This is a genomic window from Rhizobium album (genome assembly GCF_003122325.1).
GTDB classification, from domain to species: domain Bacteria; phylum Pseudomonadota; class Alphaproteobacteria; order Rhizobiales; family Rhizobiaceae; genus Metarhizobium; species Metarhizobium album.
In genome coordinates this window covers 288,357-345,199 of sequence record NZ_QFBC01000005.1, presented here as the reverse complement: position 1 = coordinate 345,199, position 56,843 = coordinate 288,357, and the positions used below count along the sequence as shown (strand labels likewise).

General features: G+C 63.5%; 56 protein-coding genes (1 of these 56 only partly in view). 33 read left to right on the top strand and 23 right to left on the bottom strand.

Annotated features, from left to right (window positions below; genetic code table 11):
* Positions 1–29 precede the first annotated feature (29 nt).
* From DEM27_RS14495 to DEM27_RS14480, 4 genes are all read left to right on the top strand, one after another.
* A complete protein-coding gene (locus DEM27_RS14495) occupies positions 30–716 on the top strand; it encodes a phosphoribosyltransferase (protein WP_109458948.1) in 687 nt (228 codons plus the stop codon).
* Between the two features lie 150 nt (positions 717–866).
* The gene (locus DEM27_RS14490; RefSeq protein ID WP_109458947.1) at positions 867–2,018 is read left to right on the top strand and encodes a GGDEF domain-containing protein; all 1,152 of its coding nucleotides are present in this window, start codon (positions 867–869) and stop codon (positions 2,016–2,018) included.
* 93 nt (positions 2,019–2,111) lie between these two features.
* A complete protein-coding gene (locus DEM27_RS14485) occupies positions 2,112–2,483 on the top strand; it encodes an antitoxin Xre/MbcA/ParS toxin-binding domain-containing protein (protein WP_109458946.1) in 372 nt (123 codons plus the stop codon).
* Positions 2,480–2,992: an RES family NAD+ phosphorylase gene (locus tag DEM27_RS14480; RefSeq protein WP_280954515.1), complete on the top strand. Its 513-nt coding sequence runs from the start codon at positions 2,480–2,482 to the stop codon at positions 2,990–2,992. The genes DEM27_RS14485 and DEM27_RS14480 overlap by 4 nt, the downstream gene beginning before the upstream one ends.
* Before the next feature lie 3 nt (positions 2,993–2,995).
* On the opposite strand, the gene DEM27_RS14475 is transcribed toward DEM27_RS14480, so the two are convergent.
* Complete coding sequence (locus tag DEM27_RS14475; RefSeq protein WP_109458945.1) at positions 2,996–4,405, bottom strand: helix-turn-helix domain-containing protein; 1,410 nt, start codon at positions 4,403–4,405, stop codon at positions 2,996–2,998.
* Between the two features lie 155 nt (positions 4,406–4,560).
* Between DEM27_RS14475 and DEM27_RS14470 the strand changes: the two genes are divergently transcribed.
* The 4 genes from DEM27_RS14470 to DEM27_RS14455 are packed head-to-tail and all read left to right on the top strand — an operon-like array spanning position 4,561 to position 8,910.
* Positions 4,561–6,093, top strand: coding sequence for an acyl-CoA carboxylase subunit beta (locus tag DEM27_RS14470; protein WP_109458944.1), 1,533 nt, complete (start codon positions 4,561–4,563; stop codon positions 6,091–6,093).
* A 52-nt stretch (positions 6,094–6,145) separates the two neighbouring features.
* Positions 6,146–6,520, top strand: coding sequence for a hypothetical protein (locus tag DEM27_RS14465; RefSeq protein WP_109458943.1), 375 nt, complete (start codon positions 6,146–6,148; stop codon positions 6,518–6,520).
* A gap of 4 nt (positions 6,521–6,524) precedes the next feature.
* Positions 6,525–6,899 carry a hypothetical protein gene (locus DEM27_RS14460; protein ID WP_109458942.1) on the top strand — a complete coding sequence of 125 codons (375 nt, stop codon included), beginning with the start codon at positions 6,525–6,527 and terminating at the stop codon, positions 6,897–6,899.
* A 4-nt stretch (positions 6,900–6,903) separates the two neighbouring features.
* On the top strand, positions 6,904–8,910 hold the full coding sequence (locus DEM27_RS14455; protein ID WP_109458941.1) for an acetyl-CoA carboxylase biotin carboxylase subunit: 2,007 nt from the start codon (positions 6,904–6,906) through the stop codon (positions 8,908–8,910).
* A gap of 5 nt (positions 8,911–8,915) precedes the next feature.
* Here the strand turns inward: DEM27_RS14455 and DEM27_RS14450 are convergent, their stop codons facing one another.
* Positions 8,916–9,263: a type II toxin-antitoxin system RelE/ParE family toxin gene (locus tag DEM27_RS14450; protein ID WP_109458940.1), complete on the bottom strand. Its 348-nt coding sequence runs from the start codon at positions 9,261–9,263 to the stop codon at positions 8,916–8,918.
* Positions 9,253–9,522: a ribbon-helix-helix domain-containing protein gene (locus DEM27_RS14445; protein ID WP_109458939.1), complete on the bottom strand. Its 270-nt coding sequence runs from the start codon at positions 9,520–9,522 to the stop codon at positions 9,253–9,255. Before DEM27_RS14445 ends, DEM27_RS14450 begins: the two co-directional genes overlap by 11 nt.
* A 129-nt stretch (positions 9,523–9,651) precedes the next feature.
* Between DEM27_RS14445 and scpA the strand changes: the two genes are divergently transcribed.
* From scpA to DEM27_RS14400, 9 genes are all read left to right on the top strand, one after another.
* Entirely contained in the window at positions 9,652–11,790 is a 2,139-nt protein-coding gene (gene scpA, locus DEM27_RS14440) for a methylmalonyl-CoA mutase (RefSeq protein ID WP_109458938.1), read from the top strand.
* A gap of 405 nt (positions 11,791–12,195) precedes the next feature.
* Positions 12,196–14,085: a bifunctional sugar phosphate isomerase/epimerase/4-hydroxyphenylpyruvate dioxygenase family protein gene (locus tag DEM27_RS14435; protein WP_109458937.1), complete on the top strand. Its 1,890-nt coding sequence runs from the start codon at positions 12,196–12,198 to the stop codon at positions 14,083–14,085.
* A 90-nt stretch (positions 14,086–14,175) separates the two neighbouring features.
* Positions 14,176–14,796 (top strand): TetR/AcrR family transcriptional regulator, encoded by a 621-nt coding sequence (locus tag DEM27_RS14430; RefSeq protein ID WP_245445835.1) that lies wholly within the window; start codon positions 14,176–14,178, stop codon positions 14,794–14,796.
* Between the two features lie 224 nt (positions 14,797–15,020).
* Entirely contained in the window at positions 15,021–15,893 is an 873-nt protein-coding gene (locus DEM27_RS14425; RefSeq protein ID WP_109458935.1) for a shikimate dehydrogenase, read from the top strand.
* 107 nt (positions 15,894–16,000) lie between these two features.
* On the top strand, positions 16,001–17,053 hold the full coding sequence (locus tag DEM27_RS14420; protein WP_165823432.1) for a sugar ABC transporter substrate-binding protein: 1,053 nt from the start codon (positions 16,001–16,003) through the stop codon (positions 17,051–17,053).
* A 51-nt stretch (positions 17,054–17,104) separates the two neighbouring features.
* The gene (locus tag DEM27_RS14415) at positions 17,105–18,589 is read left to right on the top strand and encodes a sugar ABC transporter ATP-binding protein (protein WP_109458933.1); all 1,485 of its coding nucleotides are present in this window, start codon (positions 17,105–17,107) and stop codon (positions 18,587–18,589) included.
* A gap of 24 nt (positions 18,590–18,613) precedes the next feature.
* On the top strand, positions 18,614–19,570 hold the full coding sequence (locus DEM27_RS14410; RefSeq protein ID WP_165823431.1) for an ABC transporter permease: 957 nt from the start codon (positions 18,614–18,616) through the stop codon (positions 19,568–19,570).
* Positions 19,567–20,541, top strand: a complete 975-nt coding sequence (locus DEM27_RS14405) for an ABC transporter permease (RefSeq protein WP_109458931.1) — start codon at positions 19,567–19,569, stop codon at positions 20,539–20,541. The genes DEM27_RS14410 and DEM27_RS14405 overlap by 4 nt, the downstream gene beginning before the upstream one ends.
* Before the next feature lie 10 nt (positions 20,542–20,551).
* Positions 20,552–21,490, top strand: coding sequence for a cyclase family protein (locus DEM27_RS14400; protein ID WP_165823430.1), 939 nt, complete (start codon positions 20,552–20,554; stop codon positions 21,488–21,490).
* Here the strand turns inward: DEM27_RS14400 and pcaQ are convergent, their stop codons facing one another.
* Complete coding sequence (gene pcaQ / locus DEM27_RS14395; RefSeq protein WP_109458929.1) at positions 21,491–22,414, bottom strand: pca operon transcription factor PcaQ; 924 nt, start codon at positions 22,412–22,414, stop codon at positions 21,491–21,493. It lies immediately after the preceding gene.
* An 88-nt stretch (positions 22,415–22,502) separates the two neighbouring features.
* On the opposite strand from pcaQ, the gene pcaD reads away from it, so the two are divergent.
* From pcaD to DEM27_RS14370, 5 genes are read left to right on the top strand one after another with little or no spacing between them, the layout of a single operon-like run.
* A complete protein-coding gene (pcaD, locus tag DEM27_RS14390; protein WP_109458928.1) occupies positions 22,503–23,291 on the top strand; it encodes a 3-oxoadipate enol-lactonase in 789 nt (262 codons plus the stop codon).
* A 1-nt stretch (position 23,292) separates the two neighbouring features.
* Positions 23,293–23,700: a 4-carboxymuconolactone decarboxylase gene (pcaC, locus tag DEM27_RS14385; RefSeq protein ID WP_109458927.1), complete on the top strand. Its 408-nt coding sequence runs from the start codon at positions 23,293–23,295 to the stop codon at positions 23,698–23,700.
* Entirely contained in the window at positions 23,700–24,440 is a 741-nt protein-coding gene (gene pcaH / locus DEM27_RS14380) for a protocatechuate 3,4-dioxygenase subunit beta (protein ID WP_109458926.1), read from the top strand. The genes pcaC and pcaH overlap by 1 nt, the downstream gene beginning before the upstream one ends.
* Position 24,441: 1 nt before the next feature.
* Positions 24,442–25,065, top strand: coding sequence for a protocatechuate 3,4-dioxygenase subunit alpha (gene pcaG / locus DEM27_RS14375; protein ID WP_109458925.1), 624 nt, complete (start codon positions 24,442–24,444; stop codon positions 25,063–25,065).
* 19 nt (positions 25,066–25,084) lie between these two features.
* Entirely contained in the window at positions 25,085–26,152 is a 1,068-nt protein-coding gene (locus DEM27_RS14370; RefSeq protein ID WP_109458924.1) for a 3-carboxy-cis,cis-muconate cycloisomerase, read from the top strand.
* A gap of 15 nt (positions 26,153–26,167) precedes the next feature.
* Here the strand turns inward: DEM27_RS14370 and DEM27_RS14365 are convergent, their stop codons facing one another.
* The 10 genes from DEM27_RS14365 to DEM27_RS14320 form a co-directional block, all read right to left on the bottom strand.
* Positions 26,168–26,881, bottom strand: coding sequence for an MBL fold metallo-hydrolase (locus tag DEM27_RS14365; RefSeq protein WP_109458923.1), 714 nt, complete (start codon positions 26,879–26,881; stop codon positions 26,168–26,170).
* 33 nt (positions 26,882–26,914) lie between these two features.
* Entirely contained in the window at positions 26,915–27,745 is an 831-nt protein-coding gene (gene kynA, locus DEM27_RS14360; RefSeq protein ID WP_109458922.1) for a tryptophan 2,3-dioxygenase, read from the bottom strand.
* Entirely contained in the window at positions 27,742–28,938 is a 1,197-nt protein-coding gene (gene kynU, locus DEM27_RS14355) for a kynureninase (protein ID WP_109458921.1), read from the bottom strand. The genes kynA and kynU overlap by 4 nt, the downstream gene beginning before the upstream one ends.
* Entirely contained in the window at positions 28,935–30,563 is a 1,629-nt protein-coding gene (locus DEM27_RS14350; RefSeq protein WP_109458920.1) for a benzoate-CoA ligase family protein, read from the bottom strand. The genes kynU and DEM27_RS14350 overlap by 4 nt, the downstream gene beginning before the upstream one ends.
* Positions 30,564–30,695: 132 nt before the next feature.
* The gene (locus DEM27_RS14345; RefSeq protein ID WP_165823429.1) at positions 30,696–32,300 is read right to left on the bottom strand and encodes a N,N-dimethylformamidase beta subunit family domain-containing protein; all 1,605 of its coding nucleotides are present in this window, start codon (positions 32,298–32,300) and stop codon (positions 30,696–30,698) included.
* Positions 32,297–33,658 carry an aspartate aminotransferase family protein gene (locus tag DEM27_RS14340; RefSeq protein ID WP_109458919.1) on the bottom strand — a complete coding sequence of 454 codons (1,362 nt, stop codon included), beginning with the start codon at positions 33,656–33,658 and terminating at the stop codon, positions 32,297–32,299. Before DEM27_RS14340 ends, DEM27_RS14345 begins: the two co-directional genes overlap by 4 nt.
* Before the next feature lie 149 nt (positions 33,659–33,807).
* Positions 33,808–34,740, bottom strand: coding sequence for a putative B6 ABC transporter permease subunit 1 (locus DEM27_RS14335; protein ID WP_109458918.1), 933 nt, complete (start codon positions 34,738–34,740; stop codon positions 33,808–33,810).
* Between the two features lie 3 nt (positions 34,741–34,743).
* Positions 34,744–35,835: a putative B6 ABC transporter permease subunit 2 gene (locus DEM27_RS14330; protein ID WP_109458917.1), complete on the bottom strand. Its 1,092-nt coding sequence runs from the start codon at positions 35,833–35,835 to the stop codon at positions 34,744–34,746.
* Positions 35,832–37,313 carry a putative B6 ABC transporter ATP-binding protein gene (locus tag DEM27_RS14325; RefSeq protein WP_337250475.1) on the bottom strand — a complete coding sequence of 494 codons (1,482 nt, stop codon included), beginning with the start codon at positions 37,311–37,313 and terminating at the stop codon, positions 35,832–35,834. Before DEM27_RS14325 ends, DEM27_RS14330 begins: the two co-directional genes overlap by 4 nt.
* 168 nt (positions 37,314–37,481) lie before the next feature.
* On the bottom strand, positions 37,482–38,465 hold the full coding sequence (locus tag DEM27_RS14320; protein WP_245445833.1) for a putative B6 ABC transporter substrate-binding protein: 984 nt from the start codon (positions 38,463–38,465) through the stop codon (positions 37,482–37,484).
* 150 nt (positions 38,466–38,615) lie between these two features.
* Here DEM27_RS14320 and DEM27_RS14315 point away from each other — a divergent pair, with 150 nt between their 5' ends.
* A complete protein-coding gene (locus DEM27_RS14315; RefSeq protein WP_128755508.1) occupies positions 38,616–39,044 on the top strand; it encodes a hypothetical protein in 429 nt (142 codons plus the stop codon).
* A gap of 345 nt (positions 39,045–39,389) precedes the next feature.
* A complete protein-coding gene (locus DEM27_RS14310; RefSeq protein ID WP_109458913.1) occupies positions 39,390–40,157 on the top strand; it encodes an SDR family oxidoreductase in 768 nt (255 codons plus the stop codon).
* 40 nt (positions 40,158–40,197) lie between these two features.
* Here DEM27_RS14310 and DEM27_RS14305 read toward each other — a convergent pair whose 3' ends face one another.
* From DEM27_RS14305 to DEM27_RS14280, 6 genes are all read right to left on the bottom strand, one after another.
* Positions 40,198–40,938 (bottom strand): GntR family transcriptional regulator, encoded by a 741-nt coding sequence (locus DEM27_RS14305; protein WP_205908901.1) that lies wholly within the window; start codon positions 40,936–40,938, stop codon positions 40,198–40,200.
* Positions 40,939–41,245: 307 nt separating this feature from the next.
* On the bottom strand, positions 41,246–42,427 hold the full coding sequence (ppaT, locus tag DEM27_RS14300) for a pyridoxamine--pyruvate transaminase (protein ID WP_109458977.1): 1,182 nt from the start codon (positions 42,425–42,427) through the stop codon (positions 41,246–41,248).
* A 30-nt stretch (positions 42,428–42,457) separates the two neighbouring features.
* Positions 42,458–43,804 (bottom strand): MmgE/PrpD family protein, encoded by a 1,347-nt coding sequence (locus tag DEM27_RS14295; protein WP_205908900.1) that lies wholly within the window; start codon positions 43,802–43,804, stop codon positions 42,458–42,460.
* A gap of 2 nt (positions 43,805–43,806) precedes the next feature.
* Positions 43,807–44,715 carry an NAD(P)-dependent oxidoreductase gene (locus tag DEM27_RS14290; RefSeq protein WP_109458912.1) on the bottom strand — a complete coding sequence of 303 codons (909 nt, stop codon included), beginning with the start codon at positions 44,713–44,715 and terminating at the stop codon, positions 43,807–43,809.
* A 45-nt stretch (positions 44,716–44,760) separates the two neighbouring features.
* Positions 44,761–45,540 (bottom strand): 3-hydroxybutyrate dehydrogenase, encoded by a 780-nt coding sequence (locus DEM27_RS14285; RefSeq protein WP_109458911.1) that lies wholly within the window; start codon positions 45,538–45,540, stop codon positions 44,761–44,763.
* A complete protein-coding gene (locus DEM27_RS14280; RefSeq protein ID WP_420028821.1) occupies positions 45,537–46,373 on the bottom strand; it encodes an N-acyl homoserine lactonase family protein in 837 nt (278 codons plus the stop codon). Before DEM27_RS14280 ends, DEM27_RS14285 begins: the two co-directional genes overlap by 4 nt.
* A 223-nt stretch (positions 46,374–46,596) precedes the next feature.
* Between DEM27_RS14280 and DEM27_RS14275 the strand changes: the two genes are divergently transcribed.
* From DEM27_RS14275 to DEM27_RS14240, 8 genes are all read left to right on the top strand, one after another.
* Entirely contained in the window at positions 46,597–46,989 is a 393-nt protein-coding gene (locus DEM27_RS14275; protein ID WP_109458910.1) for a carboxymuconolactone decarboxylase family protein, read from the top strand.
* A gap of 70 nt (positions 46,990–47,059) precedes the next feature.
* Entirely contained in the window at positions 47,060–48,547 is a 1,488-nt protein-coding gene (locus DEM27_RS14270; RefSeq protein ID WP_109458909.1) for a 4-hydroxyphenylacetate 3-hydroxylase N-terminal domain-containing protein, read from the top strand.
* A 114-nt stretch (positions 48,548–48,661) separates the two neighbouring features.
* Positions 48,662–49,066, top strand: coding sequence for a nuclear transport factor 2 family protein (locus DEM27_RS14265; protein WP_109458908.1), 405 nt, complete (start codon positions 48,662–48,664; stop codon positions 49,064–49,066).
* A 6-nt stretch (positions 49,067–49,072) separates the two neighbouring features.
* Positions 49,073–50,515 carry an amidase gene (locus DEM27_RS14260; RefSeq protein WP_109458907.1) on the top strand — a complete coding sequence of 481 codons (1,443 nt, stop codon included), beginning with the start codon at positions 49,073–49,075 and terminating at the stop codon, positions 50,513–50,515.
* A gap of 11 nt (positions 50,516–50,526) precedes the next feature.
* Positions 50,527–51,828: an amidase gene (locus tag DEM27_RS14255; RefSeq protein ID WP_109458906.1), complete on the top strand. Its 1,302-nt coding sequence runs from the start codon at positions 50,527–50,529 to the stop codon at positions 51,826–51,828.
* Positions 51,825–52,358 carry a flavin reductase family protein gene (locus DEM27_RS14250; RefSeq protein WP_109458905.1) on the top strand — a complete coding sequence of 178 codons (534 nt, stop codon included), beginning with the start codon at positions 51,825–51,827 and terminating at the stop codon, positions 52,356–52,358. Before DEM27_RS14255 ends, DEM27_RS14250 begins: the two co-directional genes overlap by 4 nt.
* 36 nt (positions 52,359–52,394) lie before the next feature.
* On the top strand, positions 52,395–53,438 hold the full coding sequence (locus tag DEM27_RS14245; protein WP_109458904.1) for a 2,5-dihydroxypyridine 5,6-dioxygenase NicX family protein: 1,044 nt from the start codon (positions 52,395–52,397) through the stop codon (positions 53,436–53,438).
* 10 nt (positions 53,439–53,448) lie between these two features.
* Positions 53,449–54,984: a GMC family oxidoreductase gene (locus tag DEM27_RS14240; protein WP_109458903.1), complete on the top strand. Its 1,536-nt coding sequence runs from the start codon at positions 53,449–53,451 to the stop codon at positions 54,982–54,984.
* 36 nt (positions 54,985–55,020) lie between these two features.
* Here DEM27_RS14240 and DEM27_RS14235 read toward each other — a convergent pair whose 3' ends face one another.
* From DEM27_RS14235 to DEM27_RS14225, 3 genes are all read right to left on the bottom strand, one after another.
* Entirely contained in the window at positions 55,021–55,383 is a 363-nt protein-coding gene (locus tag DEM27_RS14235; RefSeq protein WP_109458902.1) for a YbaN family protein, read from the bottom strand.
* 57 nt (positions 55,384–55,440) lie between these two features.
* Positions 55,441–55,638: a heavy-metal-associated domain-containing protein gene (locus DEM27_RS14230; protein WP_109458901.1), complete on the bottom strand. Its 198-nt coding sequence runs from the start codon at positions 55,636–55,638 to the stop codon at positions 55,441–55,443.
* 79 nt (positions 55,639–55,717) lie between these two features.
* Positions 55,718–56,515, bottom strand: coding sequence for a helix-turn-helix transcriptional regulator (locus DEM27_RS14225; RefSeq protein WP_109458900.1), 798 nt, complete (start codon positions 56,513–56,515; stop codon positions 55,718–55,720).
* A 124-nt stretch (positions 56,516–56,639) separates the two neighbouring features.
* On the opposite strand from DEM27_RS14225, the gene DEM27_RS14220 reads away from it, so the two are divergent.
* Positions 56,640–56,843 carry the beginning of a glutamine synthetase family protein gene (locus tag DEM27_RS14220; RefSeq protein WP_109458899.1) on the top strand. 1,140 nt of this gene lie beyond the right edge of the window, so 204 of the gene's 1,344 nt are visible here — the first part of the coding sequence; it begins with the start codon at positions 56,640–56,642; its stop codon lies off the right edge, out of view.

Genomic DNA, 56,843 nt, shown 5'->3' with positions numbered 1-56,843 from the left:
TAGGGGAGGGGGAACTTCGCGGAGAGACCATGAGCATTGCGCCGGAACAATTCTGGCAGGACATCCTGCCGGCTGCCCAGGAAGAGGATACGGAATTCGACACCGCCTTTCCGGCCCACCTGGAAGACGGGCGACGGATTCTCCTGCCGATCCGGCCTCTTTCGGACGGCAAGCATGCACTCGCCTCCCTGATCATCAATCAGGCGAGTTTTCCGGTGCAGGACATGCTGGCTGCAGCGCTTGCGAAGAAACTGCGACCCTTTGCGCCCGATGTGGTGGTTGGCCTGCCGACGCTCGGCCTGACGCTGGCAGCAGCCGTTGCGCGCGTGCTCGGACATCCGCGCTATGTGCCGCTCGGTACGTCGCGAAAGTTCTGGTACGTGGACGAACTATCCGTACCGCTGTCATCGATCACCACGCCGGGGCAGGGCAAGCGGCTTTATATCGATCCGCGCATGTTGCCGCTGCTTCGTGGCCGACGCGTGGCATTGATCGACGACGTCATTTCCAGCGGCACCTCCATCGTGGCGGGCCTGGCGCTGATGGCGACCTGCGGCATCGAGATCGTTGCGATTGGCGCGGCGATGTTGCAATCGGAGCGCTGGAGGGACAAACTCGCGCTGGAGGCCTCCGGAGCGCTCAAGAACGTCCAGGGCGTGCTGACCACGCCGCTGCTCGTCAAAAGCGGAACCGGCCGCTGGCGGGCGCCCGGCTGATGCAATCCTGCGACAGTTTTCAACGGAAATGTTACTGAAGCGACAGAATGCCTCAAAGTCGCACGCAATGACGGTAAGATTTCAGATACCTCTTGAGTGGTAGTTTTCATCTGCGCCGGCATGAAGCCATGGCGTAGAAGAAGGCTGGCCATGTCGCTCGATTATAATTCCCTGCTGCTCGCCACCGGTTTTTCGGCCGGATGTCTCGGCGTGACGTTGCTCGGCAGCTGGGTTGCGGCGCGCACGGAACGTTTCCTCCTGTCCTGGGCTTGCGGCGCCTTTTGTATCGTCGCGACGGTTTTCACCTACAGCGCCTATGCGGAATATAACGCCCATGGTCTGCTGATCGCCACCTACATGTTTCTCACCGGCGGTTTTGCGTTAGTCTATGGCGCCGCCTATCAGTTTCGCGCGCATCGGTTGCCGATCCCGCGCGTGTTGCTTGCCCTCCTCATTCCCACCGTTGTCGCCATGCCCAGCATCGTCATGGAATGGACTGCCGTGACGATTATCCTGATGAATGTCTTTGCGACGATATTGCTGTTGCTGACGGCGCTGGAATATGTCCGAAACTACAAGGAAGCGCCGACACCCGTTCTGGCGCTTGCGGTGCTCTATTCCCTCATCAGCCTGTCTTTTGCCCTTTGTGCCACGGTGCTGATCGCCGATGGCAAGCTGGTTATTGCCGGGCCGCCGCAAAACTGGGCCGAGACCGTCAACCTGATCGCCTGCATCGCCGGCCTCAGCAGCATCGGCGCCCTGTCGTTCGGGCTGAACCAGTGGCGTCTGGCACAGGTACACAAGAAAGAAGCGACGACCGACGCCCTGACCGGCCTGCTCAACCGACGGGCCTTGTTCGATCGCTACAATAATAAGGCCATCGGTCCCGGCACTGCCGCCATTCTGTTCGATCTCGACATGTTCAAGTCCATCAACGATCGTTACGGCCATGCGGCCGGCGACGAGGTGCTGAAAGTCTTTGCCCGCCAGATGGAACTTCATTGCCGTACGACGGATGCGGCCGCACGGCTTGGCGGTGAAGAATTCGCGCTCGTGCTCGAAGGGGTGAAACCCGGTACGGCCGAACGAATTGCCGAAAACATCCGCACCGCCTTCGGCGGCTGCGATATCAATGTCGATGGCGGAACGATCCGCGGCACGGTGAGCGCCGGCGTCGCCTTCGGCACGGAGGCTGGCCTGTCGCTGGACGCCGTGCTGAACGCCTCCGACAAGGCGCTTTACGCCGCGAAACATGAAGGCCGGAACCGGGTCTCGGTCTCGAATTACCTCTGGGCTGTGTGATATTCGGTTCGCCGGCCGCTTCGCTCGCTTGAAACAAGCCGACTTTGAGCATAGATTGATAGATGAACGATCAATCTATGCCAGGAGTTTGCCATGGGAGCCGTTTCTTTCGATATTCCGGCAGCCCGCTTCAGCGATGAACAGGCGCCGTTTCTCTCGGCGCGGCGGGTTTCCGAACAGTTGGGCCTGACGCTGTCCGAGCTTGCGCGCCTTGCCGGCATCGCCCGCAACACGCTGACTGCAAAATCCAGTGCCCGCAAGGTCGATAGTGCGCTCAGCGCCATCGTCCGCATCATCGCCATGGCCAGCGAGATGGCCGGCGACGAAAAGCGCGCCGTCATCTGGTTCAAGCACCAGCCGATCCCCGGCTGGGCCGGCAAGACCGCTTATGATCTGGTCGGCGAAGGCAAGAGCGACAAGGTGCTTGCTTATCTCGAGGCTGTCCGCTCCGGTGTCTATGCGTGATCGTCGGAGCCGATCCGCTCAGGCTCTGGCGCGCCTACGTGCCGCGCTGGGCCTATATGCCCTTGTCTGGAGACGGCGCCGGCCGCTTCGGCGGCCGCTGGAATCCGGTTGGTGCCCCGACCATCTATGCAGCGCTGGAACTGTCCACCGCCTGGGCGGAATATAACCAGGGTTTCGTCCAGCATCCGGCGCTGATCGTCCAATTAGAATTAACAGATGCTAAACTCGCCGACCTGACCGACGCCGGCGAATGCAAGGCGCTCGGTATCGATAGCGCCATCCATGCCTGCGAGTGGCGCGACGATGTCGATGCCGGCCGCGTACCGCAGACCTATACCACCCGCGAAGCTCTCATCGCCGACGACTATCACGGCGTGATCTACCCCTCTTATATGTCGCCCGGCGGGACATGCCTTGCCTTGTGGCGGTGGAACGCCGCGAAAGGCCCGAAGCTTAGCGCAGTCGATCCGGATGCGCGCTTGCCGAAAACCCCGGCCTCCTGGGTCTGAGGATCAATCGGCAATCCGGTAGGGGAGGGGGCCACGCAAGGTGTGGTCAATGGTGAGCTTGCGCTTCAGCGGCGGCACGGCGCGGCTGGCACATTTCGTCCGCTCGCAGATACGGCACGAAATGCCGATCGGATCGAAGGCGCCGCGGCTGCCCATGTCCAGGCCGTCGGCATAAACGAAGTTCGCAGCATCTGATATCTCGCAACCGAGCGCAATGGCATAACTCGGCCGCGGCGCGCCAAAACTGCCGCCGCCCTTCGTCACCTGCGTCGCCAGACAGAGATAGCGTACGCCATCAGGCGTTTCCGCCAACTGGCGGATCATCCGTCCCGGCATCTCGAAGGCCTGATGCACGTTCCAGAGCGGACAGGCGGCGCCGAAGCGGGCGAACTGCAGCTTGGCGGCGCTGTGGCGCTTGGTGATGTTGCCGGCCCGGTCGATGCGGGCGAAAAAGATCGGGATGCCCTTGGCGCCCGGCCGCTGCAAGGTCGAGAGCCGGTGGCAGACCTGCTCCAGAGACGCGCCGAAGCGGGCTGCCAGCAATTCCAGATCGTGTCGCAACTCCCGCGCCGCCCTGAGGAACGGCTGGTAGGGGAGGGTGAGCGCGCCGGCGAAATAATTGTGCAGGCCGATGCGACAGATATCCGCGGCCTCCTGCGTCCGGAAACCGGCACCTGCTATCACCGTATCGATCTCCTTGCCGGCGTGCAGCTGGGCGATCTGCAGCGCGATCTGGAAATCGCGGGTGGGCGCGGGCGCATAAGGGCTGAGCGTCAGGATGCGGGATTTCGGATCGTAGCGGCGCAACTCCTCGCTATCGGCGGCACCGCGCACCACCCGCACGCCGTAGTGCCGCTCTATATATGTCGACATCAGCCCATGGCTGTCGCCTTCGCCGATGCCCAGCGCCGCCGCCAGCCGTTCGGCCAGGACATCGATGTCATGGATATAGTTGTCGACGAAATGGAAGAAGTCGCGGACTTCTTCATACGGTGTCGTCTCCGTCAGCGTTGCTGCATGGGTATCGTCGAAGCTGGCAAGCTGCTCGCTGTTGCGGCGATAGGCCTGGTGGACGCTGATCAGCGCATGGGCCAAACCCGGCGCATTCTGGGTGACCAGCTTCAGTTCCTGCAAGCTCGGCGAATAGTTTTCGAACAGCGGATCCGAGAGCGCCTCCGAGAGCGCCGACAACAGCCGATCGCCTTCGCCGGAGGAAAGATCGGCGATGTCGATCTGGAATTTCTCCGCCAGCGCCAGAAGCACCGAGGCGGAAACCGGCCGCTGGTTGTTTTCGATCTGGTTGAGATAGCTGGTGGAGATACCGATGCGTTCGGCGAACTGGCCCTGCGTCGCGCGGTTTGCCTCGCGCAGTTCCCGTACCTTCCTGCCGATGAAAAGTTTGCCGATCGCCATATTCGCAAATTCGCAATTTACAGTTTGCAATTTTGTACATTACGCTGTTGCACCTGATCAACTGTTTTGTTCCGCCGGTTGCGGCGCTATGGGAGACAGAGACATCCGGGCGCCGGCACAGGCGCACCGGAAACGAGACAATGAGAGGACAATCCATGCGCGCCATTCTCGCCGAGGTCGAAGCCCGCCGGGCCGAAGCAAGGCTCGGCGGCGGCCAGCGCCGCATCGACGCCCAGCACGCCAAGGGCAAGCTGACCGCCCGCGAGCGCATCGAGGTGCTGCTCGACGAGGGTTCTTTCGAGGAATACGACATGTACGTCACCCACCGGGCGACGGAATTCGGCATGGCGGAGCAGAAGGTTGCCGGCGATGGCGTCGTCACCGGCTGGGGCACGATCAACGGCCGGCAGGTCTATGTCTTCTCGCAGGATTTCACCGTGCTCGGCGGCTCGCTCTCCGAGACGCATGCCCAGAAGATCTGCAAGATCATGGATATGGCGCTTCGTAACGGCGCCCCGGTGATCGGCTTGAACGATTCCGGCGGCGCCCGCATCCAGGAGGGCGTGGATTCGCTCGCCGGTTATGCCGAGGTCTTCAAGCGCAACGTCGAGGCGTCCGGCATCGTGCCGCAGATTTCCGTGATCATGGGCCCCTGCGCCGGCGGCGCCGTCTATTCGCCTGCCATGACCGACTTCATCTTCATGGTGCGCGACTCGTCCTACATGTTCGTCACCGGCCCGGACGTGGTCAAGACCGTCACCAACGAGATCGTCACCGCCGAAGAACTGGGCGGCGCCCGCACCCACACGCAAAAATCTTCCGTCGCCGACGGCGCTTATGAAAACGATATCGAAACGCTGGAACAGGTCCGGCTGCTGTTCGATTACCTGCCGCTCAACAATCGCCAGAAGCCACCCGTCCGCCCGTTCCACGACGATCCGGCCCGCCTCGAAAACCGCCTGGACACGCTGATCCCCGACAGCTCCAACAAGCCTTACGACATGAAGGAGCTGATCCACGCGGTGGCCGACGAAGGCGAGTTCTTCGAGATCCAGGAAGCCTACGCCAAAAACATCGTCACCGGCTTCATCCGCATCGAAGGCGAAACGGTGGGCGTCGTCGCCAACCAGCCGATGGTGCTCGCCGGCTGCCTCGATATCGACAGTTCGCGCAAGGCCGCCCGTTTCGTGCGCTTCTGCGATGCCTTCTCGATCCCGATCCTGACGCTGGTCGACGTGCCGGGCTTCCTGCCGGGAACGGCGCAGGAATACGGCGGCGTCATCAAGCATGGCGCAAAGCTCCTGTTCGCCTATAGCCAGGCGACCGTGCCGATGGTGACGCTGATCACCCGCAAGGCTTATGGAGGCGCCTACGACGTGATGGCCTCGAAACACATCGGCGCCGACGTCAACTATGCCTGGCCGACCGCCGAAATCGCCGTGATGGGCGCCAAAGGCGCAACGGAAATCCTCTATCGTTCGGAGCTCGGCGACCCCGAAAAGATCGCAGCCCGCACCAAGGAATACGAAGAGCGTTTCGCCAATCCCTTCGTCGCCGCCGAACGCGGTTTCATCGACGAGGTGATCATGCCGCATTCCTCCCGCCGCCGCATCGCCCGCGCCTTCGCCTCGCTGAGGGGCAAGCAGCTGGATACGCGCTGGAAGAAGCACGATACGATCCCGCTGTGAGTGTTATATCATCCGGTATGAGATTGGCACACACAGCGATGGATAAAGACTGATGGCAGATATCCCCGAAATGACCCGGCATCGCGGGTTCCCGACCGGTTTCACCGGCATGAAATGGCAATTCACCATCCGGCGGGCCAATCCGAAGGTGACGAAACTCGCCGCCTGGCCGCGCAACAACGATCGCGACAAGAACGAGACGCTGGGCGATGCGGCCTTCCTGCACGCGCTCTGGCATTATTTCGGCACCGAACCGTTCGAGCGCGGCAATCTCGATGCCGGCCGGTTGTCGCGGCTGTTCGACAGGGAAGTCGTCCCGGCCGAAAAACCGTTCAACCCGTCCTCCTACCAGGCGATGCTGCAGATCAACGAGCGTGTGGCGCGGAAAAACTTCCCGCAGGCTTTCGAAGACGTGATGGAAATCTGACGCCATGGCCAAGACCCCCGAAATGCCAAAGCATCGTGGTTTCCCGGCAGGCCTGCTCGGCACCCAATGGCAATATACCCTGCGTCGGGCCAACCCAAAGCCGACGGTACTGAGCGCTTGGCCGCGGCACCGCACGATGGACCAGACGGTCGCGCTGGCCGACATCGGCTTCGTGGAGGCTGTGTGGCAGTATTTCGGCACGGAGCCGTTCCAGCGCGGCAATCTCGATGGCGAGCGGTTGTGCCGCTTGTTCGGCCGGGAAATCCTGCCGGCCGAGCGCGGTTTCGATCCCGCCTCCTACGAGGCGCTGCTGAAATTCAACGAACCACTGGCGCGCAAGAATTTTCCGGCCGCCTTCGAGAATACCAAGGAATCCTGACGCCATGTTCAAGAAGATCCTGATTGCCAACCGCGGCGAAATCGCCTGCCGGGTCATCAAGACGGCAAAAAAACTCGGCATCGCCACCGTCGCCGTCTATTCCGATGCCGACCGCGATGCCCTGCATGTGCGCATGGCCGACGAGGCCGTGCATATCGGCCCGGCGCCATCGTCGCAGTCCTATATCGTCATCGAGAAAATCATCGAAGCGATCCGCAAGACCGGTGCCGATGCCGTGCATCCGGGTTACGGCTTCCTCTCGGAGAACGCAGCCTTCGCCGAAGCGCTGGAGAAGGAAGGCGTGGCCTTCATCGGCCCGCCGGTCGGCGCCATCCAGGCGATGGGCGACAAGATCACCTCGAAGAAACTCGCGGCCGAAGCCGGCGTTTCCACCGTGCCCGGCCATATGGGCCTGATCGCCGATGCCGAAGAGGCGGTGACGATTTCGGCGTCCATCGGTTATCCCGTCATGATCAAGGCGTCCGCCGGCGGCGGCGGCAAGGGCATGCGTATCGCCTGGAACGACCAGGAGGCGCGCGAAGGGTTCCAGTCCTCGAAGAACGAGGCGAAATCCTCCTTCGGCGACGACCGCATCTTCATCGAAAAATTCGTAACCGAACCGCGCCACATCGAAATCCAGGTGCTGGGCGACAAGCACGGCACCGTGCTTTACCTCGGCGAGCGCGAATGCTCCATCCAGCGCCGTAACCAGAAAGTCATCGAAGAGGCGCCGTCGCCTTTCCTCGATCCCGCCACCCGCAAGGCCATGGGCGAGCAGGCGGTAGCGCTTGCGAAAGCCGTCGGTTACCATTCCGCCGGCACGGTGGAATTCATCGTCGACGGCAAGGCCAACAAATTCTACTTCCTGGAGATGAACACCCGCCTTCAGGTGGAGCATCCGGTGACGGAACTGATCACCGGCATCGACCTCGTCGAACAGATGATCCGCGTTGCCTCGGGCGAAAAACTCTCCTTCGGCCAGGATGACGTCAAGCTCAACGGCTGGGCGATCGAAAGCCGCCTCTATGCCGAAGACCCGTTCCGCAATTTCCTGCCCTCCATCGGACGGCTGACGCGCTATCGCCCGCCGGGCGAAGGCAAAACAAGCGACGGCACCATCGTGCGCAACGATACCGGCGTCTTCGAAGGCGGCGAAATCTCGATGTATTACGATCCGATGATCGCCAAGCTCTGCACCTGGGCGCCCGACCGTCTGACCGCCATCGATGCCATGAGCGCTGCGCTCGACGATTTCGAGGTGGAAGGCATCGGCCACAACCTGCCCTTCCTCTCCGCCGTCATGCAGGACGAACGGTTTCGCGCCGGACGCCTGACGACCGCCTTCATCGCCGAAGAATTCCCGGAAGGTTTTCTCGGCGTCGAGCCGGGGGAGGGGGATCTGCGCAAGCTCGCGGCGATCGCCACCACCGTCAACCGGACGCTGCAGGCCCGCGCCGTGCAGATTTCCGGCACCATCGGCAACCACCGCCGCATCATCGGCCAGCACTGGGTGGTGAAGCTCGCCGACCAGGAATTCCCCGTCACGCTGGAAACCTCCGCTGACGGCACCGCCGTCGTCTTTGCCGATGGCGGAAGGATCACGGTCGCCGGTGGCTGGCTGCCGGGCCAGACGCACGCACATTTCACCATCGACGGCGCGCCGCTCGGCATCAAGGTCGGACGGGCCGGCACCGGCATCCGCCTGCGCTGGCGCGGCATGGACGTCGTCGCCCATGTCCGCGAGCCGCGCGTCGCCGCCCTTGCCCGGCTGATGCCGGTCAAGCTGCCGCCGGATACCTCGAAGATGCTGCTCTGCCCGATGCCGGGCGTCATCACATCCGTTGCCGTTTCCGGCGGCGATCAGGTCGAGGCCGGCCAGGCACTGGCCACCGTCGAGGCGATGAAGATGGAAAACATTTTGCGCGCCGAGAAGCGGGGCGTGGTGAAGCGGGTTGCCGTTGCCGCTGGGCAGAGCCTTGCGGTCGACGAACTGATCATGGAATTCGAGTGATGTGGTCAGTCGCTGCCCAGACGCTGCAGCATACGCCGCTGGTGGTCTTGGCCGCCGAAGAACACCGCAAGGATGCGCACGGTTTTCGCGGTGTCATCGACGTCGAAATAAAATATGGCCCGGTTCTTGGTGACGTGGCGCAGTCTCGAACTGAGATCTGCATGCAGCGTTCCCTGATGCGGCGCCAGCGCCAAGCTGTTCATGTCCGACCACAGGGCCGCGATGCGTTGCGTGGCGCGTTCGAATGCCTCCGGCACAGAGTCGCCAATTGTCAGGTAGGACTCAAACACATGGTCGAAAACGATGTCGATATCCCGTTCAATCGCCGGCGAGCGGACTATCCTATAGGCCAAGTTCGGCCTTCTTTCTTGCGATCATGGCATCGATCTGCCTGTCGCTCTCTTCCATCGTCAGGAATTCGCCGTTCATACGGTCCAGCAGCAGCTTCTTCAGCGCCGCAAGCTCGGCATCCTTCAATTCCGTCTCTTCGCGAACCAGTTCCAGCCCGCGCTGGACCACCGCGCTCAGGCTTGCATAACGCCCGTCCTCGACGAGCTTGCGCGCAAAACTCTCCTGTTGATTGGAGATGGAGACCGAGGTTTTTACGACCATATCAGATAACTCCTGTCTTCTCTAAATTTTACTACTGAGTAGCACTCCGGTCAAGATCGACCGCAGCGCCGGGCATTCGTCCAAGTTGAATCCAGCGCTCTCAGGCGCAATCCATGTCGAGGAAAAACGATGTCGGAAAAAACCGTTCAGGACTGGGCCGCACTGGCCGAGAAGGAATTGAAGGCCTCGCCGGAAACGCTCGTCTGGCATACGCCCGAAGGCATCGACGTCAAGCCGCTCTATACGGCCGACGATCTGGCCGGCATGGACCACCTGAATTCGCTGCCCGGCTTCAAGCCCTTCGTTCGCGGCCCGCGCGCCACCATGTATGCCGGCCGCCCCTGGACGATCCGGCAATATGCCGGCTTCTCCACCGCGGAAGAGTCGAACGCCTTCTACCGCCGTAACCTCGCGGCCGGCCAGAAAGGCCTGTCGGTCGCCTTCGACCTCGCCACCCATCGCGGTTACGACTCGGACCACCCGCGTGTGGTCGGCGATGTCGGCAAGGCGGGTGTGGCGATCGACTCGGTCGAGGACATGAAGATCCTCTTCGACGGCATTCCGCTCAAGGAGATGTCCGTGTCGATGACCATGAACGGCGCCGTCATCCCGATCCTCGCCAATTTCATCGTCGCCGGCGAGGAGCAGGGCTGTTCGCGGGCGGAACTTTCGGGAACGATCCAGAACGATATCCTCAAGGAGTTCATGGTTCGCAACACCTATATCTATCCGCCGGAACCCTCGATGCGGATCATTGCCGACATCATCGAGTACACGTCGAAGGAAATGCCGAAGTTCAACTCCATCTCCATTTCCGGCTACCACATGCAGGAAGCCGGGGCGACGCTGGTACAGGAACTGGCCTTCACGCTGGCCGACGGCCGCGAATATGTCCGCGCCGCGCTCGACAAAGGGCTGAATGTCGACGATTTCGCCGGCCGGCTGTCCTTCTTCTTCGCCATCGGCATGAACTTCTTCATGGAAGCCGCAAAATTGCGCGCCGCACGCCTGCTCTGGTCGCGGATCATGGAGGAATTCCAGCCGACAAAGGCGTCGTCGCTGATGCTGCGCACCCATTGCCAGACATCGGGCGTCTCGCTGCAGGAGCAGGACCCCTACAACAACGTCATCCGCACCGCCTATGAGGCGCTTTCGGCGGCCCTTGGCGGCACCCAGTCGCTGCACACCAACGCGCTTGACGAGGCGATCGCCCTGCCGACGGATTTTTCCGCCCGCATCGCCCGCAACACCCAGTTGATCCTGCAGCACGAGACCGGCGTCACCAAGGTCGTCGATCCGCTCGCCGGCTCCTACTACGTCGAAAGCCTGACCAACGACCTCGCCACCAAGGCGTGGGAGCTGATCGAACAGGTGGAAGCCATGGGCGGGATGACCCGCGCCGTCGCCGAAGGCCTGCCGAAGCGGCTGATCGAGGAGGCCGCCACCCGCCGCCAGGCCGCCGTCGACCGCGGCGAAGAAGTGATCGTCGGCGTCAACAAGTACCGCCTGGAAACCGAGGACCAGCTCGACATCCTCGAAGTCGACAATGCCGCCGTGCGCAATGCCCAGATCCGCCGCCTCGAAGACACCAAGCGGCGCCGCGATTCCCGGCGTGCCGCCGCAGCCCTCGAAGCCCTGACCGACGTCGCCCGCTCCGGCACCGGCAACCTGCTCGCCGCCGCCGTCGAGGCCGCCCGCGAGCGCGCCACGGTCGGCGAGATCTCCGATGCCATGCGCGCCGTCTTCAACGACCATACCGCCGTTCCCGTCGTCGTGCGCGATGTCTACGGCCCGGCCTACGACAAGGACCCCGAATATCAGAACCTCGTCGCCCGCATCGACGATTTTGCTGCCGAGCTGAAACGCCGGCCGAAGATCATGGTCGCCAAGCTCGGCCAGGACGGCCATGACCGTGGCGCCAAGATCATCGCTTCGGCCTTCGGCGACATCGGTTTCGAAGTCTTGGCCGGCCCGCTGTTCCAGACGCCGGAGGAGGCGGCCGACCTCGCGATCGCCAGCAAGGTGCATGTCGTCGGCATGTCGTCGCTGGCCGCCGGCCATAAGACGCTGGCACCGCAACTGGTCGAAGCCCTGAAGGCAAAGGGGGCGGAACACGTGATCGTCGTCGTCGGCGGCGTCATCCCGCGGCAGGACTACCAGTACCTGCTCGACCACGGCGTCTCGGCGGTTTTCGGTCCGGGGACCAACGTGCTCGAAGCGGCACGCGCGGTGCTGGATCTGATGCAGGGGCGGCTGCGCAACGCTTGACCCTTTTGCCGCCTGGTTCGAATTCAGGATGGAGGAGCGGCCTGATCGCCGCCCCGGAAACTGGAAAGGCAAGAGCTTCTCTTTGAAACCAGCCTGCCAAAACACGATCCAGCCTCCTGCTGAGGCTTTTCCTGATGACCTATGTCCGACGCAACCGGACTACGCCGTATGGCGATTTTGCAAAAACGACGTGCGAAAACAAGGAAATACGGCATTTTCAACAATGCCCCGTTTTCACAGGACTTGCCGCACGCACGAGGGCGAATCTGAAAGATCGCGATACACGTCAGGCATTTGCGGATGCTGCACCTGACGATTTCCTACCGATCATCGAACTGCCATTTCCTTGTCTCCCAAATTGCTATATTTATATCCGAACTAGTTAGTACATATGGGGAGGCTGCCGTGAAAACCTCTATCGCCACGGTGTCGGTCAGCGGGGAACTGGACGAAAAACTTGCCGCGATTGCCGCAGCGGGTTTCGATGGCGTCGAAATCTTCGAGAACGACCTGCTTGTTTTCGACAAGAGCCCGCAGGAAGTGGCACGTATCGTCCGCGATCAAGGCCTGGAAATCACCCTGTTCCAGCCGTTCCGCGATTTCGAAGGCATGCCCGAACCGCAGCGCAGCCGCAACTTCGACCGGGCCGAGCGGAAATTCGATATCATGCAGGAACTCGGAACGGATCTTGTGCTGGTCTGCTCGAATGTCTCCCCGGTCGCGCTCGGCGGCCTCGACCGGGCTGCGGCCGATTTTCACGCGCTTGGGGAACGGGCCGCAAGGCGCGGCCTGCGGATCGGCTACGAAGCGCTCGCCTGGGGACGCCATATCAACGACCACCGTGACGCCTGGGAAATTGTCCGGCGCGCCGGCCATGCCAATGTCGGGCTGATCCTCGACAGTTTTCATACGCTGGCGAGAAAGATCGAGGTCAACTCCATCCGCTCGATCCCGAAGGAGAAGATCTTCATCGTCCAGCTGGCGGATGCGCCGCTGATCGACATGGATCTGCTCTATTGGAGCAGGCATTACAGGAACATGCCGGGAGAGGGCGATCTGCCGGTCAGCGATTTCACCCGCGCCGTCGCGGCCACCGGATATGACGGCTATTTTTCGCTGGAGATCTTCAACGACCAGTTCCGGGGCGGCTCGACGCGGATGATCGCCGCCGATGGCCGGCGGTCGCTGGTCTATCTCGGCGACCAGGTGCGCCGGATCGAACCGGACGCCGCCCTGACGCTGCCGCATCTGCCGGACCGGATCGAGGTGGAAGATTTCGTCTTCATCGAGTTTGCCGCCGACGAAGACGAGGCGCAGCAGATGATCGCGCTGTTGCGCGTACTCGGTTTCCGCAAGGTCGCCCGGCATGCCAGCAAATCGGTCGTCGTCTACCAGCAGGGCCGCATTCGCATCGTCGTCAACACCGAGAGCGTCGGTTTTGCCAATGCCGCCTTCAACGTGCACGGCACGACGGCTTATGCGGTGGGGCTGAAAGTCGCCGATGCCCGGGCGGCGGTGTTGCGGGCAGTGGGCCTCGGCGCTGAGGAGTTTACCCAGCAACCCGGTCCCGGCGAAACAAAGCTGCCGGGCGTTTTCGGCCCGGGCGGCGGCGTCTACTATTTCCTGGACCATGGCGAAGACCTGGAAAATATCTGGACGACGGAATTTGTGGCAGAGAACGAAAATGCGCCAACACTGCCGGCGGGGCTCGCCAGCATCGACCACATCGCCCAGACCGTCCGATATGACGAGTTGCTGTCGACGGTGCTGTTCTACACCTCGCTCTTCAAGACGGAGAAAACGCCGGTGGTAGACATCATCGATCCCGCCGGCGTCGTGCGCAGCCAGGTGGTGGCGAACGAGACGGGAAGCATGCGGATCACCCTGAACGGCGCCGAAAACCACCGGACGCTTGCCGGCCATTTCATCACCGAAAATTTCGGCCCCAGCATCCAGCACGTGGCATTTCACACCGACGACATCCTGGCGACGGCCGTGGCCCTTGCAACCAATGGCTTCCGGCCGCTGCAGATCAGCCGCAACTATTACGACGACATCGAGGCCCGGTTCGGACTGGAGCCCGATTTCGCCGAAACGCTCAGGGCCAACAACATCCTCTACGACCGGGACGAAGGCGGAGACTATTTCCAGCTCTACAGCCCGGTTTACGGCGAAGGTTTCTTCTTCGAGATCGTCCAGCGACGCGGTTATCGCGGCTACGGCGCGCCCAACGCGATTTTCCGCATCGCCGCGCAGAAGCGGCACATGCGACCCGAAACGATGCCGCGCAGTTGACCGGCAGCATTTCGTGAGGCTATCCATGACGGCGAGGACGAGCATGATTTTCAGAAAGCGAACGGCACAGTGAACCTTGCGCAGACACGCGTGGGACGCAAGAACGACCCTGATGGCACGAAGGAAAACATCCTGCAGGTTGCGACGGAAGAATTCGTCGATGCCGGATTTTCGGGCGCCCGCGTCGATACCATCGCCGAAAAGACCAAGACCTCAAAGCGCATGCTGTATTATTACTTCGGCAGCAAGGAAGGCCTCTATCTCGCCGTCCTGGAACGCGCCTATGCCAAGATCCGGTCGCTGGAAAGCCGCCTCGACCTGGAAAATCTCGAGCCGGAAGAGGCGATGCGCAGCCTGATCACCAGCACCTTCGACCACGACGACGCCAATCCCGATTTCGTTCAGCTGGTCAGCATCGAGAATATCCACCGCGCCGAACACCTGAAAAGTTCCGACGTGCTGCGGCGGACCAATTCCGGCGCCATCGATATCATCGCCGCCATCCTGGCCCGCGGCGAGGCCAGCGGCGCCTTCCGGCGCAAGGTCGATCCCGTCGACCTGCACCAGATGATCAGCGCCGCCTGTTTTTTCCGGGTCTCGAACCGGCATACTTTCGGTGCGATCTTCAATCGCGACTTGATGAACGATGAACTCAAGGCCCGGCACCGGCAGATGATCTGCGACATGATCCTCGCCTATCTCCGGTCCTGACCACCGGGCTCTCCGCAACCCTTCGACATAACTGCGATTTTGTCGATCGTGCTCCGGTTTGGGCGCGCCGCCGCCCTTCCATTCCTTCTTGAGCCACCGCACGAAAATGCCACTTGCTGGGAAAAGCCTTTTACGGCAATTGACTTTACTAACCAGTTCGTACATTTTGACAACGAGGATTATGCCGGGATGGATCGGCAGGGTTTGGGTGGAGTTTTTCTTCGGTGGCAGAAACAAGGACGCGGGCTGTTCACGTAGGCCTGATCGGCAGCGATATCGGCAGGTCGCGTACGCCCGCCATGCATGTCCGCGAAGGGCACATGAACGGCATCGACTATCGATACGACCTGATCGATCTGTCGGCGCTGGGTCTCGGCGTCGATGCGCTGCCGCAGCTGATGGACAAGGTCCAGCATGAAGGTTTCGCCGGCCTCAACATCACCCATCCCTGCAAGCAAGCGGCAACGCAGTTCGTCGACGAACTCTCCATGGACGCGGCCGTTCTCGGCGCCATCAACACCGTTACGTTCACCAACGGCCGCCGGGTCGGCCACAACACCGACTGGTCGGGCTTTTCCAAGGGTTTTTGGCGCGGGCTTCCGGATGTGCAGGTCGATGAGGTCGTGTTGATCGGCGCCGGCGGCGCCGGCCTCGCCGTGGCCCATGCACTGGCGACCATGGGGGCGCGGAGGGTGCATGTCTTCGACCTCGACGCAAGCCGGACGGAGGCGCTGATCCTGCAACTGGCGACCAAACATCCCGGCTGCACCTTCAGACCGGGTCTCGACATGGCGCAGGCGCTGCGGGGCGCAGACGGGCTGGTGCATGCCACGCCGACGGGCATGGCCTCCCATCCCGGCCTGCCGCTCGATGTCAGCCTGCTGCAGCCCCGGCACTGGGTTGCGGAGATCGTCTATTTTCCGCTGGAAACGGCGCTTCTGACCGAAGCCGCCAAGCGTGGCTGCCGGGTGGTGAATGGCGGCGGCATGGCCGTGTACCAGGCCGTCGGCGCCTTCGAACTCTTCACCGGCATCGCACCCGATGCCGAACGCATGATCCGGCATTTCGGCTCCCTCGGCGAGGGAGGGGGCATCTAGATTTCCGTTCTCCCGTCAGGAGGGGCGGAGAAACGAAAATGAAAGTATCGCATGAGAAACGCCGCTTGGCGGCTTAAAAGGCCTCGATGGCCATGGGAGGAGACCACATGACACTGAAAATGACACTCGCAATCGCCGCATCGCTCGTTGCAGGCCTTGCCGCATCCGCCGCCTATGCCGAAAGCAAGGGCTCCGTCGTCGTCTTCGTGCCATCGAGCACCAACCCCTATATCGGCCAGTTCCAGCTGGGCGCCAAGGACAAGGCCAAGGAACTCGGCTACGACGTCAAGGTGATCGAAAACAACTTCAACCAGGCCGAGCAGGACAGCCAGGTGCAGCAGCAGCTTGCGTCCGGCGAACAGGTTGCCGGTTATGTCTGGTGGCCGTTCGAAAATGCCGCCGGCGTCGCTTCGCTGCGGGCGCTATCGCAGTCCGGCGCGCCCGTCATCGTCTCCAACCAGTATCCGATCAAGGGTACGGAAGCCTTCTGGACCGCCTATGCCGGCGCCAACGACTTCCTGAGCGGCAAGACCGCCGCCGAGATCCTGCTGGAAGCATGCGCCAAGGCCGAGATCAAGTGCGACAAGGGCGCCATCATCCGTTTCCCGGCCGGCGTTTCTGCGGGTGACGACCGCGCCACCGGTTTCCAGGATGCGGTCAAGGGCAAGCTGACCGTGCTCGACGTCGTCCCGACCGCAGGCTTCCTCGAAGACGAGGGCTACAAGGTCGCAGCCCAGATCATCCCCGCCCACAAGGGCGAACTGACCTGGCTCTATACGGAAAACGATTCGCTCGCAGGCGCGGCAGCACAAGCGGCAAAGGAAAACGGCCTGACACCGGGCAAGGACATCTTCATCGTCGGCGGCACGTGCCATGGCGATTCCAAGCATGTGAAGAGCGGTGAAATCGCCGGCACGGCAATCCAGTCCGGTTATTGGGAAGGCTGGATGGCGGTGCAGGCGCTCGGCAAATATGTCGCGCAGGGCAAGGTCGTCGACGGCGAGAAATACCTGGAGGGCACGCCGGACGCCGCCCCCTCGGATGCCGATCCGCTCTACAAGTACAATTTCCTGCCGAACCCGGCTGTCGGAAATACGCAGGCCGCTTATGATGCCGCCAAGCTTTGGGGCAAGACCGCGGACCAGCTCTGCAATTTCTGATACCTGCTGCGTCGCGCCAAGGCGCGACGCCTTTCTACCGGGATTTCTGCCATGCTCGTGATGACCGATATCGTCAAGCGTTACGGCCCCACTCTGGTGCTCGACGGGGTGGGCCTCGCCGTCAAGGCGGGGGAGGTGATGGCGCTGATGGGCGAGAACGGCGCCGGCAAGTCGACGCTGGTAAAGATCCTCGCCGGAATCGAACCCTCAGACCAGGGCCGCATCGAGATCGACGGCAAACCCGTCGCCATCCGCTCGCCGGGCCAGGCCCGCGCCGCCGGCGTCGGCTACGTGGCGCAGGAACTGTCGATTATCGACAGCCTGTCCGTGGCCGAAAATGTCTTTCTCGGCGATTCCTCGATCGGCATCATGCGCTCTGCCGCGAAGCTCGCCGAGATGGCCAGGCCCTATCTCGACCGCGTCGGGCTGGATTATGTCGATCCGCTGGCGCTGGCCGAAAACTATTCCGTCGCCGAGCGGCAACTCATCGAAATCGCCCGGCTGCTGTCGCGCAAGGCACGCATCGCCATCCTCGACGAGCCGACGGCGGCGCTCTCCGAATCCGAGATCATCCGGGTCAAGGCGGCGGTTCGGGCGATTGCTGCAGACGGCTGCGCGGTCATCTATGTCACGCACCGCATGCCGGAAGTCTTCGAACTCACCAACCGGGTGACCGTGCTGCGCAACGGCAAGAGTTTTGCGCCGATGGAAACGGCAACGCTCTCCATCGACACGCTGATCGAGGCCATGCTCGGCCGCCAGCTCGGAAAAATGTTCCCGCCCCGCGCCGCAAGGCTGGGCGCCGAAGCCGTTCGCCTCGAAAGCTGCATGACGCCGGGCCTAAAGGCACCCGTTTCGCTCTCCGTCCGCTCCGGCGAGATCCTGGCGCTGGCCGGACAGGTCGGCAGCGGCGCCAGCACGATCCTGCGGCTGCTCGCCGGCGTCACCCCTCTCGGCTCCGGCGCGATCTTCCTCGAAGGCAACGCCTACGCACCGAAAAGCGTCGCTGACGGCATCGCCAGCAAGGTCGTCTATTGCTCCGACGACCGCAAGCGCGACGGCATCTTTGCGGTGCGCTCGGTGCCGGAAAACCTGTCCGCGCCGGCGCTCTCCGCCATCAGCCGCTTCCAGCTGCTGTCGGGCAGCCTCGAAAAGGGGCACATCCGCTCGATCGCCGCGAAATTCGGGCTGGACGAGCGCTATTTCAGCCGGCTCGCCGGCAATCTCAGCGGCGGCAACCAGCAGAAGGTGGCGCTCGGCAAGTGGATCGGGCTCAACCCAAAACTCCTTCTCGTCGAGGAACCGACGCGCGGCGTCGATGTCGGCGCCCGCGCCGAAATCTACAAGCATTTGCGCGAATTGGCCGATGGCGGCCTGTCGATCATCTTCGCCTCGTCCGATACGCAGGAAGTGCTCGGCCTTGCCGACCGGATCGCCACCTTTTTCCATGGGCAGCTGGTACAGGTTGTCGCTGCCGATACCGCGACCGCCGAAAGCCTCACCCGCGACGTGACCCGGGCCGAACAGGCCGCCTGACCGGACCAGAACATGAGTACGACCATGACAAGCCAGAATCCGACGGCAGAGCGCAGGATACGCATCCCGAGGCCGGTCTACGGCCTCGCCGCAATCCTCGCCATCGTTGCGGTGGCCGGGTTCACGACGCCGTCTTTCGCCACGCTGGACAATCTGTTCGTGGTGATCCGCGCCGCCTCTCTGACCGGCATCGTCGCCATCGGCATGAGCTACATCACCATTTCCGGCAACCTGTTCGCCCTGTCGGCCAGCTCGCTCGGCGCCCTGCTCGCCGTGCTGTTCGCGCTGATCACGGCGCAGTTCGGATTTGCCGCCGGCGTCGTCCTGACGCTGCTGCTGGCGGGTGTTTCCGGCGTAGCGCAAGGCGTGGCCATCTCGCTGATCGGCAACCCGATCATCACCACGCTCGCCTTCGGAACAGTGTTTCGCGGGCTGGCCGCGCTGCTCAGCGGCAATTCCATCCTGCGGATCGAAAGCGATCTCGCTCTGTGGATCGGCACCGCCCGTCCGCTCGGCATACCGACGCAAAGCTGGGCTTTCGTGGTTGCCGCATTGCTCAGCTGGTTCGTCATCCGCCACCTCAAGCTCGGCCGCGAGATCGTGCTGTGCGGCGCCAATCCGCAGGCGGCCATCGCCAGCGGATTGCGGGTCGGCATGGTCACCTCGGTCGCCTGCATCGCGCTGTCGACAGGCGTGGCGATCATGGCCATGCTGACCGTGTCGCAATTCTCACAGGCCAAGGCCGATCTGTTCATGGGCTATGATTTCGACTACATCGCCGCCGTGCTGGTCGGCGGCATCGCACTGCGCGGCGGGCGCGGCTCGCCGCTGCAGGCCGCACTTGGCGCCATTCTGATCGCGCTCTTGCAGAATTTCATGCTGCTCAACGGCTTCAGCGCCGGACTACGAATGACGATCGTCGGTTTCCTCGTCGTCGTCTCCATCAGCCTCTTCCACGTCCTGCAGGGCAAATCGCGATGAAAATGACAGCGGAAACCAGAAGCAACCTCGCCCGCATCGCCCTGATGCTTGGCGTCTACCTGATCTTCGCCAGCCGCATTCCGAGCTATTATTCGATGGCCGGCGTTGCCGCGCTGCTCGACGGTGCGGTTCTCGCCGGCATCATCGCCATCGGCGTCGGCCTGACCATGATCGCCGGCGAGATGGACCTGTCGGTAGGATCGATGGCCGCCTTTGCCGGCATCCTGTCGATAAAATTCTACGCCTTCGGCATACTGCCGGCCTTCCTGCTGGTCATCCTGGTCTGTGCGGTCATCGGCGCGATCCAGGGTTATTGCATCTACCGGCTCAACATCAGTTCCATGGTGTTCACCATCGGCACGCTCATTGCGCTCCGCGGCCTGACGCTGGTGATCTCGCAGGAAAAAACGGCGCTCATCCCCTTCGAGGACATCGCCCAGACCGACATCCTGTCGACGAAATTCTTCATCTTCTCGATCCCCTCCATCATCCTGCTGCTCCTGGTGCTGCTGGTGGATTTCCTGTCGCGACGGACACTCTGGGGCCGCGAAGTCTTCGCCATCGGCGGCGGGCGCAGCGAGGCGCGCGCCGCCGGCGTTTCGATGAAGCGGCCGATCGTGCTGATCTTCTCCCTGTCGGCGGCCCTGGCCGGCCTCGCCGGCGCGCTCTTGTCGATCAAGTCGGGCAGCGCCAGCCCGCTCGGCTTCGAAGCCGTCGTCCTCGAGGCTGTGACGGCCTGCCTGATCGGCGGCATCGCGCTCTCCGGCGGCCGCGGCAGCATTCCGGGCATTCTCATCGGCCTCTTCACCATCCGCTTCCTGGTCAGCGGCATCGCCGCGCTCGGCGCGCCGTTCTGGATGCAGAGCCTGGCGACCGGCGCCCTGCTGATCGTCGTCATCATCGGCGAGGCGGTGATCCGCCATGTCGTGCGCCGCCGAAAGTTTGCGCTTTCGGCGCAGCCTGCAGCGTGAAAGAGACAGAATGAGCGACGCAGACAATCCGGCCCTCGGCCAGGCCTGGTTTCCCTCCCGCTGGGGCGCGGAGGATGAGATCGGCGCCGGCAACCTGCTCGGCCCCCACACGGTGCTGGAGGCCGCACGGCTCATCCGCTCCGGCGAGACCGTCTCGCTCGGCTTTCCCTACCGCGTCGGCATGCCGCTCTCCCCCGGCCGGACTTTTGGCCTGAAGATGCCGGGCGGCCCCACGGGCGGGCCGGAAGGCGCGGTCAGCCGCACCGTCTGGAACGACGACTTCGTCTGCACCGAGATCGGCCAGATCGGCACTCATATGGATGCGCTCGGCCATCTCGGCCACCAGGTGACCTATCCCTGCGGCCATTGCGACACGCTCGTCTACAACGGCAACAAGCTCTCGGAGATCTGGTCGCCCTACGGCCTGAAAAAACTCGGCATCGAAAAGGCGCCGATCTTTTTTACCCGCGGCGTGCTGCTCGACGTGCAAGCGCTGTTCGGCGAACCGCTGGCAAACGGCGTCGAAATCACCCCCGAGCACCTGCTGCAGTGCATCGACCGGCAGGGGCTGGATCACAACGACTGGCTGAGGCCCGGCGACGTGGTGCTGATCCGCACCGGCCACGGCTCGCGCTTCTTCTCGGAGGCCGCCAACTGGTATGACGGCGAGCCGGGCCTTGGCCTGGCAGCGGCGGAATTCCTTTCCGCCCTGCAGCCCGTCGTCGTCGGCGCCGACAATTTTGCCATCGACGTCGTGCCGCCGGTCGATCCGGACATGGTGCTGCCCTGCCACCAGCATTTGATCATGCGCCACGGCATCTACCTGCACGAAGGCATGAACCTCGATGCCCTTGCCGAAACCGGCCGCTCGGAATTCGTCTACGCCTTCGCGCCGCTGCGGATCGAAGGCGCGACCGGCTCGCCCGGAATGCCCTTCGCCATCCTGTAGCTAGAACTGCTGGCCGCTGCCGGCGAGATGGGCACGGATCGTCGTGATCATGATCGACACCGGCAGGGTGGGCGCGACGTCGGCCCGCATGGTGAAGCCGACGGCGCCCCGTGTCTCCGATGTGTCGATGTCGAGAAATGCCATGGTCCCGGCCTCGATCTCGCGCTTCACCACGCCTTTCGAAATGATCCAGACGGCATCCTGAGTCTGCAGGAAGGCGCGGCCGAAACTGTCCGAGACGGTCTCGATCGTGTTCCTCAGTTCCCCGATGCCGTGGGACAACAGGAAGCGGTCGACGAACGGCCGGATCACCGAGCCCTTGATCGGCATCAGCACCGTATGATGCGCGATCTCGGCCAGCGAAAAGCTGCGGCGCTGCAGCAGCGGATGGCCGGCGCGGACGGCAAAGCCGACCTCTTCCGAATAGAGCGGATCGAAGGTCAGGCCGGCCATGAATTCGGCGGCGGCGAGACGGCCGACGACGAGATCGAGCTCGCCCACCCGCAAGGCGTCGAGAAGCCAGCGGTTTTCGCCGGTGACGATGGTGACCACGCTGCCCGTGCCCGCCTTGATGAAGTCCGCCACCGCATCCGGAAGGAAGCTGGCGGACGCCGTCGGCAAGGCGCCGATCCGCAACGGCGGGCCGGAGGAGGTTTTCGCCAGGGAAATGGAATCGACGCCGCGGCGAACCGCGGCGATGCTCTCGCCGGCATGGCGCAGGAACACCTCGCCGAACCGTGTTATGACGATGCCGCGACCTTCCCTTTCGAACAGATCGACGCCAAGATAGTCCTCCAGCTCACGGATCGTCCGGGTCACCGCCGGCTGGGTGAGGGACAACACGTCGGCGGCGCGGCCGACGCTTTTCTGCCGCGCGACTTCAACGAAGGTGTGGAGGTGTCGAAACTTGATCCGGCTGTCCAAATCATATCCATCCCGTTATGAATTCGTCGGAAAATATCATTATAAATGCCAATAACCATCATGTAACTGAAGTTCGAGGAGAATTCACATGGCCTTCGCAGCGATCAACGGCACCGTCCTGCATTACGAATACCTGACCGAGTCGAAGAGCAATCCGGTGCTCGTTCTCGTCAATTCGCTGGGAACGGATTTCCGCATCTGGCTGCCGCTGATCGACGAGTTGGCGGAGGACTGGTCGATCCTGGTCTACGACAAGCGCGGCCACGGCCTCTCCGATCTCGGCACGGTGCCTTACAGCATCGAGGACCATGCGCGCGACCTCATCGGCCTGCTGAAACATGTCGGCGTCAAGAAGGCGGCCTTCTGTGGCCTGTCGGTCGGCGGCCTCATCGTCCAGAGCCTCTACAAGCTCAAGCCGGAGCTGGTCGAGAAGCTGATCCTTTGCGACACCGCCGCCAAGGTCGGCACGCAGGAGAGCTGGAACACCCGCATCGCCACGGTGCAGGAAAAGGGCCTGGAAGCGATTGCCGATGGGGTGATGAAGGTCTGGTTCACGCCGGATTTCCACGCCAAGCGCAAGGCGGACCTTTCCGGCTATCGCACCATGCTCGTGCGGCAATCGGTGGAAGGCTACGTCGCCACCTGCATCGCGCTGCGCGAGGCCGATTACACCGAAGACGCGCCGAAAATCGAGGTTCCGACGCTGGTCGTGGTCGGCGATCAGGACGGCTCGACGCCGCCCGATCTGGTCAAGGCCACCGCCGACCTCATCCCGGACGCCGAATTCGAGATCATCAAGGGGAGCGGCCATATTCCCTGTGTCGAGCAGCCCGGCCAGCTGGCGGAACTGCTGGCCGACTTCATCAACGAGGAATGACATGAACCCGCCGTCCGATCGCTTTGTGAAAGGCATGGCCACGCGGCGTGCCGTGCTGGGAGACGCCCATGTCGACCGCGCCGAAGCGAACAAGACGGATTTCGACGCACCGTTCCAGGCGATGATCACCGAAACCGCCTGGGGCGACGTCTGGTCGCGGCCGGACTGGAACAAGCGCGAGCGCTCGATGGTGACGATCGCGCTGCTGGCGGCACTCGGCCATCACGAGGAGCTTGCCATGCATGTCCGCGCCACCGCCAACACCGGCGCGACGCCGGAGGATATGCGCGAGGCCATGCTGCATGTAGCGATCTATGCCGGCGTACCGGCGGCCAATACGGCAATCAAGATCGTCAAGAAGACGCTGGACGAGATGCGGGACGCGCAAGCGCCCCGGGGAGGAGAATGATGAAGACCGCACCGCCCGAGACCGGGGCATTTTTCGCCCGCGACCGGATCTGGCATCCGCCGGCGCTGACGCCGGGTTATAAGACATCCGTGCTGCGCTCACCGCAGAAGGCGCTGATTTCGCTCGAAGGCACGACGACGGAGCTGACTGGGCCGGTCTTCGGCCACAACATGCTCGGCCCCACCGACAACGACCTGATCGTCAACTATGCCAGGCCCGGCGAGATGGCGATCGGCCAGCGCATCCTCGTGCACGGGCGGGTGCTGGACGAGCGCGGCCGCGGCGTGCCCGGCGTTCTGGTGGAATTCTGGCAGGCCAATGCCGGCGGCCGCTACCGCCACAAGAAGGAAACCTATCTCGCCGCCATCGATCCGAATTTCGGCGGCGTCGGCCGCACGATCACCGACGACGAGGGCGGCTACTGGTTCAAGACCATCCAGCCCGGCGCCTATCCCTGGCCGAACGGCGTCAACGACTGGCGGCCGGCGCATATCCATTTCTCCGTGTTCGGCCATGGTTTCGCGCAACGGCTGATCACCCAGATGTATTTCGAAGGCGACCCGATGATCGCCCGGTGTCCGATCGTCAGGACGATCCCCGACCCGCAGGCGATCGAACAGCTGATCGCGCCCCTTGACTGGAACGCGACGGTGCCGATGGACATGCGCGCCTACAAGTTCGACATTGTTTTGCGCGGCCGTCGGTCGACGCTGTTCGAGAACCGCAAGGAGGGCAATTGAGATGGTCCAGACGCTCGCCTACCTCAAGGAAACGCCGTCGCAGACGGCCGGCCCCTATGTACATATCGGCTGCACCCCGAATTTTTCCGGCATTTCCGGTATCTTCGAAACCGATCTCGGCTCGGGACCGCTCGCCAACGAACAGGCGCGCGGCGAGCGCATCACCATTCGCGGCTTCGTCTATGACGGGCTCGGAAGTCCGCTCAAGGATGCCCTGGTCGAAATCTGGCAGGCCGATGCCGACGGGCTCTACAACAGTCCGGCGGAAACGCGCGGGCGCGCCGACCCGAACTTTTTCGGCTGGGGCCGCCAGCCGGGCGACATGCAGACGGGAGAATTCGTCTTCCACACCGTCAAGCCCGGCCGTACGCCGTTCCGCCCGAACGATCCGAGGCTGATGGCGCCGCATATTCTCTTCTGGATCGTGGCGCGCGGCATCAATATCGGGCTGCAGACGCGCATGTATTTTTCCGACGAGGAGGCCGCCAATGCGGAAGATCCGGTGCTCGCCCGCATCGAGCATCGCCAGCGCGTCCGCACGCTGATCGGAGCGCGCGAGGGGGAGACGGTGCGGTTCGATATCCATCTCCAGGGCGAGAACGAAACCGTCTTCTTCGATATGTAGGCGTTGGACCGGGGCTGCGATGGTGACCGAATTGCTTTCCACCTTTCTCGACGACCTTCTTGGCGATGCGGAACTGGCCCGCCTGATCGGCACCACGGCCGATTGCGCCGCCATGCTGCGCTTCGAACTGGCGCTGGCCCGGACGGCAGCCGATCACGGCCTGATCCCGCAGGCCGCGGCATCCGAGATATCGGCCGCCGCCGCGACGTTCCAACCGGATCTCGCCCTGCTTCGACGGGCGACCTTGAAGGACGGCGTCGTCGTTCCGGAATTCGTTCGCCAGTTGCGTCAGCATGTCGGAGAGCCGGCCGGCCGGCATATCCATTTCGGCGCCACCAGCCAGGATGTCATCGACACTGCACTGGCGCTGAAGCTCAAGCCAGTCTTCGACCTTTTCGAAACGCGGCTGGAGGCGGTAATTGCGCGTCTCGAGGCGCTCATACGGACATTCGGCAATAACCCGATGATGGGACGAACGCGCATGCAGGCGGCGATCCCGATCACTGCGGGGGACAGGCTTGCAGTCTGGTGCGGCCTGGTCGAGCGGGCAAAAGGCCAAATAGGGGAAGTGCGTCGGCAAAACCTCATCCTCAGCCTATCCGGGCCGGCGGGCACGGCGGAAAAATTCGGCGGCAAGATATCCGGCGTGCGGCGGGACATCGCCTCGGCCCTGGAGCTTTCAGCGCCCGACTACGTGCCGCATGCCGCCCGCGACCGGATCGCCGGCCTCGGCAACTGGCTGAGCCAGGTGACCGGCGCGCTCGGCAAGATCGGCCAGGATATCGCGCTGATGGCGCAGAACGAGATCGCCGAGGTGGTTATCGACAGCGCCGGCGGCTCGTCGGCCATGGCGCACAAGCACAATCCGGTTCTTGCCGAAGTTCTCGTGACGCTTGCCCGGTTCAATGCCGTGCAGCTGTCCGGCCTGCATCAGGCGCTGGTCCACGAACAGGAGCGCTCCGGCGCCGCGTGGACACTCGAATGGATGATCCTGCCACAGATGCTGAACGCCACGGGAACCGCCCTGCAGCATGCGCAGGCCCTGCTGGCTTCGATCACGAGACTGGGGACTGCGCCGCCGGGCTGAAACGCGGCGGCACTGTCAGCCGCCATGCTTGCGCAAATATCCCTCGGCGATTTCCTGCATCCGCTGACGCCCGAAACTCTCCCCATGGCCGGCATGAACCATCGAAACGTCGAGCGCGCGCAAACGCTCCATCGTCCGGAGATAGGTTTCGATATCGGCACCCGGAACGTCATCCACCAGGTAACCGTCGTAGATCGCGTCGGCGGCGAAGAATTCGCCGTTGCGCTCGTCGAGCAGGGCGATGGACCCCGGTGAATGCCCCGGCAGATGCAGCACGGTGAACAGCCGGTCGCCGAGATCCACCGTATCGCCCTCGTCGAGAAGCTGCGTCAGCGGCGCCGGCTCGATGCGATAGTCGGCGAGAACGAAACCTTCGGGAAGCACGGCCAGCGGCTCGGGATGGTCGCGAAACATCGCCCCGAACGCCATGTCGTCGCGCATATCGGCAAAGAACGGCGCCTCCAGCGGATGCCCCGCCCGGTCGGCATATTCGAAAAAACTGCCGACATGATCGATATGCACATGCGAGGCGATGGCCAGAAGAGGCTTGTCGCCTGCCGGAGCAAAGGCTGGGAGCGACTGGACGCCGGTGCCGAAATCCAGCTGGATATCGCGATCGCGCCCGGAAATGCGGTAAAGATTTGCCTGGAAAAACGGATGGACCGCCGGCTCCCAGATCTTTACCACGCCGGGCGATACCGTCACCGACCGAAACCACGCATCCGCCATGCCACCGCTCCATCAAAGGTGAGCCATTGCGGCTCACAGTACGGTGCGAACCTTCCACAATTCCGGGAAAAGCTCCACCTCCAGCATGCGCCGGAGATAAGAAACCCCCGCCGTGCCGCCGGTGCCGCGTTTCAGGCCGATGATGCGCTCCACGGTGGTGACGTGGTTGAAGCGCCAGCGGCGGAAATAATCCTCGAAGTCGATCAGCTTTTCAGCCAGCTCGTACAGCGACCAGTATTTTGACGGCTCGCGATAGACGTCCCGCCAGGCAAACAGCACCGCCTCGCTTTCCTCACGCGTCGACCGCGTGTCGCGTTCCGCCTCGTTGCCGATGTCGAAACCGTTGCGGCCGAGCAACAGAATGGCCTCCTGGTAGAGGCTCGGCGCCTTGAGGATGTCTTCGAGCTTTTCGCTGATGCCCGCATCGTGCTCGTGCGGCTTCATCATCACCGGATTGCGGTTGCCGGCGAGGAATTCGATGGCGCGGTATTGCCACGACTGGAAGCCGGAGGATTGCCCCAGCGCATCGCGAAACAGGGTGTATTCGCTGGGCGTCATCGTCCGCAGCACATCCCAGGCGCTGTTCAGCTGCTCGAAAATGCGGGCGACGCGCGTCAGCATCTTGAAGGCCGGCTGCAGGTCGTCATTGCGGATCGACTGGCAGGCGGCGCGGATTTCGTGGATGGCAAGCTTCATCCACAGTTCCGACGTCTGGTGCTGGATGATGAACAACGGTTCGTCATGGGCGCTGGACAGCGGCGCCTGGGCATTGAGGACCAGATCGAGCTTCAGGTAGTTCGAATAGGACATCTTGTCGCGAAAATTCAGCTCGGCGCCATCCGGCGACAGGTCTTTGCTCGTCATGTGACCTTGCTCTTCTTCAGGAATTCCGGGCAATCCCAGAGTTTTTCCTTAATGACCTTTTCCAGCACCTCGGCCGCCGCGACGGTTTCTTCAAAGCCGATATAAAGCGGCGTGAAGCCGAAGCGGATGATGTCGGGGGCGCGGAAATCGCCGATGACATTGTTGGCGATCAGCGCCTGCATCACCGCATATCCTTGCGGATGGCGGAAGGACACCTGCGAACCGCGGCGGCTGCCGTCGCGCGGCGACGCCAGGACGAGATCCGGGCAACGCGCTTCCACTTCCTTGATGAACAGGTCGCAGAGCGCAATCGAGCGTTCGCGCACGGCATGGATGTCGACGCCATCCCAGGCCGAAAGCCCGGCATCCAGCGCCGTCATCGACAGGATCGGCGGCGTGCCGGCCCGCATGCGGTCGATGGACGGACCGGGACGATAGTCGAGGTCGAAGAGGAACGGCGCTTCGTGGCCGAGCCAGCCGGAAAGCGACGGCCGGATCTTGTCCTGCAGTTCCGGGCGGACATAGATGAAGGCGGGCGCACCCGGCCCACCGTTCAGATATTTGTAGCCGCAGCCGATGGCGAAATCGGCGCCGGCACCGGACAGATCGACTGGCAGGGCGCCGGCGGAATGGGCGAGGTCCCAGATGGTCACGACGCCGGCGGCCTTCGCCTTGGCGGTCAGCGCCTTCATGTCGTGCAGGCGGCCGGTGGCGTAGTCCACTTCCGTCAGCATCAGCACGGCCACGGTCTCGTCGATGGCGGCTTCCACCTCTTCCGGCGCCACGATCTTGAGTCGGTGGCCCTTGTCGAGCGTGCGGATAACACCCTCGGCGATATAAAGATCGCTGGGGAAATTGCCGCTGTCGGAGAGGATCACCTTGCGCTCGCCGGTGAGCGACAGCGCTGCCGTCAGCGCCTTGAACAGGTTGACCGAGGTCGAGTCGGCGGCGATCACCGATCCTTCGGGCGCGCCGATCAGCGCGCCGATACGGTTGCCGATGCGCGCCGGCAGGTCGATCCAGCCGGCCGTATTCCAGGCGCGGATCAGCTGACCGCCCCAGTTCTCCGCGACTTCCCGCGCCAGCCGCTCCTTGGCCGCCCTGGCGAGCGGACCGAGCGAATTGCCGTCGAGATAGATGACGCCTTCGGGGATCTCGAAGAGCGCCTTTGTCCTTTCAAAAAGGTCGGTCATTGGACTCTGCTGCCGTTTCTCAGTTGGAAGCGTTGAATCTTGCCCGTCTCCGTCTTCGGCAGGCTGTCGACGAAGCGGATGGAGCGTGGATATTTGTAGGGAGCGATCGTCGCCTTGACGTGATTCTGCAAGGCCACGGTCATCACCTCGTCGCCATTCTTGCCCTTGGCCAGCACGACGTAGGCGGCGACGATCTGGCCGCGATCCTCGTCCGGAACGCCGATCACGGCGCATTCGGCAACGTCGTCATGGGCCAGCAACGCCGCCTCGACCTCCGGACCGGCGATGTTGTAGCCGGCGGAAACGATCATGTCGTCGGCGCGTGCGGCAAAATGGAAGCGGCCGTCCTCGTCCTGGTAGAAGGCGTCTCCGGTGATGTTCCAGCCGGCCTTCACATATTCGCGCTGGCGCGCATCGGCCATGTAGCGGCAGCCGACGGGACCCCGCACGGCGAGCTTGCCGATGGTGCCGCGCGGCACCTCGTTCATCTCGTCGTCGACGATTTTCGCCTGGTAGCCGGTCAACGGCCGGCCCGTAGAACCCGGTGCCCGGTCGTCGAGACGGTTGGAGATGAAGATATGCAGCATTTCCGTGGCACCGATGCCGTCGAGGATCGGCTTGCCGGTCTTTGCTTCCCACAGTTCATAGACGGGCGCCGGCAGCGTCTCGCCGGCCGAAACCGCGATACGCAGCGACGAAAGATCGGCACCGGCATCCATCGCCGCCAGCATGGCGCGGTAGGCAGTCGGCGCAGTGAAGCTGATCGTCGCCTTGTAGGTCTCGATGATCTTGACCATGTTCGGCGGTGTCGCACTTTCGAGCAGCGCGGCGGCGGCGCCGAAGCGCAGCGGGAAGATGGCGAGGCCGCCGAGGCCGAAGGTGAAGGCGATCGGCGGCGAGCCGACGAAGACATCCTCCGGCGTCACCTGCAGCACTTCCTTGGCGTAGGCGTCGGCGATGATCAGCAGGTCGCGGTGGAAATGCATCGTCGCCTTCGGCACGCCCGTGGTGCCCGAGGTGAAGCCCAAGAGGGCGACGTCGTCGCGCCCGGTCTTCACCGCGTCGAACTTCACCGGCTTGTCGAGGGCGATGCGGTCGAGTTCGGCATCGTGGTTGGCCGTGCCGTCGAAGCCGATCACCTGCTTGAGGAAATCACTGTCCTTGGCGCAGGCGACAAGCTCGTCGATGATACGGGTATCGCAGAGCGCGATCGAAATTTCCGCCTTGTCGACGATCTTCTTGAGTTCGCCGGCCCGCAGCATCGGCATCGTGTTGACGACGACGGCGCCGACCTTGGTGGCCGCCAGCCAGCAGGCGATCATCGCCGGATTGTTGGCGGAGCGGATCAGCACGCGGTTGCCCGGCTTGACGCCATATTCCTCGGCCAGCGCATGGGCGAGCCGGTTGCTCCAGTCGGTGAGTTCCTTGTAGGTGCGCCGCCGGCCGTTGCCGATCAGCGCCGTATGGTCGCCAAAACCCTTTTCCACCATGCGGTCGGTCAGTTCGACAGCGGCATTGAGGTGATCGGGATACTGGAAATCGCCCATGAGAAACTCAGGCCATTCCTCCCGGGGCGGCAGGTTGTCGCGTGTAAAGGTGTCGATATGCGCTGAAGGGCTCAACATCGTATCTGTTTCCCTTTGTTTTATGTTCCCTGACTCAGACGTTACACCAGCCGCAATCTATTTCAAGTTTAAAATATCTCGATCCACCGAGCCCCCCGATTGGGGGGTAGGGCCGTGGCGGCCCATCCCCGCCTAAGCCAGGTACCGGTTGAAAACGTTGCGTGTTACCGCCTCCACGCCGGCATCCCCGCGGATGAGGCCGGCAACCCACTCGCAGCTGCCGGCGTGAAACACCTCGCCCTTGCCCTTTGGAAAGTTGACGATCATGCCGCTGCCGCGCTTGGCGCGGTCCACCGCTTCCGGCCCGGTCTCGCCATACAGGATTTCGGCGATGAACACCGCGTCCTCACTGTTGAGGAATACATCGCCGGCCTTCACGGCATCGCCCTCCTCGACATTGCAAGCGAGACCGAGCGCCAGGATCGACAGCCCTTCCGGCACCTGTTCCTCGCCGGAAGGATAGGGCAGGCCGCCCTTGATGACATAGTCGAGCCCATCGACCTCATAGCCGAAGGCATGCGAAGCGGCACCCAGCACGTCGCCGTAACCATAACCGGTGCCGGCGAAGGCCCAGTGCTCCGGGCGGTAGATCGGAAAACCCCGCGCGCCGCGGGCGACGGCGCCGCCCCAGCCGGTATACATGCCGCGCGTGGCATTCAGCCCGAAGGTCAGGGCGCCCGGACGGCCGATTTCCGCCGCTTCCCAGCTCGTGGTGGCGAAACGGGCGTTCCCGGTGCCGTAGACGGGATCTTCGTTGCGAGCACGGTATTTGTAGCAGATCTGCCGGCGACCCTCGTCCTCCAGGCGGATCTGCCACATGAAGTTTCCGGCATACCGCGCCACATGCCCGCCGGCCTCGACATAGGCGTCGACGGCATCACGCATCTGCCAGCTCCAGTATTCGTCATGCCCGGCGAAGACGAGGCAGGAATAGCTGTCGATGATATCGGGCCGGTAGTGCAGGTCGGTCTGGGCGATGATGTCGACCGCATAGCCTTGCCGCTCCATCCAGTGGAAGAAGTGCCGGTCGTAGCTGGCCCAGCCGGAAGAGGCGTATTTCTTGCTGTGGCCGGTCCGCCACGCCCATTCCATATGAGGATAACGCGGCGGCGCCAGCAGGCCGGGCACATGGTCGAGCGCCACCCGCGGCGCATCCGGCGGCAGGCTGGCGAAACCGCGACAGAACGGCCTGTCGGCGCTGACGACGGGCGAGAACTGGTTGCGTTCCGGCCCGCTGATGCCTTCGTAAAAATTCGAGCCGCCCCAGTCGTTATAGGCCATCCAGGTGCAGGTCGGCGGCACGAAGAGCAGGCGTCCACGACCCTGTCCCGGCGTCGGGCGGACGATCAGGATGGTTTCCGCCGTCAACCGGGAATTTTCCTCCGACCACAGCATCAGCTTGTAGCCGCCGGACGGCCAGCCGGCCTCGATGGTAAAGCTGAAACAGACCAGCCAGCCGCAGCCCTCGGCGGAACATTGGTCGGGCGTCTCGTAAGCGGCGCCTTCGATGTTTCCCTTCTGCCAGACCGTCACCGGCACAAAACCGTCGCGGACCAGCGTGGCGCGGAAACGGTTCGCCGTGGTGTTGACGTGCACGCAGACCGTTTCACCCGCGCCATAGGAGTGCCGGTCGGCATAGGCCCAGAGGAACGGCGTGCCCGGCGGCAGATTGGCCGGCGTTTCGAAATAGCGGCCGAAAACGGCCTGATAATGCGCGGCGGTCGAATGGCTGCTCATGCCAGCTTTTCCCCTTTGCGGGCGGCATGAACCGAATCCTTAACCGCGACGGTGAGCTTCGAGAGGATTTCGGCCAGCTCCTCCTCGCTGGCATTGTAGGGCGGCGCCAGGATAACCGTATCGCCCGCCGTGCCGCCAACATTGCCGGTGCAAGGATAGCAGATCAGCCCGGCCTCGAAGGCGCGCCGGCCAATATCGGCATGGACGGAAAGGTTGGGCCTGAACGGCGTCTTGCTTTCGGGATCGGAGACGATCTCCAGGCCGATGAAATAACCGCACCCCCTGACATCGCCAACCTCGGGCACATCCGCGAAGGCTTTCCGCAGCTCATCCCGGAATGTCTCGCCCCGCGCCAGCACATGATCCAGTAGCCCGTCGCGGCTGATGATTTTCTGGACGGCGACGGCAGCAGCACAGGCAGCGGTATGGCCGGTGAAAGTATGGCCGGTCTGCGCGCCGCCATGGGCATCGACCAGCGTCTTGTGAACGGCATCGGTGTAAAGCGCAGCACCCAGCGGCACGTAACCGGCGGCCAAACCCTTGGCGACGCTCATGATATCCGGCACCACGCCATCCTGGTCCAGCGCCCGCCACGTGCCGGTGCGCCCGGAGCCACACATCACCTCGTCGCCGATAACAAGCACACCGTGGCGCCGGCAGACGGCTTCCACGGCCCTGGCATACCCCTCCGGTGCCGGCACGACGCCGCCGGCAGCGCCGACCACCGGTTCAAAGATGAAGGCCGCCACCTTGTCGGGGCCGATTTTCAGGATCTCTTCCTCCAGCTCCCTGGCGAGAAACCCTGCCAGATCGGCAGGCGCCACACCTTCGGGCGGACGATAGGCATTGGCTGCGGACACAAAGCAGACATCGAGCAGGCTGCCCTCGAAGGAGGCGCGGCGCGTCCTGAAATCGGAGACGGACAAGGCGCCCAGCGTATTGCCATGCCAGGAGCGCCGGCGGGATATGAAGCGCCGGCGGCTCATCTCGCCGCGGGCGGCATGATATTGCAGGGCGATCTTGAGGCAGGATTCCACCGCCTCCGAACCGCTGGTCACATAGACGGCATTGGGGAAATGCCCGCCCGTCCGGTCGGTGATGATGTCGGTCAGTTCCTCCACCGCATCGCTGGAGAAGAGGTAACGATAGGCATGGGCGATCTTGCCCATCTGCTCGGCGACGGCGGCATTCACTTCCGGATGGGCGTGGCCGAGACAATAGACCGCCGGGCCGCCCGAGCCGTCGAGATAGCGGTTGCCGTCGACATCGAAGAGATAGCTGCCGCGGGCATAGGCAATCTTGGGGAGGTGATCGACGCCGTAGCTGCTGCCGGTGCTGGTCGTGCGGGGCTTGGACATAGTGTGGCTCTCCTCCTGTTTCCCGCCGGAGAAGGTCACAAAGCCCGCCCCTTATGCGCAGAATCTCGTCTGGTCCCGGACATGACCATGAAAACGAATCCGCCGCCAGAGGGCCGGCGGCGGATTTCAATCAGGCATTCGAGGCAGGGTCAGCGCGCGCCACGAACATAGCTGGAGCCGAGCGCCAGCGGCAGGCTGGCGCGGCGTCCGGCAAGGATCAGCACCAGCATGACCATGGCAAACGGCAGCATCTGGATGACGTCGGTGGGGATATCGACACCGGCCACCTGCAGCGCCGTCGTCATCGACAGGCAGGCACCAAACAGCAGCGCCCCGCCCAGCACCCAGAGCGGCTTGCCGCGCGCCAGCATAGCGAGCACGATGCCGATAAAACCGTTGCCATGCGTCATGAACGGCACGAAGACGCCGGCGCCGACGATCGACATGAAGGCGCCGCCGAGCCCGGCGAACAGCCCGGTGCACAACACGGCGACGGTGCGGGTACAGATGACGTCGACGCCAGCCGCATCCAGCGCCGCCGGCTTGTCGCCCGCCGCCTGCAGCGCGCTGCCCAGATGGGTGGCGCGGAAGACGTAGATCATCACGAAGACGAGCAGGATGGCGATGTAGACGATGACAGGGCGATCGAAGACGGCCGGCCCGATCACCGGAATGCCCGACAGGAGCGGGATCGGCAACGTGTCCATCGCATCCAGCCGCGGATAGGTGCGCGAAAACTGGATGTTGTGCAGGAGCGCGGTGATCCCCTCGGCGCCCAGCGTCAGGGCGATGCCGATGACGATCTGGTTGAGGCCGAGCCGGACGCAGAGCAGCGCCATGATCGCCGCCACCGCCATGCCACCCAGCGCGCCGAAGGCGAAGCCGAGCGTGGTGGAGCCGGAGACATAAGCAATCAGGAACCCCATGTAGGCGCCGATCAGCATCATGCCTTCGAGACCGATGTTGAGCACGCCGGCCTTTTCCGACAGTTGCTCGCCAAGACCGGCCAGCAGCAGCGGAATGCCGGCGACGACGGCGCCGAGCACCAGAGACGTAAGGAAAGCTTCGGTAAACAGACCCATGACTTAGCTCCTCACCTTCTGCTGCCGGCGCTGGTCGAGATATTCGGTCAGGCCGAGCACGACCAGCAGGATCGCCACGATAACCAGCGAGAAATAGTTGGGCACGCCGAGCTTGCGCGCCGCGCTCTCGCCGCCGATCGAAAGCACCGAGAACAGGAAAACGAAGGCGATGGTGCCGAAACCGTTGAAGCGCGCCAAAAAGACCAGCGGCACCACCGTCAGGCTGTAGGCCGGGTTCCAGTCGGCGCGGACATTGCCCTGCGTGCCGAGGATATCGACGGCACCGGCCAGTCCGGCAAGGGCGGCGGAGATGCCGAACACCAGCACCGTCAACAGCGGCACCGGCAGGCCGGCATGGATCGCCGCCTTGGAATTGGCACCGACGACACGCAATTTCAGGCCGAAAGCCGTGCGGGTCATCACCAGATGCACGACGATGATGACGGCGAGGCCGATCAGCAGGCCGGACGAAACTGTGGTATCGAACAGCCGCGGCAGGCGGTCTTCCACCGGCAGCGTCCGCGTCTGCGGCACGGTCGTGGTCGGATCGAGAAAGGCCAGCTTGACGAGAACATTGGCCAGAGACACGCCGAGGAAGGTCATCATCAAGGTCGTGATGATCTCGTTGACGCCCTGATAGGCCCTGAGCAGCGCCGGCACCACCGACCAGAGCATGCCGACGACAGCGCCGATCAGCAGCCCGACGATCAGCACGACCCACACCGGAAAGATCTCGACCAGAGCCGGACCGGCAGCCGCGACCAGCACCGCGCCCAAGAGGAACTGCCCGTCACCGCCGAGGTTCCAGATCCCCGCCCGGAAGGCGACGATCAGGCTGGCGGCGATCAACAGCAGCGGCCCCATCCGCGTCAGCGTCGCCTGCAGGCCGGACGGCGAAAACAGGCCGCGACCGGCGACGTAGGAATAATAGGTCAGCGGATTGACGCCCATGGCGATCAGCACCAGCCCGCCGATGACAAGGGCGACGACGACCGGTCCGATGGTGATCAGCGCCATATGCGCCCATTCGCGGCGATGCTCCGGCGGTGCCTCGGTCGGCTTGTCCGCCGTGCGTGTTGTCTGTGCGGCGCTCATACCGTCATCCCACTCATCAATTCGCCGATCTTGCGCCTAGCATCGGCATCGTTGTCCACCGTTCCGACGATGCGCCCTTGCGACATGACGGCGATACGATCTGCCAGTTCGAGGATTTCCTCAAGGTCGGTGGAGATCAAAAGCACGGCGCGGCCGGCCTCCGCCGCCTCGCGGATGCGCCGGCGGGAGGAGCGGATGTTCTGGACATCCAGCCCATAGGTCGGCTTGGCGAAAATCACCGCCTCGGCCGCCCCCGAAAGCTCGCGCGCCAAAAGAACCTTCTGGATGTTGCCGCCGGAAAGTTTTGCAACCGGGGTCTCGATGCTCGGCGTGCGCACGTCGAATTCGCCGACATAGCGCCGGGCATTGTCGGCAATCGCCGCCGGCTGCTCGACGCCGCTTTTCCAGAACGGCCGGTCGCCGATCTGCTTGAGCAGCAGGTTGGTGGACACCGGGAAGGTGCCGACGGTGCCTTCACCCAGGCGGTCGTCGGTGACGTATCGCAGCCCATGGCTGCGCCGCTCGCCGACGCCTGCCTTTTCCAGCGAAACGCCCTTGAGCTTCAGCGAGCCGGAACGGATCGGCCGCTGCCCGGCAAGCGCTTCCGCCAGCTGCTTCTGGCCATTGCCGTCGATACCGGCCAGGCCGAGGATTTCGCCCGCAGCCACGGTGAAGGAGATCCCGGAGAGCGGCACCGAACCATCGTCGACCGCAAGCCCATCGACGGCCAGCACCGGCCTGCCGCCAACGGCACGCATCTCGCGAGCGCCGGATTCTGCCTCACCGAAAGCATTGGTGCCGAACATCATGCGCACGACTTCCGCCATTGCGGCGGAGGTATCGGCGCTCTTCAAGACCTGCGGCTCCATGGCGCCGGCATTCTTGCCGAGCCGCAGCACGGAAATGCGGTCACCATAAGCCAGTGCCTCGTTGAGCTTGTGGGTGATGAACACCACGGCCAGCCCGCGCGCCACGAGACGGCGCATCAGTTCGCCGAGCTGTTCGGCATCGCGCGGCGTCAGCATCGCCGTCGCCTCGTCGAGGATCAGGCAGCGGCTGCCGCGCATCAGGGCGCGAACGATCTCGACCTGCTGCTGTTCGCCGAGCGACAGCGAACCCGCCAGCGCATAAGGATCGATGCGGATACCGATGCTGCTCGCCTGCTCGCGCATCCGCGCCGCGACACCTTCGCGGTCCGGCCGCTTCCACCACGGGCCGCCGAGGGTAAAATTGTCGACCAGCGTCAAGGAAGGCACCAGCATCGAATGCTGGAAGACGGTGCCGATGCCGAGATCGAGCGCCTGGCGCGGCGAGGCGATATCGATAGCCGAGCCGTCGATGAGGATTTCGCCCTCATCCGGCTTCTGCAGCCCCGAAAGCATGCCGACGAGCGTCGATTTGCCCGCACCGTTTTCGCCGAGAAGAACATGGACCTCTCCCGGCCAGAGGTCGATCGTCACGTGGTCGTTGGCAACCACGCCCGGGAATCGCTTTGTCACCTGGCGCAAGGACACGACTGGCCCTTGTGCGGCAACCGGAGAAGCGGAACTGCCCACCATAAATCTGCAACTCTGTTTCATGTCCGAAAAGGCATCGCACGCGCCGACGGAACCCCGTCGGCGCGGCGAACGATCGTCTGCGCTCTATTACTGCGCCGTCGGAACGGCCGTGACAAGCTTGTGCACGGTATCGGCATCGAAATGCGGCTCGACCTTGATCTTGCCGGCAATGATGTCGTCGCGCAGCGCCGAAATCTGCGACCAGACATCGTCCGGGATGCTCTTGGTCTTGAGCAGCTTGACGGAGTCGTCGGAGAGCTTGATGTCGTAGTTGTGGCTGCCGAACTTGTCGGCCTTCAGGTCCTCGATCATCGCAACGTAGACCGGGGTCAGGTCCCAGATGACGGACGACAGCAGGAAGCCCTTGTCGAGCGACGTCTTGTCGCCGATGACGTCGATGAAATAGACCTTGCCGCCATCGGTCGCCTTGGTGGTTTCGACAGCCTGCAGCATGCCGAAGGACGAGCCGTTGCCCTGACCGAAGATGACGTCGGCGCCAGCCGCGATCACTGTTTCCGTAACGCGCTTGCCGCCTGCGACGTCGGCATAAGCAGCCGGGCCGATCACGGCGTAACGGACTTCGACGGTCGACTTTTCAGCCTTCACGCCCTCTGCGAAAGCGGAAGACATGGCGTTCCACGACGGAGGCTCGCCGGAAACGACGATGCCGACGACGCCGGTGCGCGACATCTTGGCGGCGAGGCGGCCGGCGAGATAGGCGCCTTCATGGCCGCTTGCCGTGTAGTCGGCAACGGCGCCGGCCTTCAACTGGTCCGGACGGTCGACGATGGCAACCGGAACATTGAGCTCGGCGCCGATTTCCGGAGCAGCGGTGTTGTAGCCGCTGGCATGGGCGATCAGCAGGCTCGCGCCGTCTTCGGCAAGCTCGCGCAGCGTCGGGCGAACGTCGCCGTAACCGAGGTTTTCGGCAACGGTGACTTCGACGCCAGCCTTGGCGCCGGCAGCCTTGGCCGCATCGATGCCCTGCTGGTTCCAGCCGAAATCCGTGCCCTGTTCCGGCGTCAGGATGGCGATGGACTTGACTTCCGCGGCAAGCGCAAAAGTATTCATGAGCGCAACAAAAGTAATAACACTCGCACTTCTTTTCAGAATGCTCTTCATTTCTTAGGTTCCCCTTTTTGTTTGCCTGTAATTCATATGTTTGTTATTCGTATTTTGCAAATAACAAACACAATATTCATTCAACTCAACGAGTCGACGATGAAATTCTCCCTGATTTCAATGTTCCTGATTGCCCTGGCCGGCACGACCGCCGCACAGGAAGTCCATGTGGTGGCGCGCGGCCGTGACGGGCTCGTGAAGGTGCCGATGACCTTCACCAATGCCGGCCCCGCCCCGATGGCCTGCAAGAGCGCGATCGCCCACTGGTATTCCCTGGACCTCGGCATTGCCGCAGAGGGCGCAAAGGTGAGCGTCGAGCTGTGGTCGGATCCGAAAAGCGGCGAGATCTTCCTGCTCAACGACAAGGAAGACCGCATGCCGATCCAGTCGCTGTGGTGCGGCCTGGAGGGGCGCTCCTGGGAGACGCGCGCCGAGATCGTCCTGTCACGTCGGGCCGGAGACACGCCGGCGGCGGAAAATCTCGTCTGCACCCAGGCCGAAAACCGGATGACCTGCAAGGCGATATGAGACGAAGAGGGGGCGGCCCTGCCGCCTTCGCCCCCGCCGCCGGCAAGACCGGCGCACGGACGGCCGGAAGCCTGCCGCAAGGCAGTCATCGCACCGTGGATACGCCAATCGACTTGCATCGGGAAAGCCTTTCCTGCACCTGTTCAGAAAAGCCGTTCGGAACAATTTCCCGAACCGGGGACCATTGGGCTTGACACGCCTCAATGGGCATAACACTCTCATACCGTAATACAATCTGTCAAGCGCATTGAGGCGCGAAAAGGGGAAATCGGCAGCCTGCTCCATCGCCTTGAAAAAGCTTGGAAAACTGCCTGTTTAACCTTGTGAAACACGAAGGAAAAGACAATGCAGACAGCGATCGTGACCGGCGCCAGCAAGGGATTGGGACGGGCCATCGCCATCGAACTCGGCCGGGCCGGTTATGCCGTCGTGGTTGCCGCCCGCGACCAGGCCGGCCTCGACGAAACGGTCGAACTGGCAAAGGCCGCGGGCGCGCCGGCGACACTCGCCGTCGCCGCCGATCTTTCACAGCCCGAGGCGCCCGACGCGGTGGTCAAGGCCGCCCTCGATGCGTTCGGCCGGATCGACGTCGTCGTCAACAATGCCGGCGCCACCAAGCGCGGCGATTTCTTCACCCTGACGGAAGAGGATTTCATCAGCGGCTTCGCGCTGAAGTTTCATGCCACCGTGCGCTTCTGCCGCGCCGCATGGCCGGCGCTTGCCAAGGCCGGCGGCAGCATCGTCAACATTTCTGGCATCGGCGCCCACACGCCGGAACCGGATTTCACCATCGGTGGCTCGGTGAATTCCGCCATCATCAATTTCACCAAGGCGCTGTCGAAGCGGGCAGCAGTGGATAACATTCGCATGAACGTGCTGTGCCCCGGTCATATTGTTACCGATCGGCTGGAAGCTCGCATCAAGGTCCGGGCGAGGGACCAGGGCATCAGCTTCGAGCAGGCCCGCGAGGAGATGCGCCTGGCCCAACACATCGACCGCTACGGCACGCCGGAAGAGATCGCCCACACGGTCGCCTTCCTCGTTTCCGACAAGGCCTCCTATATCCAGGGCACGGTGATCAATGTCGATGGCGGCGCGACGCCGGGGATCTGAAACGATCCGCCATGCGGCAGCGGCGGCAAACCTGCCGCCGTTACTCCGCGGCCGCTTCCTCGAACTGGGCGCGCAGAATGCCGATCGCCACCTTGGCGGCATTGGACACATGCTTGATCGCCGCCTTGCGCGCCTCGGCATCTTTACGGGCGACCAGCAGTTCCACCAGTTCGCTCAGTTCCTCCATGCTCTGCACCGTGCGGCCCGGCGCCTGCAGCGACGTGGCCCGCAGCACCATGATGCGGGAGTTGAGCATGGAGAGCGTCTGGCCCAGCGCTTCGTTGTAAGCGCCGGAGATCAGACAATCGTAGAAGTCGTTCTTGGCCTTGAGGCGGACGATGGAATCCGTCGAGGTGGACGAATCCTTCATCTTCTTGAAGGCCTTGCGCAATGCCTTGTGGTCGGCGGGCGTCGCACGCTGCGCAAACAATTCGCTGGCCAGCCCTTCGAGTTCCATGCGCACCTGGTAGATGCCTTCGGCCTGCTCCGGCGTGACACCGGCGACGATCGGGCCGCGGTGCGGCAGGACGTGAATCATTCCTTCGGATTCAAGCTGGCGCAGCGCCTCGCGCACGGCCGTGCGACTGACGCCAGTCATTTCGCAGAGATCGCGTTCCGTCAGCCGGTCACCGGCCTTGTAGATGCCGGCGGCGATGGAATTGCGAATGCTTTCCGTGACGCTGTGGCGCAAGGGTGCAGCCGTCTTGGTGACCTTGAAATTATACTGGGGCGCGTCCTTGGACAAAACCGGCATCTTCTTCTTACCGTTGTTATTCAGCATCAGCGGTTTCGTATCCTGTCCCGTGCGCGACCGCAGCTATCCGGCCAAAGCTTCGACAACCACGCACTTCATACCATAGTCCGGGGAACTGTACCAAGCATCGCCACCGACCTGCGAGCTTCAGTCCCCGCCATTCTTGACAGACGTCAACCTCGTCGAAGGCGTCATGCCCCGGCGGCAATATCCCGTGAAAACCGCTTCTGGCCTCATCCCCCATCAGATTCGCATAATACGCGAATATAATACTATGCCAACCCGCCTTTTTCAGGTGGGCCGCTGCCGCCTGCGCCGACGGCAGCGTCTGACGTCACAGATCGCGGTCGATCACCGCCATGGCAGCCGTCACGCCGGCGCCGAGATCAAGGCCGGCAACACCCATGGCCGACAGCGTGCCGACCAGCGCCGTGATGGCGATCGGGGCATAGATCGGCCGCGCCGTCGGCCCCATATGGCCGATGCGCGTCAGCTTGCCGAGCGTTTCGCCACGGCCGGAGGAGAACACCACGCCGTACCGCCGCCGCGCCTCCTTGCGCAGCACCGCTTCGTCGATGCCCTCGGGAACACGAACGGCCGTCGTCGTCGGCGATGAAATCGCCTCGCTGGCCGGCCAGAGTTTCAGGCCGGCGGCCAGGATGCCGGCGCGGGTGGCCTCGGCCGTCAGCGCATGGCGGCGCCAGACGTTTTCCGGGCCTTCGTCAAGGTAGAGGTCGAGCGCCGCATCGAGGCCGTTGATTTCGGCGACCGACGGGGTGAAAGGGAAGGGGCGGTCGGCGCGCCAGGCGTCTTCCCAATCGAGGATCGACAGCATCGAGGCCCGCGGCGCAGCCGGATTGGCCTTCATCTTCGCCCAGGCGGCATCGCTCACCGACAGCAGCGAGAGGCCGGGCGGGCAGCCGAGGCACTTGTTGGGGCCAGTCACAAACAGGTCGGCATGGATCGTGTCGGGATAGACCTCCATGCCGCCGAAGGACGACACGGCATCCACCAGCAGCAGGGCACCATGCGCATGGACGATCCGGCCGATTTCGGCGACCGGATTGATGGTGCCGGAAGGCGTATCGTGATGGCAAACCGCGACGACGCGGATCTCCGGGCGGGCCTTCAGCATGTCGGCGACCGATTGCGGATCGATCACCTCGTTATAGGGAACGCGGATTTCCACCACCTCGGCGCAATAACGCTTCGCCCAGCCGGCAAAGCCGGCGCCGTAAACGCCCGAAGCCAGATTGAGGACGACATCCTCCCTGGCCAGCAGCGAGGCGGCAGCGGCTTCGAGGCCGAGCACCGGCTCGCCCTGCAGGATCACCGGCATGGTGCGCGAGGCGAACGCCTTCTGCACCTTGCGGGAAACATTTTCGTAATGCTCAAGGAAAGCCGGATCGTAATCATATAGCACCGGCCGCGCCAGCGCCCGCAGGACCGCCGGATAGGAATCGACAGGACCGGTGGTCAGCGTAAAAATCGGATCGGTCTGGGTGGGTTTGCTCATGGTCTTCACTCCTGTTCCTGCAGCGATGGCTTAGTGGCCGGCCGCGTGTTTCATAACGGCACCCGCATCGTCCGTTCGGTCGAGCGCCCAGATGGCCGACAGCAAGCGGTCGATATCGAAGCTTCGACCGCGATACCGGCTGAGTACCTTCAGTTTGTCCTCCAGTTCGGCATCGCTCAAGGGATTGCCGAGGCTGCCGCGCGCCTTTTCCACCGTCACCGCCAGATTTCCGCAGGCCAGGGTGATCTCGACGCGTGCCCCTTCGACATCGAAGGCGGGATCGTCGACGAAAGAGAGCTTTTCGCCAAGCGCCCGCACCGCCGGGTCGGCAACGCTCTCGTCGCTGAATTCCGGCAGGCCGGCCTTGCCGGTGAGCAAGGATATCGCCACCGCATGTTGGGCGCTGACCTGCGACAGGCGGCCGGTCGCAACACCGGGCCGGTCGGTGCGCTGGCGCAGCAGCGGATGACCCGTCAGGGTGATTTTTTCGATGGCCGCGGCGTCGAAACCCGGCTTGCCGCGCAAGGTCAGGCACGCATCGATCACCGGATTGAGCACGACGCCGCAGGGATAAGGCTTGAACGTGTTGGAGAGGATTTCCCAGCGTGTTCCGAGGCCATCGAGGAGAATAGCAAGGTCAGGCTTTTCCGCCGTAACCTCCAGAAAGCCGCGCGGACCTTCCAAGGGCAAGGCAGGGCCGGAGAAGCCGTCGGCAGCAAGCAGCGCCGATAGCAGCCCGTTGCGGGCGGCATTGCCGACGCTGATGCTTTTCGACATCGTGCCCAGCGTCTCGACCAGACCGGAGGCCTGCGCCGAAGCATTGCCGAGGGCGTCGAGGAACTGCCCTTCGCCGAAACCCAAAATCTTGCCGGCAGCAAAGGCGGCGCCGAACGTGCCGCAGGTTGAGGTGATGTGCCAGCCGCGGCTGTAATGGCTCGGCGAAACGGCATTGCCGATGCGGCATTCGATTTCCACGCCGAGAATGAAGGCCAGCAAAAGCTCCTCGCCGCGCAGCGGACGGTTTTCCGCCAGCGCGAAAACGACGGGAGCGACCGGCGCCGTCGGGTGGATGATCGTCGGAATATGCGTGTCGTCGAAATCGAAGACATTGGCGCTGGCGGCATTCAGGAACGACGCCCACAGCATGTCCGGCCGTTCGTCACGGCCGATCACGGTGGAAGACGACGGGCCGCTGAAGGCGCCGAGAACGCCGCAGGCCTTGTCGAGCGCCGGCTCGCCGCTGCCGGCGATTGCGGTTGCGAAGAAATTGACCAGGCAGCGTTTCGCCGCGTGCCGCACCTCGGCGGGCACCTGCTCCCATGCCAGGCCCGCGGCGAAGGCCGCAAGCCGCCGGCTCGCTCCCGTCTGCATCGCCATGCTCACGCCTTGGCGTCCTTGCCCTTGACCTCGGCGCCGGCCCACTGCTCGACGGTGCGGATGACGGCGGTCATGTCGGCATCATGGCCGAATTCGCTCCTGGTGATCGAAAACAGCTGGCGAACGGCGCTCGCCACCATCATCGGCACGCCGAGACGCTCGCCTTCCTCGACGCACAGCCGGATATCCTTGGCGGACAGGCCGACGGCAAAGCCGAAATCGAAGGTGCGCGGCAGCACGAAACGTGGGATCTTGTCCACCGAGGCGCTGTTGCGGCCGCTGCCGGCGTTGAGCACGTCGATCATCGTCTCCGCCTCCAGCCCGGCCTTGGCGCCGAGCACCATGGCTTCGGAGGTGATGGCAAGCGCGGCTGCGGAGCAGATATTGTTGATCAGCTTCATCGTCTGCGCCATGCCGGGCTCGGCGCCGACATAAAACACCTTGCCGAGGTTTTCGAGCACCGGCACGAGCAGATCGAAGGCGTCGCGGTCGCCTGAGGCCATCAGCGCCAGCGAGCCCTTACTGGCGCCGGCCACGCCGCCGCTGACCGGGCAATCGATCAGCTTGATATCGGTGCCTTGCAGCCTGGTCGCGACATCGGCCTCGGCCTGCGGGCCGGTGGTCGAGAGATCGACGATGCGGCGGATTTTCGTGCCCGATGACAGGCCGTCGGCGCCGGTGCAGACGAGCTTGACGACGTCAGGCGTCGGCAGCGAGATCAGCACGGTCTCGGCTTCGGAAGCGACGGCAGCCGGCGAAGCGGCAGCGCGGGCGCCTTTGGCAACGAGGGCCTGCAGGGCGGCTTCGCTGCGGTCGTAAATGACCAGCTCATACCCCGCATCGATGAGGCGCGACGCCATCGGCGCCCCCATATTGCCGAGACCGACGAAACCCAGAACCGTTTTAGACATGATACCTCCAGGGCGCTTGATGCGCCGTATGCGTTCGATAGGAAATCAGGCGATGGACCAGCCGTTATCGACCGGCAGCAGCGCGCCGTTGAGATCGCGGCTGTGCGGGCCACAGAGAAAGGCGGCAAGCGCCGTGACCGTATCCATGGAAATGAAGCGTCCGCCGGGCTGGCGGGTCGAGAGAAAGTCGCGGGTGGCTTCCTCGACGGAAATGTTCTTCTCCGCCGCCATCGCCTCGATCCGTGCCTGCGCCGAGGGCGTGTGCATCAGGCCGGGGCAGATGGCATTGCAGGTGATATCCTCCGATGCCGTTTCCAGCGCCACCGTCCGCGTCATGCCGACGATGGCATGTTTGGTGGTGACGTAGTCCAGCCGGCCGGGCAGGGCAATCAGGCTGTAGACGGAAGCGAGATTGATGATCCGGCCCCAGCCTTTCTGCCGCATGCCGGGCAAGGCCAGCCGGATCGTGTGAAAGGCGGCGGAGAGATTGACGGCCAGCGCCTGGCTCCAGTCCTCCGGCGGCAGTTGCTCGACGGGGGCGAAACGGCGGATGACGGCGTTGTTGACGAGGATATCGACCGTATCGAAGGTGCGGACGGCGGCGGCGTGCAGCGCCTCGATCTCCTGCGGATTGCGCAGGTCGGCGCGCTTGTAGACGACGCAGCAACCGTGTTTTGCTTCGAGCTTGGCGGCGGTCTCCTCGCCGTCCTCCTGGGTATCCAGGCCTGTCAGCACGGTGTTGCAGCCTTCGGCGGCAAAACGTTCGGCGATGGCCAGTCCCAATCCGGCCGTCGAGCCGGTGATCAGCGCAGTTTTTCCCCTCATGGCAGCAGATCTCTCCATGGCTTGATCGGCGCCTCGTCGAGCCGGACGGCAATGCCCTCCAGTTCCGGGCTTGGCGGACGATAGACCTTCATCACCAGCGGATCGTGACCGGGTACGATGTGGTCCTCGTCCTCGGCCAGCGCCTTGATGGTTCGAAAACCCTCCAGCATGTCGCCGAGGCTGTGCAGGATCGGGAAGGACCGGCCGCTCGAAACATTATCGTAGAAATGCGAGGCATCGGAGGCGATCACCACCCAGCCGCGCTTCGTCCACACCCGCACGACCTGCAGCCCGGCGGTATGGCCGCCGGTGCGATGCAGCGTCAGGCCCGGCACGATTTCAGTGGTGCCGTCATGGAACGCCACACGGCCATGATAGACGCAGCGCACGAAGCGCGTCACATCTTCGACGGAATAGGGCGCGCGCAACGGCGAATGGCACATGCAGCGCCCCGTGGCATAAGCCACCTCCGCATCCTGCACGTGAAAGCGCGCCTTCGGAAAGCTGTCGAGCGTGCCGGCATGGTCGTAATGCAGGTGGGTGAGGATCACCTGGTCGACATCCGCGGCGGCAATGCCGAGATGGGAAAGCGCCTCGGAGGGCATGCGCAGCAGGGTGCGGCCCCGCGCTTGCGCCGCCTCTTCGTCGAAGCCCGTATCGATAACGAAGACGCGATCGGAACGCCGCGCCACCCAGACATAATAGTCGAGATCCGCACCGCCTTCATGGCTGTCGCCGCCGAGGTAATTGTCGGAGAGATGGCGGCCGGAATGATTGGCGTAACGGATGGCGTATAGCTCAAATGGTTCTATCGACACGTTTTTCCGCCCCATCGGAAGCTTTGGTCTTCGACCGCTGCGGCATTGATGTTCGATTCCGCCGCCCCTGTCGAGACCGCGCCTTCGCCTGTCCCGTTTTTATATTATTGTAATCCTGTCATACAATCTCTTGACGGTCAATATCGTGGCCGTTATGGTCCGGGCATCAACGGCGAAGGGTGGCAGTTGCCTGCAAACCGGGCGCCCGGCGACAACAAATAAGAAATGGGGGACATTGATGACGACTCGCCCCGAGTTCCAGACGGAACTCTTCGAAAAAGGCCTGAAAGTGCGACGGGAGGTCCTTGGCGACGCCTATGTCGACCGCTCGCTCAATTCCGTCGACGACCTGACGGCGCCGCTGCAGAAACTGGTGACGGAATGGTGCTGGGGCGAGATCTGGAACCGCCCGGGCCTGAAGCGCAAGACGCGCAGCTTCCTCAACCTCGCGATGCTGACGGCCCTCAACCGGCCGCATGAAATCAAGATCCATGTGCGCGGCGCGCTGAACAACGGCGTCACCAAGGAGGAGATCGTCGAGGTCATCCTCCAGGCCGCCATCTATTGCGGCGTGCCGGCCGCGCTCGACTGCATGCGCGTTGCCGCAGAAGTGATCCGGGAGCACGAATAGCCGAGCATTTCCGCCTGACGGCGCTTCACATATCTGCCTTATCTTAAAATATCCGAAGGGGAACACGCGTATGACAAACACGCAAAGGCAATTCAAATCGGCGACGGAGCACCGTCTGAAGACGGGTGCCGAATTCAAGGAGTCGCTGATCGACGGCCGCCAGATCTGGGTTGGCGGCAAGCAGATCGAGAAGGTGACGGACGAGCCGGCTCTCGCCGCCGGCGTCGATCTTCTCGCATCCATGTTCGACGACCAGTTCACCGACGAGCACGCCGATGCCACCACCTATTACGACGAGGCCGCCAAAGCCGTCGTCAGCCGCGCCTGGCAGATCCCGCGCACCAAGGAAGAGCTGGTCGATCGCCGCAAGATGATCGAATACACCAGCCTGAAGACCGGCGGCACCTTCGGCCGTCCGCCGGATCTGGCGCCCGCCATCGCCGTCGGCCTCTACGCCTACCTGCCGACCTTCAAGAAGAAGAAGTCGCTGATCGACGGCATCGATCCGGATTTCGCCGAAAACATCGAGCGCTACGTCGAATACGGCCGTGAAAACAACCTGACGGCCTCCGAAAGCCTTGCCGGCCCGCAGTCCGACCGCTCTTCTCCGAAGGCGTCCGAAGCATCGCTTCTCAAGGTCAAGAGCGTCGAGAAGGACGGCATCCGCATCTACGGCGCCAAGACGGTCGGTTCGATCGCAGCGCAGGCCAAGGAAATCTTCTTCACCAACCTCGGCGGCATCCAGGAAACGCCGGCGGACGCCTGCATCTGGGGGTCGATCCCGGTCAATTCCGAAGGCATCAAGCTGATTTCCCGCGAAATGGTGTCGCAGCCGGGTTCGGAAAAATTCGACCATCCGATCGCCTCCATGGGCGAAGAAGCCGACCAGTTCATCATCTTCGACAACGTCTTCGTTCCGAAGGACCGCATCTTCAACCTCGGCGATCCGACGGCGATGCAGTATTACGGCCCGGTCTGCATTTTCGCGCACTGGCACGTGCTGACGCGCCTTGCCGTCAAGGCGGAACTGTTCGTCGGCGCTGGCCAGCTCGTGCTCGATTACCTCGGCACCGGCAAGATCCCGGCCGTGCAGCTGATGCTCGGCGAACTGATCGAATACCAGCAGGCGCTGCGCGCCTTCGTGCTGGCGGCGGAAGCGCTTGCCAAGCCGACCGAGGGCGGCGTGATGGCACCGGATGCCGGCATGCTGACCGCCGGCCGCCTCTACTCGATCCAGCATTATCCGCGCATCATTCACATCCTGCAGGAAATGTGCGGCCAGGGCCTCGTCATGCGCTTCGGCAAAAAGGCGTACGACAATCCCGAGATCGGTCACTACCTGCACGACCTGCTGCCCGGCCACGGCGTTTCCGCCATGGTCAAGGAACAGCTGATGAACTTCATCTGGGACATGACCTCCGGTGCGCTTGCCGGCCGTGTCGCCCTGTTCGAAAACGTCAATGCCAGCCCGGCTCCGCGCCTGCGCGCCCGTCTCTACGAAGAGATCAAGCGCAACGAGTTCACCGGCCAGGTCAAGAAGCTCGCCGGCATCGAATAAGCCGGCCTTCATCGGCAAGGCGGGCGCCTTTGCGGGCGCCTGCCGACATCCTGAATCTGGCCGCCTCGCCCGGATCGGGGCAGGGGCCGCCAGCACTTGCTGGGGACATTTCCCATGGCCGATTTCCATTCCATCCTCGATGCCTTTTATTTGGCCTACGCCGAGCGCGATGCGGCCAAGGCCGGCGCGCTTTACCCCGAAGACGGCTGGCACGAGGAAGTCGCAATGAGCAAACGCAGGACGGGACGCGAAGCGGTGGCCGAAGGGCTTGCCGGCTTCTTCCGCATGCTGCCCGACGTCACCTGGAGCGAAGAGCAGCGCATCCTTTCCGGCCGGCAGGCGGCCGTGCTCTACACGATGCGCGGCACCTTCACGCCGCGCCCGAAGGAGGGCGAAGAGGTGCCGCAGCCGAAGACCGTGGTGCTGAAGGGCTTGCATCTCTTCGAGTTTTCCGATGACGGGTTGATCGGCACCAAGGATCTCTGGAACCTCGACAGCTTCAAACAACAGATTGCGTGACGAAAAATGGCCGCTTTCGATTTCACCCGATACGACGCACTCGGACTGGCCGGGCTGATCCGCAGCAAGGAGATCTCGGCCGAAGAGCTGCTCGATGCGACCATCGCGCGGATCGAAGCGCTGAACCCGAAGCTCAACGCCGTCGTGCATGCGCATTTCGACCTCGCCCGCAAAGCAATCGCCGATGGCCTGCCGGACGGCGCCTTTACCGGCGTGCCGTTCCTGATCAAGAATACCGGTTTCGAGGTGGACGGCATGATCCTCTCCACCGGCTCGGAGCTGCACCGGAATACGGTGTCGAGGCGGGACGGCACGCTGGCGGCACGCTACAAGGCCGGCGGCCTCGTCATCCTCGGAAAGTCCAACACGCCGGAATTCGCCCTCAGTTTTACCACCGAATCCGATGCCTTCGGGCCGGTGCATAACCCGTGGGACCTGACGCGTACGGCCGGCGGCTCCTCCGGCGGCTCGACGGCGGCCGTGGCGGCCGGCCTCGTTGCCTTCGCCAACAGTTCCGACGGCGCCGGCTCGACGCGCCTGCCGGCATCCCATTGCGGCCTCTTCGGTTTCAAGCCGACCCGCATGCGCAACCCGCTCGGCCCCGTCGCCGTCGAGGCAATTGCTGGCATGTCGACGCCGCATGCGGTCTCCTGGTCGGTGCGCGACAACGCCGCGCTTCTGGATGTTTCCGCCGGCTCCGATGTCGGCGACCCCTATGCCGCGCCGGCCGAGGAGGGCACCTATCTCGCCAGCCTCGCCCGCCCGCCAAAATGCCTGCGCATCGGCATGACGCTGACGGCGCCGACCGGCACGGCGATCGATCCACAGGTACTGGCAGCCGTCCGCGATACGGCAAGGAAGCTGGAAGGTCTCGGCCACCATGTCGAGGACGTGGCCGATGCCGGCTACGACGGGCACGCGTTGATGAAGGCATGGCGGATCATCGCCGGCGTCAGCGCCGCCACCGGTATCAGCTTCAGTCAGCAGCCGGGCGGGCCGGATCCGATCGAGCAGATCGAACCGGTCAACCAGGAATGGGTGCGCGAGGGCCGCAGCCGCTCCGGCATCGACTATATGTGGGCGATCAACCAGCTGCATGCGACGGCACGGGCGCTTGGCCGTTTCTTCGCCCGCTACGACATCCTGCTCAGCCCGGTCGCGGACACGCCGGCGCCAAAACTCGGCGAACTGGCCGGACGCGGCAGGCACCTCGACGAATTCTTCGCCCGCTTCTGGAGCCACGGGCCGTTTACCGCTGCCTTCAACGCTTCCGGCTGCCCGGCGATGAGCGTGCCGCTCGCCATGAGTGATGACGGCCTGCCGATCGGCATCCATTTCGGCGCCGCCTTCGGGCGGGATGCCTTGCTGTTTTCGCTGGCGGCGCAGCTAGAACAGGCATTTCCCTGGTTCGATCGCCGCCCGCCGGCCCCGTTCGGCCACGCAGCATAAGGAGGCGGATCATGGCCGCGACATCGCAAATTCTCGAACTTTCCGCCCGCGACATCGCCCGAAAGGTCGGCAATGGCGACCTCTCCGCCGTCGATGTCACGACGGCCTTCTTCGATCACATCGAGGCCACGGACGGGCCGATCATGGCATGGCAACATCTGGCGCGCGACAATGCGCTGGTCCATGCCCGCGGCATCGACAAGGCGGCGACCAGGGGAACGCTCGCCGGTGTGCCCGTCGGCGTCAAGGACGTCATCGATACGGCCGACATGCCGACCGGTTATGGGTCGCGGGTCTATGATGGCTTCCGTCCGGCCTGGGATGCGCCTTGCGTGACCATCGCCCGCAGCGCTGGCGGCGTCGTGCTCGGCAAGACCGTCTCGACCGAGTTCGCGATGATGAACCCGAACAAGACGCGCAACCCGCACAATACCGCCCACACGCCCGGCGGCTCGTCCAGCGGCTCCTGCGCCGCGGTTGCCGCCGGGCATGCCCGGCTTGCCTTCGGAACCCAGACATCCGGATCGGTCGTCCGCCCCGCCTCCTTCTGTGGCGTCGTCGGCTTCAAGCCGACCTTCGGCCTGCTGAACCGCACCGCCGTGAAAGTGCTGTGCGACAATCTCGATACCCTCGGCATCATCACCCGCGATGTGCGGGATGCGGCCTGGTGCACGGCCGCCATTGCCGACAACCCGGGCTTCGTCGTCGAAGAGGCGATGAGCAAACCAACCGTCGGCGTTTTCCGGACATCGCGCTGGGACCAGGCGGAAGCGTCGTCGCAACAGGCCGTGGAAGCGACGGCCGAGCTTCTGTCGAACGCCGGTGCGACCGTCAAGGAAATCCCCGTACCGGACTGGTTCGACGAGATCTTCAACCTGCAGGACGCCATCATGGGCTGGGAAGTGACCCAGTCGCTGGCCTATGAGCGCAAACATCTCTCGCCGCAGCTCGGCGTCGCCACCCGGCAGATGATGCACGACAAATCCCTGACGACGATCGACGAATACATGGATGCGCGCCGCCGCCTTCCCGAGATCCGCAACCGCTTCGAAGCTTTGATCGAGGGTTTCGATGCCTTGATCACGCCATCCGCCCCGGGCGAGGCGCCCGAAGGCATGCCGACCGGCGATCCGCTGTTCAATCGTGCCTGGACCGTGCTGCATGGCCCGTGCCTGAACGTGCCGGCGATCATCGGGCCGAAAGGGCTTCCCGTCGGCGTGCAGGTGGTGGGGCGGCGCTACGACGACCGGCGGACGCTGGCGGTTGCCGCGGCTGTCGAGGATCACTGGAGCCAGAAAAGGGGCAAGGCATGAACGCGGCGCAGACTTCACCAGACCTCGCCGCTCATGATCTCGTCGACGATTTCAAGGCGGCGATGCGGCTTTTGGCCGCCAGCGTCACCATCATCACCGCCGGCCAGAAGGAGGCCCGCCGCGGCCTGACGGCAACCGCCGTCTGCAGCCTGTCGATGACGCCGCCGAGCATGCTGGTCTGCGTCAATCGTCTGGGCGAAGCGCATGCGGCGATCACCTCGACCGGCGCCTTCTGCGTCAATATCCTCGCCGAGACCGACGAAGAGATCGCCAAGCGTTTTGCCGGCCATGGCGGCGCGGTGGGCCAGGACAAGTTCCTCGATGCCGACTGGCTGGAACTGGCGACCGGGTCTCCGGCGCTCGACAGCGCGCTGGTCAACATCGACTGCGTCGTTTCGGAGGTGACGCAGACGGAGAGCCATTCGGTGTTTTTCGGCACGGTGAAGAAGGTGCGGCTCAATCCCGCCAAGCGTCCGTTGCTGCACTTCAACCGCAATTTCTTTTCACTGCCGGGCCAGGACGACGCCTGAAACGACAAACCAATTAAATCATAAGGGAACAAAACGATGGCGATTAGCGATGCAGCATTGATGATGGCGTGGAAAGAAGTTCTCGCCATGTGCAATCTCAAGGCCGGCGAACAGCTGACCATTCTGACCTCGGACGATTCCAACCAGCAGATCGCCGGCATGGCGCGCCTTGCCGCAGCCGACATGGGCGCCGTCGTCACCAACCTCAACCTGGCGCCGATGAACGGCGAAAAGGCGATCTCGCGCGACAAGTCCGGTTACATCGGCAAGACCGCGCTGGAGCACAACAAGGCGGCACTCGCCTGCCTCAAGGCCAGCGACTTCGTCATAGACACGCTGCAGCTGTTGTTCTCCAAGGAGCAGGAAGAAATCCTCAAGACCGGCGCCCGCATGCTGCTCGCCGTCGAGCCTCCGGAAATCATGCTGCGCATGCTGCCGAAGCCAGAGGACAAGGCCCGCGTTCTCGCCGGCGCCAAGAAGCTCGGCGTGGCCAAGAAGATGACCGTCACCTCCAAGGCCGGCACGGATTTCGAATGCGACCTCGGCCAGTATCCGGTGCTGACGCAATACGGCCTTGCCGACGAGCCGGGCCGCTGGGACCACTGGCCGAGCTGCTTCGTCGCCACCTGGCCGACCGAAAAGACCGCCAACGGCACCATCGTCATCGAGGAAGGCGATATCCTGCTGCCGATGAAGATGTATGCCCGCAGCCCGGTGACTTTTACCGTCGAGAACGGCTACGTCACCAAGATCGACGGCGGTTTCGACGCCGAGTTCCTGCGCCGCTTCATGGATTCCTTCGATGATCCGGAAGCCTATGCCATGGCGCATGTCGGCTGGGGCCTGCATACCCGTGCCCACTGGACCGTGCTCGGCCTCACCAACCCGGAAGCCCAGCTCGGCATGGATGCCCGCTCGTTTGCCGGCAACTTCCTGTTCTCCACCGGTCCGAACACCGAGGCCGGTGGCACGCGCGACGTGCCCTGCCATCTCGATATTCCGCTACGCAACTGCTCGCTCTCGCTCGACGGCGAGGCGATGACCAAGGACGGCAAGGTGGTTCCGGCCGAGCAGCGGTGAGGCAGCCGAGATGACCGCACAACATTTCGACGTGGTCGTGGTCGGCGGCGGTTCGGCGGGCTCGGTGCTCGCCGCGCGGCTGTCCGAAAACGACGACCGGCAGGTGGCGCTGATCGAGGCCGGCGTCGCGCCGACCGATCCCGACATCGCCAAACCCGCCATGTGGCCCTTCATCCAGGGCCGCGACTACGACTGGGCCTACGAGACCGTGCCGCAGCCCGGCACGGCGAACCGCATCCATCCCTGGCCGCGCGGCAGGGTGCTGGGCGGATCGAGCTGCCTGCACGCCATGGCGCATGTCCGCGGCCATCCCGACGATTTTGCCGTCTGGGCCGAGGCAACCGGTTCCGACCGCTGGTCCTATGACGGGCTGCTGCCGGGCTTTTTGCGCAGCGAGCGGTTTTCCGGCGGCGCATCCGAACTGCACGGCGGCGACGGGCCGCTGCCGGTCTGGCTGCCGGACGAAGAGGTCAATCCCGTCGTCCGTGCCTATATCGCCGCCGGGCATGAACGCGGCGTGCCGACCCTGCCGGATCACAACGGCCGCAACCTGAACGGCACATCCCCGAACTCGCTGACCATCCGCGACGGCAAACGCGTCAGCGTCGCCGATGCCTATCTGACCGATGATGTGCGGGCGCGGCCCAATCTCACCATCCTCACCGGCGTCTCGGTGCATCGGCTGGTGATCGACGGCAACCGGGTGACCGGCCTTGCCGTCACGCGCGACGGGCGGGACGAAACGATCACCGGCGACGAGATCATCCTCTCCACGGGATCGGTGGCGACACCCCTGCTTCTGATGCGCTCCGGCCTCGGCGATCCCGACGTCCTGCGCCGGGCCGGCGTCGAATGCCGCCTGTCGCGGCCGGCAATCGGCCAAAACCTGCACGACCACCTGCTCGGCGCCGGCAACGTCTACCGGTCCAGCCAGGCCGTGCCGCCGACGAAGCTGCAGCATTCCGAGTCGCTGATGTACCTGAATGCCGCCGACATCACCGAGGCGAAGGGTGTGCCCGATATCGTGCTCGGCTGCGTCACCGGACCTTCGGTTTCGGAGAGTTTTGCTGCCGTCGCACCCGGTTTCGCCTACACCTTCCTGTTCGGCGTCACCCATCCGTCGAGCCGGGGTTATCTTTCGATCGGCGGCCCGGATCTTCACGACAAGCCGGTGATCGATCCCGCCTACCTGCAGACGGATCACGACCGGACGACCTTCCGCCGGGCACTCGACGTCGCCCGCGAGATCGGCAGCGCACAAGCCTTGACAGCATGGAAAGCCGAGGAACTGCTGCCGGGACCAGGTGTCCGAACCACGGCCGAGATCGACGATTTCATCGCCAGGGCGGTCATCACCCATCACCACCCGGTCGGCACCTGCCGGATGGGCAAGGATGCCGACGCCATCGTCGATGCCGACCTGCGTTTCAACGGGCTGGACAACCTGTCGATCGTCGATGCCTCGGTGATCCCGACGATCACCTCCGGGCCGGTGCATGCCGCCGTGCTGGCGATTGCCGAAACCTTTGCGGCCGGCCGGCGCTGATCGGAGCGGCGGTTCACGTCCGCCAGACGCCGCAACCTATCGGCGGCCGTCCGGCCGGGTGAGGATGAATGTCGCGCTGCAGAGCATGACGGCGGCCAGCAGGATCGCCGCCAGCGGCCCCGGCTGGCGGACGAACCAGAAGACGGCATAACTTGCCGCCATCAGGAGACAGGCCGTGATCTTTGCCTTCCGGTTGATCGCGCCGCGCTCCCGCCAATCCCGAAGCGGCGGGCCGAAGATGCGATGAGACAGCAGCCACTCTTCGAGGCGCGGCGAAGATCGGGCAAAAAGCCAGGCGGCAAGCAACAGGAAGGGTGTGGTGGGCAGCACCGGCAGGAAGGCGCCGACGATGCCGACGCCGACCATGATCCAGCCAAGACAGAGATAAAGCAAACGCATGACGGCGGTCCGGGTGTTTCCCTTGGCACGACCGCCGCGACGGACGCTTTGGCAGGCTTATTGAATCGTTGCCGGATAACCGGCGTCGTCGAGAGCCTTAGCGATTTTGTCGGCGCCCGCAAGCGTTTCGATGGAGACGGTCTGCCGGTCGAGATCGGCATCCACCTTGGCGGTCGCATCGATTTCCTTGACGGCCTTGGTGATCGCGCCGACGCAATGGCCGCAGGACATGTCGGGGACGGAAAATTTCAGCATGATGTGCTCCTGAGATTTCGATAGTGCCGGTATGCACCTTCCGGTAACTGGAAGGTCAACCGGAATTTTCTCTGCCGCGCTACTTCGAGGAGGAAAGCTGCTGGATGAACATGCCGAACAGTTCGGCCTGGCTGGAGATGTCCAGCTTCTGGTGAATGTTCTTGCGGTGGATCTTCACCGTGCCCGCGGTGATCTTCAGCTTTTCGGAGATCGACGCGTTCGAATGCCCCCGTAGGATCAGCGAAGTGATCTCGATTTCCCGCGGCGTCAGGATACCGTCGGTCATGCGGCTCAGCGTTTCGTTGATCGGATTTTGCGGCGATGACAGGCGTTGGGGAGCGCCCGAGGCCGGATCGTCCCGGCGCCAGTGCCGCTCGCCGAGCACCCGCAGGAGCGGTTCCGCGTCGCGCACCAAGGCAAGCTCGCGCCGGCCGAAGGCGGGCGCCGTCGTCGGGCGGGTAAAACTCACCACCACGGCCGCCCAGTTTGCCGGACGGCAGACGAAACCGATTTCGTCGCGGATGCCGGTGCGGACATAATGCTGCTTGTAATATTCCGAACTGTAGAAATGGTCGGGCGCCATATCCTTGAGCCGCCGCATGCCGCCGATCTTCTTGTCCATGGCCGCACCGTAGAAGGGATCCAGGAGATAGGGACCGGAGATATAGGCATCTACCACGGTGCGGGCGCGGTGCTCGTCGATGTTGTGATAGCAGCAGACCGGCTTGACCGGCCCGTCATAACCGAAGACCATCAGGATATCGAAATCGATGATCGATTTCAGCGCCGCTTCCAGGCGCCGCGGAAAATCATGGGTTCCGATGGTCTCCACGGTGGCTGCGACCGCGCTGTTCCACGCGGCAAATCCCCTGTCCAATGATTGTCCTTCCGCCACTTCCCCAACGCTTTATCTGCCAGCCGCATGTGCTTCTATCCCCATCGGGATATTTCCATGTCTCGGCGGCCCGCCTAGGCTTTAATCCGATACTGAGATGAGAGCCATGCCGAAATCAAGCGATCCGTCCACAACCTTCGAAACAAAGCTTCAGGAAATCGGTGCCCGCACCGTGCATATCGGCATGGTCGATCCGGAAGGCGAATTCCGCGACAAGCTCGTCTCGGCGGAAAAAGCCGTCAAGCTGGCCAAGGGCGGTTATCCCTTCTGCGAGGTCCTGTATTTCTGGGATATCGCCGAGAGAACCTAT

Excerpts from the sequence above, each read along its gene's own strand:
- DEM27_RS14490 (WP_109458947.1), top strand. The coding sequence starts at position 867 with ATGTCGCTCGATTATAATTCCCTGCTGCTCGCCACCGGTTTTTCGGCC.
- DEM27_RS14310 (WP_109458913.1), top strand. The coding sequence starts at position 39,390 with ATGCAGACAGCGATCGTGACCGGCGCCAGCAAGGGATTGGGACGGGCC.
- DEM27_RS14280 (WP_420028821.1), bottom strand. The coding sequence starts at position 46,373 with ATGGGGCGGAAAAACGTGTCGATAGAACCATTTGAGCTATACGCCATC.
- DEM27_RS14290 (WP_109458912.1), bottom strand. The coding sequence starts at position 44,715 with ATGTCTAAAACGGTTCTGGGTTTCGTCGGTCTCGGCAATATGGGGGCG.
- DEM27_RS14240 (WP_109458903.1), top strand. The coding sequence starts at position 53,449 with ATGACCGCACAACATTTCGACGTGGTCGTGGTCGGCGGCGGTTCGGCG.
- DEM27_RS14370 (WP_109458924.1), top strand. The coding sequence starts at position 25,085 with ATGGTGACCGAATTGCTTTCCACCTTTCTCGACGACCTTCTTGGCGAT.
- DEM27_RS14250 (WP_109458905.1), top strand. The coding sequence starts at position 51,825 with ATGAACGCGGCGCAGACTTCACCAGACCTCGCCGCTCATGATCTCGTC.
- DEM27_RS14340 (WP_109458919.1), bottom strand. The coding sequence starts at position 33,658 with ATGTCCAAGCCCCGCACGACCAGCACCGGCAGCAGCTACGGCGTCGAT.
- DEM27_RS14465 (WP_109458943.1), top strand. The coding sequence starts at position 6,146 with ATGGCAGATATCCCCGAAATGACCCGGCATCGCGGGTTCCCGACCGGT.
- DEM27_RS14470 (WP_109458944.1), top strand. The coding sequence starts at position 4,561 with ATGCGCGCCATTCTCGCCGAGGTCGAAGCCCGCCGGGCCGAAGCAAGG.
- DEM27_RS14255 (WP_109458906.1), top strand. The coding sequence starts at position 50,527 with ATGGCCGCGACATCGCAAATTCTCGAACTTTCCGCCCGCGACATCGCC.
- DEM27_RS14245 (WP_109458904.1), top strand. The coding sequence starts at position 52,395 with ATGGCGATTAGCGATGCAGCATTGATGATGGCGTGGAAAGAAGTTCTC.
- DEM27_RS14405 (WP_109458931.1), top strand. The coding sequence starts at position 19,567 with ATGAAAATGACAGCGGAAACCAGAAGCAACCTCGCCCGCATCGCCCTG.
- DEM27_RS14305 (WP_205908901.1), bottom strand. The coding sequence starts at position 40,938 with ATGCTGAATAACAACGGTAAGAAGAAGATGCCGGTTTTGTCCAAGGAC.
- DEM27_RS14320 (WP_245445833.1), bottom strand. The coding sequence starts at position 38,465 with ATGAATACTTTTGCGCTTGCCGCGGAAGTCAAGTCCATCGCCATCCTG.
- DEM27_RS14335 (WP_109458918.1), bottom strand. The coding sequence starts at position 34,740 with ATGGGTCTGTTTACCGAAGCTTTCCTTACGTCTCTGGTGCTCGGCGCC.
- DEM27_RS14345 (WP_165823429.1), bottom strand. The coding sequence starts at position 32,300 with ATGAGCAGCCATTCGACCGCCGCGCATTATCAGGCCGTTTTCGGCCGC.
- DEM27_RS14275 (WP_109458910.1), top strand. The coding sequence starts at position 46,597 with ATGACGACTCGCCCCGAGTTCCAGACGGAACTCTTCGAAAAAGGCCTG.
- DEM27_RS14295 (WP_205908900.1), bottom strand. The coding sequence starts at position 43,804 with ATGGCGATGCAGACGGGAGCGAGCCGGCGGCTTGCGGCCTTCGCCGCG.
- ppaT (WP_109458977.1), bottom strand. The coding sequence starts at position 42,427 with ATGAGCAAACCCACCCAGACCGATCCGATTTTTACGCTGACCACCGGT.
- DEM27_RS14330 (WP_109458917.1), bottom strand. The coding sequence starts at position 35,835 with ATGAGCGCCGCACAGACAACACGCACGGCGGACAAGCCGACCGAGGCA.
- DEM27_RS14415 (WP_109458933.1), top strand. The coding sequence starts at position 17,105 with ATGCTCGTGATGACCGATATCGTCAAGCGTTACGGCCCCACTCTGGTG.
- DEM27_RS14485 (WP_109458946.1), top strand. The coding sequence starts at position 2,112 with ATGGGAGCCGTTTCTTTCGATATTCCGGCAGCCCGCTTCAGCGATGAA.
- DEM27_RS14230 (WP_109458901.1), bottom strand. The coding sequence starts at position 55,638 with ATGCTGAAATTTTCCGTCCCCGACATGTCCTGCGGCCATTGCGTCGGC.
- kynU (WP_109458921.1), bottom strand. The coding sequence starts at position 28,938 with ATGACCGACCTTTTTGAAAGGACAAAGGCGCTCTTCGAGATCCCCGAA.
- pcaC (WP_109458927.1), top strand. The coding sequence starts at position 23,293 with ATGAACCCGCCGTCCGATCGCTTTGTGAAAGGCATGGCCACGCGGCGT.
- scpA (WP_109458938.1), top strand. The coding sequence starts at position 9,652 with ATGTCGGAAAAAACCGTTCAGGACTGGGCCGCACTGGCCGAGAAGGAA.
- DEM27_RS14350 (WP_109458920.1), bottom strand. The coding sequence starts at position 30,563 with ATGTTGAGCCCTTCAGCGCATATCGACACCTTTACACGCGACAACCTG.
- DEM27_RS14460 (WP_109458942.1), top strand. The coding sequence starts at position 6,525 with ATGGCCAAGACCCCCGAAATGCCAAAGCATCGTGGTTTCCCGGCAGGC.
- DEM27_RS14260 (WP_109458907.1), top strand. The coding sequence starts at position 49,073 with ATGGCCGCTTTCGATTTCACCCGATACGACGCACTCGGACTGGCCGGG.
- pcaH (WP_109458926.1), top strand. The coding sequence starts at position 23,700 with ATGAAGACCGCACCGCCCGAGACCGGGGCATTTTTCGCCCGCGACCGG.
- DEM27_RS14400 (WP_165823430.1), top strand. The coding sequence starts at position 20,552 with ATGAGCGACGCAGACAATCCGGCCCTCGGCCAGGCCTGGTTTCCCTCC.
- DEM27_RS14410 (WP_165823431.1), top strand. The coding sequence starts at position 18,614 with ATGACAAGCCAGAATCCGACGGCAGAGCGCAGGATACGCATCCCGAGG.
- DEM27_RS14285 (WP_109458911.1), bottom strand. The coding sequence starts at position 45,540 with ATGAGGGGAAAAACTGCGCTGATCACCGGCTCGACGGCCGGATTGGGA.
- DEM27_RS14420 (WP_165823432.1), top strand. The coding sequence starts at position 16,001 with ATGACACTGAAAATGACACTCGCAATCGCCGCATCGCTCGTTGCAGGC.
- pcaG (WP_109458925.1), top strand. The coding sequence starts at position 24,442 with ATGGTCCAGACGCTCGCCTACCTCAAGGAAACGCCGTCGCAGACGGCC.
- kynA (WP_109458922.1), bottom strand. The coding sequence starts at position 27,745 with ATGACGAGCAAAGACCTGTCGCCGGATGGCGCCGAGCTGAATTTTCGC.
- DEM27_RS14270 (WP_109458909.1), top strand. The coding sequence starts at position 47,060 with ATGACAAACACGCAAAGGCAATTCAAATCGGCGACGGAGCACCGTCTG.
- DEM27_RS14365 (WP_109458923.1), bottom strand. The coding sequence starts at position 26,881 with ATGGCGGATGCGTGGTTTCGGTCGGTGACGGTATCGCCCGGCGTGGTA.
- pcaD (WP_109458928.1), top strand. The coding sequence starts at position 22,503 with ATGGCCTTCGCAGCGATCAACGGCACCGTCCTGCATTACGAATACCTG.
- DEM27_RS14455 (WP_109458941.1), top strand. The coding sequence starts at position 6,904 with ATGTTCAAGAAGATCCTGATTGCCAACCGCGGCGAAATCGCCTGCCGG.
- DEM27_RS14475 (WP_109458945.1), bottom strand. The coding sequence starts at position 4,405 with ATGGCGATCGGCAAACTTTTCATCGGCAGGAAGGTACGGGAACTGCGC.
- DEM27_RS14495 (WP_109458948.1), top strand. The coding sequence starts at position 30 with ATGAGCATTGCGCCGGAACAATTCTGGCAGGACATCCTGCCGGCTGCC.
- DEM27_RS14235 (WP_109458902.1), bottom strand. The coding sequence starts at position 55,383 with ATGCGTTTGCTTTATCTCTGTCTTGGCTGGATCATGGTCGGCGTCGGC.
- DEM27_RS14445 (WP_109458939.1), bottom strand. The coding sequence starts at position 9,522 with ATGGTCGTAAAAACCTCGGTCTCCATCTCCAATCAACAGGAGAGTTTT.
- DEM27_RS14315 (WP_128755508.1), top strand. The coding sequence starts at position 38,616 with ATGAAATTCTCCCTGATTTCAATGTTCCTGATTGCCCTGGCCGGCACG.
- DEM27_RS14265 (WP_109458908.1), top strand. The coding sequence starts at position 48,662 with ATGGCCGATTTCCATTCCATCCTCGATGCCTTTTATTTGGCCTACGCC.